Source organism: Oceanicoccus sp. (assembly GCF_029238675.1).
Classification (GTDB): domain Bacteria; phylum Pseudomonadota; class Gammaproteobacteria; order Pseudomonadales; family Dasaniaceae; genus Oceanicoccus.
Genome location: NZ_JAQWFR010000028.1, coordinates 57,672 through 115,342 on the forward strand (window position 1 = coordinate 57,672; position 57,671 = coordinate 115,342).

A 57,671-nucleotide genomic window follows, 5' to 3' on the forward strand; every position below is an offset into this window, starting at 1 on the left:
AGCGCGGGATTAGCCGCCAGCAGTGGGAACTATTTGCGGCCACGGGAGTTACCCACTTGCTGGTGATCTCGGGTTTACATATAGGCCTGGTGAGTGCATTGGTATTTTCTTTGCTGCGTTATCCGCTGCTGCTGTTAATGCCTTCGCAGCCGGCGGAACGCTGGGCGGCATTATTGGCCCTTGTCTGTGCTACGGCCTATGCCCTGGCGGCGGGATTTACCTTACCCACCCAGCGGGCGTTAATTATGATTGCTGTGGTGATGTTAAGGCTGGTATATCGACGCCATATGGCTGCAGGTCAGGGATTGATAGCGGCACTGCTTGGCTGTTTATTGCATGACCCTTTGGCACCGATCTCTTTATCATTCTGGTTATCTTTTGCTGCGGTTGCCTGCTTGTTATATGGCGGAGTGGGGCGTTACCCCGTCGCTACGGTGACTGCAAAGTTGCTGTCAGCCCAATGTCTGGTTTTTATCGGTTTGCTACCGGTATTGGCCATTTTATTAGGGCAGCTGAGTTATATTTCCCCACTGGCCAATATCCTGTTAGTCCCTTTATTTAGTGTAGTGATTGTGCCAGCTAATTTTATAGCTGCCTTGCTAAGCCGCTTGGATTTATCATTAATGCTATGGCGTCTGGTAGATATATTGTTGGCCTGTACGATGGATTATCTAACGGCGTTGTTTACTTTCACGGAGGCTAACAGATTTTATATAGCTAGCAGGCCGTGGCCGGTTATGTGTTTAGCCTTGATCGGGGTTTTGCTGTTATTGCTACCCAAGGGTGTGCCGGTTAAGCATTATGCGCTGTTGCTGCTATTGCCGTTAATCTTCTATCAGCAACCTAAATTACCCAAAGGGGATTTACGCCTGGCGGTACTGGATGTTGGGCAGGGTTTATCCATGGTTATCAATACCCGTAATCACACACTGGTTTATGACCTCGGCCCTGAATTTAGTGAAACCTTTGATACGGCCACGGCGGTGGTTGTGCCTTATCTACGATATCACGGTATCAACAGTGTTGACCTGTTAGTACTTAGCCATGGGGATAATGACCACGCTGGAGGCTGGCAGCGCTTTGTTAGCCAGATTGAAACCAGGCGACTGCTCTATGGAGAAAAGCCCGTTGCGGAATTTTTTAAGGGTGGTTTTTGTTCGGCTAAGGCATGGCAATGGGACCAGGTGGAGTTTGAGTTTCTGCAAGCCATCAATGGGCAAGCTTTATCTAACAGCAATAACCGTTCCTGTGTGCTTAAAATCACTGTAGGGGAGAGCAGCTTCCTATTACCCGGTGATATTGAAACGTCGATGGAATTAGCCTTAGTTCAACGCTATGGCGCATTATTAAACGCCGATATATTGATCGCTCCCCATCACGGCAGCATCAGCTCTTCTTCCTGGCCCTTTGTTAAAACTGTTAGCCCCGATGCGGTGGTTGTTAGTAGCGGCTACCGCAACCAATTTGGTCACCCGCATCCGTCTATACTTGACCGCTATCGAGCGTTGGATATGACAACTTACAGCACCAGCCAGGCAGGGGCACTGACGTTTTTCGTACGTAATGGCAAAGTCTCTGCCCCAGAATCATTTCGTGAGCAGTTTCAGCGCTATTGGTTGGAAGGGGGAGATTGAGTGGCAGCTGATCTTTTTTAATAAGAATTGCCCTTGCGCATAGCCTTTGTGCGCTTGATTAGTATAATGCAGGACGCTAATAATAACCGTATCAGCTGATCGCTTAATTGCTGGAGGAAAGTAACGTGTTCGAATTGGTCAAAGCCGGTGGTTGGCTTATGCTGCCGATCATTATTTGTTCCATTGCCGCAGCCGCTATCTGTATTGAGCGTTATATCGCTTTAAACCCCGCTAAAATTGCTCCGCCTAACCTATTGGCGCAAGTATGGGGTTGGATAAAAAACAATCAGCTCGACGCCTCCAAAATCCGTGAGTTAAAAACGACATCCCCCTTGGGTCGCATTCTGGCCGCTGGCCTGAGTAACTCACGCCATGGCCGCGAGGTGATGAAAGAAAGCATTCAAGAGGCTGCCAGTCATGTTGTTCACGAGCTGGAACGTTACCTCAATACGCTGGGTACCATCGCTGCCGTTTCTCCCTTACTGGGTTTGTTAGGCACCGTTATTGGTATGATCAAAGTCTTTACTGAAATTATGTTACAGGGCACCGGTAATGCCGCGGTATTAGCGGGGGGGATTTCAGAAGCTTTGATTACCACTGCAGCCGGTTTAAGCGTGGCCATTCCGGCTTTAATTATGCACCGCTTTTATTCCCGCAGAATTGATTCGGTGATTGTTACCCTTGAGCAGGAAACCATCAAATTGGTGGATGCCCTACATGGTGACCGCCAGGTAGATGTAAAAGATAACTAGATAAACAAGGTCTATTCCGTGCAATTTAAACGTCAAAACAAAGCCGCCGTATCCGTGGATTTAACGCCGCTGATCGATGTCGTTTTTTTGCTGTTAATTTTCTTCATGGTCTCAACCACCTTTACCAAGGAAACCCACCTGAGTCTGAATTTACCTGAAGCCACCGGTGAAGAAAAAACCGACCTCCCGAAACAAATAGAAATCTTAATTGATGCCAATGGCCAATATGTAATCAATGGCCGCAGTCTGGTCTCAACCACCATTGAAACCGTGATGGCCGCACTGAAAGAAGTTTCCGCCGGTGATGTTAAAGTGCCCCTGGTAATCACCGCTGATGCCACCACGCCCCATCAAGCAGTGATTACCGCCATGGATGCGGCGGGGCAGTTAGGCTTTGCGCAACTAAGCCTAACCACTAAAAATCCTGGCGGCGACTAAACGCCTATGACTGCTTCTTCTAACGAACATCGCCTTGTTCGCAGCTGGTATCAAAAATCATTGTGGCTTTATTTGTTGGCGCCCTTGTCGCTGCTGTATTTTTTGCTGGCAGGTGTTCGTCGCCTTGGTTTTCGTTTAGGTATTTTTTCTTCCTTTAAAGCTGCTGTGCCAACTATAGTCGTGGGTAATATTACGGTGGGCGGTGCTGGTAAAACCCCGGTAGTGATTGCACTTGTTGAAGCGCTGTGCAAGCAGGGTTTTAAACCCGGTGTTATTAGCCGTGGCTATGGCAGTGACGCCCCATGTTATCCCTATGCTGTTAAGGCAGATAGCTTACCCATTCACTGCGGTGATGAGCCCTTATTAATTGCCCAGCAAACTGGTGCACCGGTAGTCATTGATGCCAACCGTAAAAGCGCTATCACTATGCTGTTAGAACACAATGATTGTGATGTGATTGTGGCTGATGATGGGCTTCAGCATTATGCCTTGCAACGGGATATAGAAATTGTCGTCGTGGATGGCCAGCGTGGCTTTGGCAATGCCTGGCTATTGCCAGTGGGGCCATTGCGTGAATTGACTCATCGCTTATCACAAGTTGACTATATTATTGCCAATGGTAAGTTAGAAACAGAATTACCGTTGCCCGCAGCAACGCCTTTTTATGCTATGACCTTACAGGCGCAAGCCCTGCAATCGCTAACCACAACTAACCAAGTGACTATGGCTGACTGGCCCTATGGCAAACGTGTTCATGCCGTTGCCGGTATTGGCAACCCGGCCCGTTTCTTTACCACTCTTCGTCAGCTGGGTTTTGATCCGGTAGAGCATGCCTTTGCCGATCACTACCATTATGCTGAGCAGGATTTTAACTTCGCTGAGACTTTGCCCATAATTATGACGGCCAAAGATGCAGTTAAAGTTCGCACTCTACAAGCCCCTGGCAATAGCTGGTGTTTGCCGGTAGAGGCGGAGATTGATCCGTTGTTTTTTGCTAGTATTAGCCAGCAGATTGAATCACTGAATGCCAAGAGACAGCAATCATGAGTTTTACCGTCGTTATCCCCTCACGCTATGGATCAAGCCGCCTGCCGGGCAAACCCCTGGTGCAAATTGCTGGCAAGCCGATGGTGCAGCGTGTTTATCAACAGGCTAAACAAAGTAATGCAGGGCGTGTTGTTATTGCAACGGATGACCAACGTATCGTTAGCGCCGCTGATGGTTTTGCCGCAGAGGTGATGATGACATCCCCGGAGCATGACTCGGGCACTGACCGCTTACAGGAAGTGGTCACTCAGTTACAGCTTGATGACGATCATATTGTAGTTAATGTGCAGGGAGATGAGCCTTTAATTCCACCCGCAGTGATCAATCAAGTGGCCAATAAGTTATTACAAAATCCACAGGCGGGCATTGCCACACTGGTAGAAAAAATTACCGATATTGAAACTGTGTTTAACCCCAATGCCGTTAAAGTGACTATGGATACCAACGGCAAAGCGCTGTATTTCTCCCGCGCGCCTATACCCTGGAGCCGTGATAGCTTTGACGGCAGCAATGAGCAGTTACCAGCGGATGTTAACTACTATCGGCATATTGGTATCTATGCTTACCGGGTTTCTTTTTTGCACCAATTTGTTAGCTGGCCAAGCAGCTCACTGGAAGTGACCGAAAAATTGGAGCAACTGCGCGCATTGGAAAACGGCGTTACCATTATGGCCAGTGAAGCCTGTGAAGCTATTCCTGCCGGTATTGATACCGAACAGGATTTACAGGCAGTACGCGCCTTGTTTGACCAGGATGGCCACTGAGTATGCCTGTTAGCGTGGTGACTTAAGTGACATTACATATGCGCCTGAATGCGCCGCTCCAGGGACTTAATACACTGGCCATTGAAGCCAGTGCAAAATTCCTGATTGAAATTAAAAAACCTTCTGATGTGGTTGATGCCCTTGAGTTGGCCAAGTGTAATGAGTGGCCGGTTATTTTTTTAGGTGGCGGTAGTAATATCGTTTTTACCGAAGACCTTGATGGTATGGCTATGCATTGCCTGCTAAAAGGTATTAGCGCAGAGCAGCAGGGTGATGATGTGCTGGTAACAGCGCAGGCGGGTGAGAGTTGGCATGGTCTGGTGCAGTATTGCTTACAGCAGGGCTACTATGGTCTGGAAAACTTATCGTTGATCCCCGGTACTGTAGGTGCCGCCCCCATCCAAAATATCGGCGCCTATGGTGTGGAGCTGGAACAGCTTGTGGAATCGGTCTACGGCTGGGACCTGAATCAGCAGGCCTGGCGCACACTATCGGCAGAAGAGTGTCAGTTTTCCTATCGCAATAGTATTTTTAAACAGCAGCTAATGTATCGCTTTTTTATTACCTCGGTTACGCTGCGCCTGTCTTTAAATGATATACCCAATATTAGCTATGGTGCTTTACAACAGCATTTTAAAGCGGCAGGTATTCAATCTCCCACAGCTCAGCAAGTCTCTGAGGCGGTGATTGCTATTCGCCAAAGTAAATTACCCGACCCAACCAAACTTGCCAATGTGGGTAGCTTTTTTAAAAACCCGATAATTAGCCAACAACAGCAGCAACAGCTGTTAAGTCAATTTCCTGATATGGTCTGTTACCCTCAAACCGATGGGCGCGTTAAAGTGGCTGCCGGATGGTTGCTGGAGCAAGCGGGGTGGAAGGGTAAAAAAATGGGCGCCGTTGGTATGCATGACCAGCAGTCATTGGTATTGATTAATTATCAGCAGGGTGATGGTAAAGATGTACTCGACCTGGCGGAGGCTATTGAGGAAGATATTGCCCAACGCTTTTCGATTGAACTAGAAATTGAGCCGAAAATTTTTTAATGATCGAGTCAATTAACGATAAAACGACCAATACCTCGGAGGATAAAAAGCCTCCGGTATTTGATCACTCGTCATTTTTAAAAGCACTGACCACCAAGCCTGGCATTTACCAGATGTATGATGCCGATGGCAAAATACTCTATACCGGCAAAGCCAAAAACCTTAAAAATCGCTTATCCAGTTATTTTCGTAAGCAGGGCCTTGAGGTTAAAACCGCGGCCCTGGTTTCAAAAATTCAATCCATTGAAGTCACTATCACCAACACTGAAGCGGAAGCTTTATTGTTGGAGCATAACCTGATTAAGCAACAACGTCCCCCTTATAATATTTTATTACGGGATGATAAGTCTTTTCCCTATATTTATTTATCTTCCCAGCATGAATTCCCCCGTATTGTGATTCATCGTGGCGCCAAAAAAAGTAAGGGGCGTTATTTTGGTCCGTACCCCAGTTCCGGTGCAGTCAAAGAAAGCCTTAATTTTTTGCAAAAAGTTTTTAAGGTGCGCCAGTGTGAAGATAGCTTTTACAATAATCGCTCACGCCCCTGTTTGCAGCATCAAATTGATCGTTGCAGCGCGCCCTGTGTGAATAAAATTGCCGCTGAAGAGTATGAAGAGTCCGTGCGTCATACAGTGATGTTTTTAGAGGGAAAGAATAAAAGCCTGATTAATGAGCTGGCCAATAAAATGGATACCGCCTCCGCTGCGCTTGAGTTTGAAGAAGCCGGTGAATGCCGCGATAAAATCCAATACCTGCAGCAGGTACAAGCCAGTCAATATATCGAAGGGGAGTCCGGTGATATTGATATTGCCGCCTGTGATTATCGCGCCGGGGTTGTGTGTATTCAGGTGCTGTTTGTCCGTGGTGGCCGAGTCTTAGGCAGTAAAAGCTATTTCCCAAAAGTTTACCTGGATGAACAGCAGCCACAAATTCTGGAAGCGTTTTTATCCCAGTACTATTTGGCGGATGGTGCCGGTGCCCGGGCCGATAATATGCCCAGGGAAATTGTGGTTAGCCATGGGTTTGAAGGCAGGGAGACTTTGGCCGAAGCCCTGTCTGCACGTTTGGGTCGCAAAACCACGATTAGCCATCAGGTCCGTAGCCATCGGGCCAAGTGGTTAAAACTCGCTATTGAAACCGCGCAACAAAACCTGACCGGCCACCTGGCCAATAAACAAACCATCTACCAGCGCTTTGAAGCCTTGCAGGACGCCCTTAAGTTGCAGGAGTTACCACAGCGGCTGGAGTGTTTTGATATTAGCCACAGCAGCGGTGAAGCAACAGTGGCTTCTTGCGTGGTGTTTGATACTAACGGCCCCCTTAAATCTGATTATCGTCGGTTTAATATTGAAGGCGTTAATGCCGGTGATGATTATGGTGCAATGCATCAGGCCCTGAGCCGTCGCTATACCCGTATTAAATCCGGTGAGGGGGCGATGCCGAATATCTTGTTTATTGATGGCGGCAAGGGACAGGTAAGCCAGGCCCTATCGGTGCTTGAGGAACTGCAAATCACTGACCTGCTAGTGGTTGGTGTGGCCAAAGGTACAACTCGCAAGGCCGGTTTTGAAGTGCTTTATCGCGCTGATACTGGAGAAGAATTTGTAATGCCTTCGGATTCCTCCGGTTTACATCTGGTGCAGCATATCCGCGATGAGTCCCACCGTTTTGCCATTACTGGCCACAAGCAACGGCGGGATAAAAAACGCCGTGAATCGCCGCTTGAAGGTATTCCCGGTGTGGGGCCCAAGCGACGCAGGGAATTACTGCGTCATTTTGGCGGCTGGCAGGAAGTCAAAGCTGCCAGCGCAGAGGATTTGGCTAATATTCCCGGAATCAGTGAAAAATTGGCCAGAGATATAGTGGCGGCCCTCCATAATGGGTAGAATGCCTGCACATTTTAATGATGCCTGATTAATGAATATACCTAACGCCCTCACGCTATTTAGAATAGCCCTGATACCCGTCTTCGTTCTTGTCTTTTATCTTCCGTTTCACTGGAGCTTTATGGCGTCGGCGGTGATCTTTGCCCTGGCGGGCATTACGGATTGGCTGGATGGCTATATGGCCCGTAAGTTGGATCAGTCTACGCCCTTTGGTGCGTTTCTTGATCCCGTTGCTGACAAACTGATGGTGGCTATTGCCCTGGTGCTATTAGTGGAGCGGTTTGGCAGTTGGTGGTTTACCATTCCGGCCATGGTGATTATTGGTCGTGAAATTGTTATTTCCGCTTTGCGTGAATGGATGGCTGAGTTGGGCAAACGTACTAGTGTGGCGGTGTCTTATGTGGGCAAGGTTAAAACCATGTTCCAGATTCTGGCAATACTGGTGTTATTGGTCGCAGCCCCTGAACGTAGTGGAATGTTGCTGGATGCGGGGCTGGTATTACTCTACCTCTCCGCTATCCTGACGCTCTGGTCTATGGTAGTTTATATCCGCGCCGCCTGGCCAACCTTTGAAATAGGCGGCGACTGATCAAGGGAGAGCCTGAATCTTTTCTCTTCCACCAGCTCGCCGGTCAGCAGGTCAATGCTATAATTCTTACCTTCTCAGACATAGAATAGGGCAGCATGTTCGCAGAAACAGAGATAATGATAAAAAGCTCTGCCTGTGTTACAGGGGGCAAATATGCTAGTATGCATCAAAGTTCGCCTTAGCTTAGGAGCATTGTGATGCCCGTAGTTAATAATCAGAAAAACAAGCTCACTTTGGCGGATTTTATTTATGCCGTTAGCTGATTTAATCAATACATTCATAGCGATAATTATGAGATACCACAAACTGTATTCACGGTGGTTGATAACTTGTTTGTTGTTGTTGCCTGCCGTTAGTTACTCCGATACCAGTTCTGATGAGGTAGGCAGTGAATCGTTTAAGCCCTCCTTTAATAAGCCGCGTAGCGATTTGCATATCAATGGTTTTTTGACGGTAGGAGTCAATCATGCTGATCCCGAAGTGACCAGCACTAATGAAAGTTATCGGAGTGATCTATCCTTCGATACGAAGGCCATACTGGGTTTGCAGGCTACCTACCAGCTGACCAGTAAATTTAATGTTACAGGCCAGATAGTGTCAAAGGCGGATAAGGATTGGGGGTTGGATACTGATCTGGATTGGGCTTTTTTTCGTTATCACCTGACTGATGATTTAACCTTTCGCGCAGGTCGCCTACGCTTACCCCTGTATTTTTTTTCTGAGTCCGCGGAAGTGGGCTTTAGCTACCCTTGGGTAACGCCTCCCTCTGAAGTTTATGTTGTGCCGTTGTTTGATTATGAGGGCGCAGATTTTCTCTACTCGATGTCGACTGGAGACTGGATTCATCAGTTGCAAGTTTTTGGCGGTAGTGTTGATACAGAGATCTTAAAGGCCAGTACTACCTACGGTATTAACCTCACTTCCAGTAGCGGGCCCTGGACATATCGGGCCAGCTTCTTAGAGGTTAATGATGCTGAGCTTAATTACCCCACATTTCCTCAACTGGAGTCTTCGTTTGAGATTGGGGATGCTATTGATTATTACGCTGCGGCAGCGATCTATGACGATGGCGATTGGTTATTGATATCGGAATTGTCGGTTTTAGATACAGGAAGTAGTACGGTTTTATTCGGTAAGAATTCCGGTTATATCACAATCGGCAAGTATATAGACCATTGGCTGCCGTACTTTAGCTACGGAAAATCTTACACCACAAATGAAGCGCCGTCTCAGGTGTTGTTTGAGTTGCCAGTTGAATTTCCTCCGTTCAGCATTCCTGTCTATAGCGACATTCTGGAATTTACCACCACTTCTTATAGCCTGGGTTTGCGTTACAATCTTAATGCCAATACCAGCGTAAAATTTCAGTGGAGTCATTTTACTGATTTTGATGGTACCGGTGGTAGATTTTTCAATTTGAGATTTTCTAATTCGACAACAGATGTTGATAGTGTCGACACCTTCGCATTAGTAATAGATATGGTGTTTTAATGATTATTAAACCATATACTCACTGGTTTGGATTGATAGTCGTGCTGATAGGTTTACTGTTGCCTGTGCATGTCTTTGCCAGTATTTTTGTGGTTGTTCATCCCGATAGAGACATCAATAACATTTCTCCAGTACAGGTTGCTAATATATTTCTCGGTAAAACAAAAAGGCTGTCTAACGGGGGATTGATTATTCCCGTTGACCAGTCCAGAGACAGCCACACTCGCAATGAGTTTTATAGCAAGCTGCTGAATAAAAATGAAAACCAAATGAACGTGTATTGGGCTCGACAGGTTTTCACCGGTAGAAGCCAGCCACCGGTTCAAGTGACTAACTGCAATGAAGTGAGGCTTCTGATTAAGGATAATCCCACCTTTATCGGCTATATCCACAGTGATTGTAACGATATTGGCATCAAAGTCATTTTAAGAATTCCTTAGATCCATCCTCCGTTTTTTTCCGATACCTTTTCCGATACCTTTTCCAGTACTTATCCCCGCCGCCTTGCCGGAATTATTATAAAGATATATTGACATACTGTATGTCCATACAGTATAAATAGTCATACTATGAAAGTGATACTAATTCCAATATACGGCCATGCTGTTAGTGCCGGCTTTCCCAGCCCTGCAGATGATTTTATTGATGAGGAGATCGATCTCCTTAAAAAGCTGATAGAGCAGCCCAGTTCGACCTTTATCGCGCGAGTAGTGGGGCTGTCGCAGATTAATGTTGGCCTGTTCCCCGGTGACCTGTTAATCGTAGAGCGCCATATAAAACCCAAAAATGGCAGTCTGGTAATTGCCGCTTTAGATGGTGATTTAACCTGCAAAACTATTGATACCGAGCGACAGCTACTGCTCCCTGCTAATGACACTATGCAGCCTATACCTATCGGCAATAGTGAGTTGGTGATCGAGGGTGTGGTGCGACGCTGGATACGCTGCCATGTTCCTCTTGGCTGATTGCCGCAGCTGCTTTGCCAGCTGTGAGCAAATTTACCGCCCGGACCTGAGGGGCAAGCCGGTTGTCGTGCTAAGCAATAATGACGGCTGTGTAGTGGCCCGCAGCCATGAGGCCAAAGCCCTGGGTATTCCCGATTTGGAGCCCTTCCATAAAATCCAGCATTTACTCAGGCAGCACGGCGTAGCGATTTTTTCCTCTAACTACGAACTCTATGGGGATATCAGCCATAGAGTGATGACCACCTTGAGTCGCTTTTCCCCGGAGGTAGAGGTCTATTCCATTGATGAAATGTTTCTGGATATGACGGGGCTAAATGATGACTTTAATACCTATGGCCAAACGATTAAAAAAAGCCTGTGGCAAGAAGTCAGAATGCCAATAGAAGTGGGGATAGCACCCACCAAAACCCTGACCAAACTCGCCAGCCACGCCGCCAAAAAAATCCCTAAACTGAATGGTGTTTGTGTGCTCGACCAACCCCATAAATGGCAGTGGGTGCAGCAGCGTTTACCGGTTAAAAAAATCTGGGGTATAGGTTCACGCTTTGCTCACCGGTTAAACGCCCTGGATATTTATACCGCTTATGATTTGGCAATAGCTGACCCGAAACAACTGCGCAAGCAGTTCAATATCAATATTGAGCGTACTATTAATGAGTTAAACGGCATTGCCTGTTACTCGCTTGATCAACAACCCGTCGCCAAGCAGCAAATTTTCTGTACCCGTTCCTTTGGTGAAAAGCTAACCACATTGCAACCATTAGAGCATGCGGTAAGTGGCTATGCCGCCAGGGCCGCGGAAAAACTCAGGGTCCAAAACCACACCGTAAAAACCTTACAGGTGTTTATCAATACTTCTCCCTATGAGCCTGATTACTACAGCCGCAGTCGCACCATCAAACTGCCCTTCGCCACCGACGATAGCCGCTTTATTATTCACTATGCACGCAAAGCCGTAAGGGATATTTTCCAGGCTGGCCGACGTTATTTAAAAGCCGGAGTAGGGCTGGTTGAGTTGCAGGACAAAGCCTTTCAGCAAGATGATTTATTCCACCCAGGGCAACCCTTAAAGTCCGAGCATTTGATGGCAGCACTGGACAAGATTAACCGTCGCTATGGGCAGGGTTCTGCCTATATCGGTGCCGAAGGCTCAAAGCAGCGCTGGAAAATGCGCCAGCAATACCTGTCACCGGCCTATACCACCCGTTGGAGTGATATTCCTTGTGTTAGGAGTTAATAGTAAAACAATATTGCAAATGATAATCATTATCATTTATGATGCTTTTAACTCAACCAAGGAGACTTTAGCATGAAGCAATATTATTTAGAGCCGGCCAGCGAGAAAGTACAATTGGAAATCCCTGTTAAAACCTTACGTCGTTTAATGGCAGGTAAGCCTTTATTGGCTGAAGATCTGCATTGTTTAAATCAGGGATCGCAGCAGCGAGTCAGGCGCTTGTTAATGGACTATATGATGGGTAAAAGTTGAGTTGTGGGTGAATTATTGTCAGTATCATTCGACCGATCATAAACAGGCTACATGATTTTGTACCCGTTATTCTATTTAGTGTTAATGACTTTTGTGGTGGCCTGCGCCATGGTGCCCGATGTGTCGGACAGGGCATTAGTGATCAATAAGAAGTCTGGTGCCAGGGAGTGTCGACAGTTATTCGATGATAGCGAGCAAATAATTAACCATGAAAAAGTTGGCGATAGCCAGGCAGTAAAAATCGCTGCTTATCCTTACTTGCGCAGTAATCGATGGCTGGCCAGCTTTAAATACCAGGTCAGCTCCGATAAGGCCTTTGCAAGCTGGTTAGATGAGTTGCAAAACCTGGGTATGGAAGGCTTGCAAGTTGAATTAGCCAATTTGTCGCAAGCGGGACGAGCCCAATTACCTAAACAAGCAGTATTCACTCACTGTACCGCGATATTGCGGCAAACGGATTTTGCTGGCGCAAGTTGGGCCGTAAAAGAAAAGTTGATTAAGGCAGTGGATGTCCCCGATGAATACCAAACCTGGAAGCGCATTATTGGCCTGTATTGGCTAACGGCATGGGCAACCCAATATGGTACCGAGAACTTATATGATGAAATTCGTGACACTTATAAAAACCCTGTGCCTCTCGAGAATAGTGTTACCTATTTAGCTCCTGCCAGACCGGCTGCGGATAAGGTTCCATGGGTGATGGAGCGTGCTTACGGGCAGCACCCGCTAGGTATTCCGCAATTAAAGGCCGGGGATAGGGCATTGCTGTTTGCCGCCTTCGCGCCAAATATTACCGTTGCAACAAAAACAGAAAACGATCGAATAGGCCGTATTACCTGGTCAGAAGAGAGCGAGACACCGGTTGTTATCACTGGTACGCCTACGGTTTATCAATATCTATCTTATACCCGGTTTAATCAGCAAATACTGTTACAGCTCAACTATATTTTTTGGTTTCCATCGCGGCCCAAACAATCTGCTATGGATTATCTGGGGGGTAATATTGATGGCCTGACATGGCGGGTGACGCTATCGAAGCAGGGCCTGCCGTTAGCTTATGATTCCATCCATAACTGTGGTTGTTATCATTTGTTTTTTCCAACAGATAAAAGCTGTCTCAAACAACTTGCTGGTGTACTGGAAGAACCGGCGTTTTCTTTTCAGCAGCTAACATCAACAAGCCATAAGCCACTAACACTTCAGCTTGCGCATACCTCCCATTATTTGGATCGTGTTTTGGAGCAAGCAGAGGTGGGTGAAAACCTTGTTGAATATCAATGGGCGGATTATAACTCGCTGCGGTCAGTCGCAAAACCAGGCACAGAAAACCTGCGGCAAAGCATTTTCCAAACCGATGGTGTTGTGGCGGGAACCGAACGGGGCGAGCGTTTTTTCCTATGGCCAATGGGTATTCCCGCACCGGGGGAAATGCGTCAATGGGGGCACCATGCCACCGCTTTTTATGGCCGTCGGCATTTTGATGATGCCAATATTATTGAGCGCTATATCGGCACGGCCGGTGACCAGACCTGCCAGTAATCACCAAAAAAAAGACCGTCATTTTTGCCGAGGCCTGTGATGGCGCTGGTATGCATAGTCGATAAAGATTAGAATCCAAATCCGCGCAAGCTTGTAACTATCTGGCAACAAAAGGTGTGATATAGATTTATGGATTATCTCTGGATTGGGGTAGCTTTTTCATTTGGTTTTGCTGTCAGGCAGATTAACTTGCCGCCACTTGTCGGTTATCTATTAGCCGGTTTTGCCTTAAACGCCTTTGGCTATGTGCCTGATGGTAGTCTTAATACCCTGGCTGATTTAGGGGTGACCTTATTGTTGTTTACCATTGGCCTGAAAATCAATATCAGCACCCTGGTTAAACCCGAAGTGTTGTTTACCGCTGTCGGCCATACCTTACTCTGGTGTTTACTGTTACTGGTAATTAAGTGGCTGCTATTTTCAGCGGTGGGCTTTGGGTTGGCGGGTGTTATGGGTATGTCACTGGAGTCGGCTCTACTAATCGCCTTCGCCTTAAGCTTTAGCAGTACCATCGGCGTGATCAAATTGCTGGAAGACCAGGATGAGCTAAAAGCCAAACACGGTAAAGTTGCTGTAGGTGTTTTAGTGATTCAGGATATTTTTGCGGTGATATTTCTTGCGGTAGCTACAGGGCAGGTGCCGACTATATGGGCTGCCTTGCTGGTGTTGTTTATACCCACCAAGTCATTAATTAATCGCCTGATCAATAAGGCCGGGCACGGTGAGTTGTTACCGCTCACCGGTTTTGTGCTGGCTTTGGCAGCGTCTGAAATTTTTACGCTGGTCAATATCAAGGCAGACCTTGGGGCCTTGTGTATGGGGCTATTACTGGCCAATACCAATAAAGCGACGGAACTCTATAAGTCGTTGATTATTTTTAAGGATTTATTTTTGGTTGGTTTCTTTTTACTGATTGGCCTGGCGGCACTGCCCACCCTTGAAATGATGTTAACCGCTGTCTCCATTTCGATGCTGCTGATGATTAAATTTTTATTGTTTTGGTTCTTTTTTATCCTGTTCAGAATGCGCCCCCGCAATGCCTTTCTCAGTGCAGCAACCCTTAGCAGCTTTAGTGAGTTTGGTTTGATTGTTGCCAAAATGGCGGTAAGCAAAGATATGCTGGATGACCAATGGTTAGTGATTATTGCCTTGGCCGTTACCTTCTCATTAATTATTAGCAGTGTTGTGTCGAAATATTCCCATTTAATTTATGCCCGTCATAAAGAGTTTATCAATAATTTGCAGTGGTCTCCCCAGCGCTTAAAACTGGAATTAAATACCAGCAACCCAGCCAAAATTTTAATTATCGGCTTGGGGCGAGTGGGGACTGCGACCTACGACACATTGGCGAAGGCTCACCCAGGGCAGGTGCTGGGTATTGAAGCTGATGAGGATAGAGCACAAACCCATCAAGATGCCGACCGTGAAGTGATTATCGGCGATGGTGAGGATGCGGATTTTTGGGCTGAGATCGATTTAACAGAAACCGAGTTAATTATGCTCTCCACACCTAGTGTGTTAGAGATGCAGTTTATTATTGAGCAGATAGGCCTCTCAGGTTTTAACGGAAAAATAGCCTGTATCGCCCGTTTTGAGGATGATCGGCAGGAGTTACTCAAAACCGGTGCCGACGTGGTATTCAGCTACTTTACCGAAGTGGGCAACGGTTTTGCCGAGGAAGGCAATAGATTATTGGGCTGCTAGGGCCTAGCCAAACCGTCACTCTCAAAAAGCACCGTCATTCCCGCGAAGGCGGGAATCCAGCGCTGTAGATTTCCGCCTTGGCGGAAATAACAGCATAAGCATACAGGCTGGATTCCCGCCTTCGCGGGAATGACGAGAGTCATTTTCGCCGAAGCCTGCCCTCGAGTGCTTTAGTCGGGGGCGGGAATGACAGTGAGGGGGTCTAGCTTTGGTTAAAAGCAATTAGCGCTGCGGTAACAGCCACATTTAATGACTCAACACCGTTATTCATTGGGATCGCTAATTGTTGATCGGACATTTGGCTTATCGCGGTTGAGACGCCGTCAGTTTCATTACCCAGTACATAGATAGTGGATTGGTCATTGTGGTAATCAAACAAAGACTGTTCTGCATGGGATGATAATGTGCAAATGGTCGTGTTGTGTTGCTTAAAACTGGCCAGTGCTTCTTTAAGAGTTTCACAGTGCAGCAGGGTGGCTTTAAAAATGGTACCCACGCTGGCTTTGATAACCAGTGGCGACAATGCAGCACAGCCTTTACGTGGGATAATGATCCCATCAATAGAACCCGCGCTGGCTGAGCGAATGATCATGCCGACATTTTGTGGGTTGGTAATGCCATCGAGAGCCAGTAAACGATAAGGGTTATTCTGCTTATTAATAAACTCATCAACGGACTGATGCTGGTCAATTTGTATATCCGCTGCAACGCCCTGGTCCTGTTTGCTGTTGCGAGAAATCCTTGATAGCGATTGCCGGTTATGCCATTGAATAGCTATATTACGCTGTTCCGCCAGCGTGCTAATTTGCTCAATGATGCCCCCTGACTTATTGGTTTCTGCCAAGTGCAATTTATAGATATTAATGCTGTTATCTTGCAGGGCTTCCAGTACAGGTTTGCGGCCGTATATGGTGAGTAAGTTGTCGTAGAAGGCGCGTTTTTGTTTGTATTCTGCTGAGTCTGTCATGGGAGTTTAACCAGGGCTAATGTGCTGGCTATGATAACAGTCTCAATGGCATTGATTAAGGCTTAGCTTGAGATTCTGTGACAGCACGGCTGGCTCTTCGTGAGGCCTGTTTCAATCTGTCTGCAATAGCTTCAATCTCTTTACCAGATAGCATTTGCCTGGGACTTACAGTCATCACCAGTTCAGGTTTGTTGGCAAGATTAAAGATGGGCACCGTAATTTGGCTGACTGAATACTTTTTATGTGCCTTTATGTTATTGAGGTGAAAGTCTTCCTGGAAAAGACTCTGCTGGTAAATGTGATTAAGTTCTTCTTGCGCTTGCGTGTTGGTATTGTTTAAAGAGTCTCTCCAATTTGACTCAGCCGAGGTTTTTAATGTGACTTCGTAGCCTCGCTTTAAAATGGAAATCACAGAAATTCGTATTTTGTAGTCAAGTATTTCCAGGTATTCATCTTGTGTTTCATGGCCCTGGCTAATCCATTGCTGTAGCTGAGAAGCAGTTGACCAGGCAATAAAGCAGGCTCCTAACGGCGCAATATTGGGCAGCCGAAGACCGCTTTCAGGCAGTCTGGTGTCAGAGTGTTGGTAGTGGGCCAGCGTAACCAGGCTGTTATTGGAGCAGGCGCAAATAATACAGTCCATCGACAATTCTAAACTAAGGTTTCTAACTTCAGTCATCGTATAAATCAACGATGGCAGTTGAGATATGGCGGCATGACCCGCTGCAGCCATTGATGGGCCAAGGCGGTAAGTTTTATTTTTAGGATCTTGAAGCAAAAATCCATTACTTTTCATGGTGCTTAAAATGGCGTGGCAGGTGGCTTTGTTGAGTTTAAGCCTGCGTGTAAGGTCTGTGAGACCATAGGTACACTTAGGGTTGGCCATAAGTAGGTCAATAATAGCTAGTGCTCTAGCAGTAGGCTTCGAGAAAAGTGCCATGGTAAATGCTCTTTGAAGGCTGGTGCGATCAGTTGACCGCCAGTGATATGAATGCAGTGTTTTATCCTAAAGAAGTAGATCCTTGGGTTCATTGTACATATAGGAAGCTAAATTAAAAGCCTTACATGTAAAATAAATATGCGGCGGTGCAATTATTTGAGAAGGAAGTGAGCTCTTGCGGTGGCAATGGGTTCGTCTTCAGAAGTCTGCCAGGCAACGACTGAGAGATTAGCGATCTTGCGGCCACGGCGTACCACGGTGCAGCGAGCAAAGCTGTCAATATGGTGACCAGGGCTTAGGTAGTCAATCGAGAAATCAACGACCTTGGGTACTGTAAGCATTTCAGAAGACATCATTACATAGAGTGCACCGGAGGTTTCCATAAAGCCTCCCAGTACACCGCCATGAATAGCGGGGAGGGTTGGGTTGCCAAGGTTGTCGTCATTTTTGGGTAGCTTGAAGATAAAGTCTTCGCCAATGGCCAAGCCTTCAATACCAATAAAAGTGGCATAGGGAATGTTGGCTATCAATGTAGCCATATCTTTATTGGCAATAGCCTCCGTCAGTTGTTGCTTGAGTTTATCCGTCATAGTTATTTCCCAGGTAATCTTTGGCATCGACACTATCGGTTACTGCTTGAGGTAGTCGCATAAACGTTGCAACACAATGGGCGATGGGTTTGGTTTCATCTTCCTGAAAGGCAATGCCTTTAGCAAAAACCACACTTTTTGTAATGCGGTAAACTTCAGCACGACCAAAAATATCCTGGTGGGGTTTGGCGGCACTCATATAATCAATGCGTAAATCGAGTGTCGGGCATATAGTAAATTCCTCCATGGCAATGGGGAGTGATATGCCGCAGGTAGTGTCTAGTAAGGTGGTTAGTGCGCCACCATGGATAACACCGGTTACCGGGTTGCCAATAATTTGTTCTGAATAGGCAAGTCGTGTGGTGAGTTGCTTGCCTTCAATGCTATGAATCTTTATACCCAGCACTTTGCAGTGTCTTATAGCATCAAAAATCGTTTGCATAAGTTCTTTGGTAAAAGGTGATTCTTGTTCAGTCATAGTTGCCTCTATAAAGCGATGAGTTAGGGCAGGATAAGCCTAAAGCAGCCGCCACCTTGTTCGGGGTTGGAGAGTTCTATCGAACCGCTACGTCCCTTGCATTGATGAATGGACGCTATCTGTTGAGAAAAAAATAAGCCCAGGTTGGTACTGCTACTGTTAAAATCAATGCCGCGATTATCGTTGCTGATATGGTCAATAATGTGCTGTGGGTAACCACTGCCGTTGTCGTTAATACTAATGGTCAGGTAGTTATCCTGCTGTTGCGCAGACAAGGTGATGGTGTCTTTGGTGTATTTGGCGCAATTTACTAAAATATTATTAATAACGCCGGCAATCAGGTTTTCGTCAAAATAACCGGTCAGATTTTCATCGCAGTCAATCACTACGTCGATATTATTCACATCAAATAACAGCTTTTGATTTTCAAGCTGCTCTTCCAAAAAGTCGGCAATAAACACTTCCTGCAAATTTAATGAGAGCTGTTCGTTTTGCAAGCGATAAAGCCCTAGTAAATAAATTAGAGCATTATTAATACGAGAGGCTTCACCGCGCAAGATGCTATAACTTTTACGTTGTTCTGGACGCTCTTCGGTAGTGATATCAATGACTTCATCTAATGAGGTCAGCAACATGCTCAGGGAGTTTTTGATATCGTGAACAGAGGAGGCCAGGAGCATCGAAAAGTCGATGCCGTTTTCTTCGCTGTGCTCGGGTGTAGACATAATCCAACCTCCTTATAAGGATTTATTGAGTTTTACCAGGTGCTCACAGAGTACTTTATAACGGTCGTGCATGGGGTTATCCGGGGTGATATGGGCCAGTTTATCTTTAGCGGCCGTACAGTGTTGTACCTGTGCGGCTGTAGCACCCTGGGCAGACATTTCTCGTACCAGTGCCAGCATCAGATTTAGGTTTAGGCCGATATTATTGGGGTAGTGCTTAAGCGCCTGGGTAAATAGTTGAATCGCTTTACTATACTCTTTACTGGCAAATAGCTCTTTGCCTTGCTGGTTAAGTTCTACAGCTTTTTGCTTGCCCAGTTTACTCAGCGGTTCATCCGAGAGACGATCAATCGCTTCTGAAATGTTCGGGTTATCTTCGTATTTTTTGGCCAGGTCTTTAAGAATGGCCTTGGCTTTATCGTGATCACCCACTGATTTATAGGTTTGGGCCATGTCCAGCATCAGTTGGGCCGATTTATTGTGGGCCGCTTCCATCTTGCTTTTTATGGCTTCCATTTTGGCCTGCGACTTGGTTTCGTCGCCGGCATTGGCGTAGACGCTGGCCTGAATAATATCTGATTGTAGTTCTATATCCTCATGGTCTTTATATTTGCGTTTGACGCTGCGCATTACTTCTTCAACGTCTTTAACTTTGTCTCTTGCGGCTTCAGGGTTGTCACTAATTTGTGAGTTTATGCACCTGGCCAGTTTAAAATGGTGTTCCGGGTTCTCGTATACGGAATTGTTGCCAAGGCGAATCACTTTCTTGCGGGATTTTTCTGCTCGCTCCCAGTCGTGATTATCCTCGCTGAGCTCAGCCAGTTTTTCCTGGCGGATAATCGCATTAGGAGAAACTTCAATCGCACGTTCCAAAATACGTTGAGCCTCTTCCACATCTCCCTGATGGGTTTTAATATCGGCCAGGCAATCGTAAATTTCCAAACACAGGCAGCCTTCATTGGCCAGTTTAGTAAATAGCTCTTCAGCTTGATCTGGTTCGTTTAACGCCATTAAGGATTTTCCAAGGCCGATGGAGGCCCATTCCAGTTCACGTTGTTCCAGTATCCCCTGGTAGATTTTTTTGGCCTGGCTGAATTGATGTTTTTTATAAAAGCAGTTGCTCATAATACGCAGGCAGCGTTGCTCGTATTTATCGTGCATATCAATACGCTGCTGGCACAGCTCGATGGCCCGATCGAAGTCGAGCAGATCCATGGCATTATTGATTTCAAATAGCGACTCTTTTTCCAGCACCATTCGGTCCAGGCGTTTTTGCAGCACACCCTGGGTAAAGGGTTTGGTGAGATAGTCATCGGGTTGGTATTCGAGTGCGCCGAACACCATATCCCTGGTGGTTTCAGCGGTGATCATCATATAGATGGTGGTATTTTTCAGCAGGTTCTTAAAGCGCAGCTCTTCAAGGATCTGCTGGCCATTTTTATGATCACCTAAATTATAATCAGCAAGAATAATGTCATAGACTTTATCCTCACACTTCAGGATAGCTTCTTCGCCATTAGAGGCAGTATCGCAGGAAATAATCCCAAAGTTATCCAGCATTCTACGAATGGAGCCGCGCATATCCGGGAAGTCATCAATAACCAGAGCGGTCTTTTGTTTGTAGATTTTGATAACATCAATCTTTGTTATGGCCATAGCTCACTACTTGCTGTTTTGTTCTGGCCTTCGCTGCCTGAATATCGTTAATTGAGACTGAAAGCGTTGTTTTATCAGTGATAAAGTATAGAAGAGTTTGGTTTTTTTGCTCAATAAAGTACAGTTTTACAATAAGTTACCGTCGATATGTGGAGAAAATGTGAAGAAGCCGTCAAATACTGAACAGATTGAAAGCCAGTGGCAGGAGATCGCTTTTTCAGCAGCGCTGGTGATGCGCATGGCCGGAAATTACGATTTGTTCTGTGAGTTGACCGGCGGTGGAGATAGCGCTGTATTTCGGAATATTTTAAATCTGGTCTGGGAGTCGGTAGCCGGCCAAAACCAGCGCATCGATTTTCTAAAGCAGCAGGAGAAGCTGGAGTTAATAACACCAGACCCTGAAGACTTTGATATGTACGGCGTGTGGCCAGCCCTTGATGCCTCGGTGGCTTTAAGCGCTCTGCTAAGTGTCTGTGAACGCTGGGACCAGGCCGAGCTGGATTCTATTGTCACGCTATCAAGTTCAACGATTGAGAGCTACCTTGCCGCCATTGGTGACGAGGAGGGCGACCGCCATCCTTTGTTACTCGCTGAGCAGGCATGCGTCCAGCAGTTAAATGGCATTGTCCAACAGTCTGGCTCCCTGAGTCGACCAAAGGTAGTGGCTGCACTCAAAGAGGCTATAAAGGCATTGGGTGTCAGTAATATTGGTTTAGAGGCATAAGCTGATTGCGTCTTGAGTCCCAAGGTCTTTATAATGCACAGCCATGGTGCTCTATGGTTTTAGTCGGTGCGTTTTTCGGGGCTGGCTCAAGTTGATTATTTACATTAAAAAAATAATATAAGCCATTGAATATTAATAATTAAACTCATATAAAATTCATTTTTAGCTTTCTAAATTAAGGGGAATCTTATGCGCTCTGTGCTATCACGTCTTACAGTGATGTTAACTGTAATCCTGGCCTCCGGCTTCACACTAGCCGATGACGGTCTGAATGGGGCGAATACCGCCTGGATTCTTACCTCCACAGCGCTGGTACTCTTTATGACATTGCCGGGCCTGGCTTTATTCTATGGTGGCTTGGTTCGTTCCAAGAACGTGTTAAGTATTTTAATGCAATGCTTTGCCATTGCTTGTATTGCCTCCATCATGTGGTTTGTTATCGGTTACGCCATCGCCTTTGGTGAGGGTGGAGACTATATAGGCAGCCTCGATAAGATGTTCCTGGCTGGCGTGATGGAAAGCTCCTTAAGCGGAGACCTGCCTGAAACCGTATTTGTGATGTTTCAAATGACTTTCGCGGTAATTACCCCAGCATTAATCATTGGCGGTTTTGCTGAGCGTATGAAGTTCTCTGCAGTAATGATTTTCTCTGCCCTTTGGTTATTGGTGGTTTATGCACCGATTACCCACTGGGTTTGGGGCGGCGGCTGGTTAGGCCAGATGGGTCTGCTGGATTTTGCCGGTGGTACTGTGGTTCATATCACAGCAGGTGTGGCTGCATTAGTAGCGGCGCTGGTATTAGGCAACCGCAATGGCTTTGGCGAAACAGCCATGCCTCCACATAATATGACTATGACCATTACCGGTGCAGGTATGCTGTGGGTAGGTTGGTTCGGTTTTAACGCCGGTAGTGCACTAGCCGCTAATGGCGATGCTGGTATGGCGATGCTGGTTACTCATCTGTCTGCCGCCACCGGCGCATTCACCTGGTTGTGCATTGAGTGGTTAAAATACGGCAAACCCAGTGCCCTTGGTGCGGTAACGGGTATGGTTGCCGGTTTGGGTACCATTACTCCAGCCTCCGGTTTTGTTGGCCCTGCTGGCGCTATTGTGATTGGTTTTAGTGCTGGTCTGATTTGCTTTTACGCTACCTTAACCATTAAGCAGAAGCTGAATATTGATGACTCGCTGGATGTTTTCCCCGTGCACGGTGTAGGTGGTATTTTGGGTACCTTTATGGCAGGTATTTTTGCCAGCTCTGAGTTGGGTCTTTTTAGTGGCCAGGGTCTTCCAGAAGGTATGACAATAAGCAGTCAGTTGGGTGTACAGCTGACAGGTATTGCTGCCACTTTTGTTTATACTGCAGTTGTCACTTATATCCTGCTAATGGTTGTTAAAGCGATGGTTGGCTTGCGAGTAACTGAAGACGAAGAGACTGAAGGTCTTGATGTGGTTGCCCATAACGAACGTGGTTACGACCTGTAACTACTCTCGTCATCCCCGCGCAGGCGGGGATGACAGTGTTTTTTTGGGGAATATGACTTACTGTTTATGAAAGAACTTATTTTATATACCACGGTTGGTTGTCATCTCTGCGAGCAGGCTTTAGAGCTTATTGAACCTGTACTCGAGCCAAAATACCAAATCGTTAAAGTGGATATTAGTGATTCCGATGACTTGATCAACCGTTACGGTATTCGAATTCCAGTCGTGGCCAGAAGTGATAATGGCGCGGAAATTGGCTGGCCATTCGATCAGCAACAATTTTTACTATTTATCGATTAATTATTGAGTCCAAAAATTGCTTTTGGCGATACCGTTGAGGTACTGGTTTAGCCTGACTTCTTTCTACCAATAAATAATACCTGCTCAGCAATCAGTGGTGACTTGATGCCTGGTCTATGGCCATAGATGACTGAAAAAGCCAGTACATTCTGTACATAGCTTCTAGTTTCATGGAAGGGAAGTGTCTCTATCCAAACATCATGGGGTAGGGTTTTAGTCTGGTTTTCAAGCCATTTATTCACTCGATTTGGGCCAGCGTTATAGGCAGCAGTGGCTAAAATTCTATTACCCTCAAATTTATCCAGCAGTTGCTTCAGGTAATTACTGCCCAAAGTGATATTGTGTTCGGCATGAAATAAATCTGATTTTTTGTGGGGCACACCAATACGTTTGGCGACCTGCCGGGCAGTGCCTGAGCGCAGTTGCATTAAGCCTCTTGCGCCCGCTGAAGAATAAGCGTCATGGGCAAAGGCACTTTCTTGTCGAGCAATAGCATAAAGCCACTCATATGAATTGATAATTTTTGTTGATATGACTACTGACCTGACTAGGTCATCGCAGTATACAATGATAAAATCCGCGGCCTTTTAACTGCCTGCGTAAGGAATTACTGAATGCCATTACTTCGTGTCAATGATCTTGGCTTGGCCTACGGCCATCATGTGCTGTTAGAAGAGGCCAATGTTCAACTGTTTAAAGGTGACCGCATCTGCCTGGTGGGGCGCAATGGTGCCGGTAAATCTACTCTGATGAAGCTGGTAGAGGGTGTGATTAAACCGGATAGCGGTAGTATCTGGAAGCGCCCATCTGTGCGTATTTCGAGGCTTGAACAAGAGCTGCCCAAAGCCGACGAACAGACAGTGATGCAGGTGGTTGCTTCCGGTTTACAGGAAATAGGCGACCTGATTGCAGAATATGACCAGTTGATTGCCCAGCAATTAGATGATGCCGGCTTAAAAAAAATGGAGCAGCTACAGCACCAGATAGAGGCCAAAGATGGCTGGAGCTATCAGCAGCGGATTGATGAGGTACTTAGCCGTCTGGCGCTGCCTGCTGATAAAGTGATGTCGACATTATCTGGCGGTTGGCGTAGACGTGTCGCCTTGGCAAAAGTGTTAGTTACTGCACCTGATTTATTATTACTTGATGAGCCCACCAACCACTTGGATATAGAGACTATCGAATGGTTGGAAAAGCAGCTATTGGATTTTAAAGGGGCTGTGCTGTTTATAACCCACGACCGGGCCCTGGTGCGTCGATTAGCCACCAAAATTATCGAGCTTGACCGTGGTCATCTGCAGCTATTCCAGTGTGGTTACGATAACTACTTGGAAGAGCGAGCCCATCTGCTTGTGGTTGAAGAGCAGCAAAATGCGTTGTTTGATAAAAAATTGGCGCAGGAGGAGGTCTGGATACGGCAGGGAATAAAAGCCCGTAGAACCCGCAATGAAGGCCGTGTACGGGCCCTCAAAAAACTCAGGGAAGAGCGCTCTCAGCGTCGCAACGTGCAAGGTGCCGCTAAAATTGCCGTTGAGGCTGCCAGTAAATCTGGCAAATTAGTTGCTGAAGCAAACCGTATCAGTCATGAATTTGATGGCAATGTGCTGATCAAAGACTTGAGCTTTAATATTATTCGCGGCGATAAGATCGGTTTACTGGGGCCTAATGGTGTAGGTAAAACCACTTTGCTTAAAATTATTCTCGGTGAGTTAGCGCCATCAAGCGGTACGGTAAAACTGGGGAGTAAGTTGGATGTGGCTTATTTTGACCAGATGCGTGACCAGTTAGATGATGAAAAAACCATTGTTGATGTAGTTGGCCAGGGCCGTGAGAGTATTGATATTAATGGTAAGTCTCGGCATATTTTAAGTTATCTGTCTGACTTTTTATTTTCCCCCGAGCGTTCAAGAACGCCTTTAAAAGCTTTGTCTGGTGGTGAGCGAAACCGTGTTCAATTGGCTTTGCTATTCAGCATGCCAGCAAATATTTTAGTGCTGGATGAGCCCACTAATGATCTGGATGTTGAAACCCTGGAGTTGCTAGAGGCGGTATTGGTAGACTTTGCCGGGACAATTTTACTGGTCAGTCACGACCGGGACTTTATGGATAATGTGGTTACCGGAACCCTGGCTTTTGAAGGCAGTGGCACCGTGCAAGAGTATGTTGGTGGCTATAAAGACTGGTTGCGTCAAGGCGGAGCTTTTACCACTGACACAGGCAGTACCAAAAAGCCTGCCGAGCTGATTGAAACACCCGAAGCAAGAACAGCGACAAAAAAACCAGCTAAAAAACTGGGCTATAAAGATCAACGGGAGTTGGAATTGCTGCCGGAACAGATTGAAACGCTGGAGCAGCAGCAAGAAAAGCTAACGCAAGAAACCACAGCGGCGGACTTCTACCAGCAAGAACACAGCTTGGTGACAGAAAGGCTTGAGGCCTTGGCGACTGTGACCAATGAGTTGGAGACTTGCTATGAACGCTGGGTAGAGCTATCAGAAGGCTGAACTATTAGCTTTCACCGACGCGAACCGCAAGTACATCACAGGTGGCACCATGCAAGACACCGTTAGCTGTAGAGCCTAACAATAAAGCAATACCGTGGCGGCCATGACTGCCGACAACCACGAGATCGGCATTAAGTGCCTCAGCCAAAGAGTGAATTTCATTCTCGGCTCGACCAATAACAATATGCTGGTTTTCTTTAGGTAGAGCGTATTTCGCGGCAAACTCAGCTATTTGGGCTTCGGCCTGGCTTTGAATTTCATCCTGAATGCCGGAGAAGTCCATAGGAATATCTCCGCCATAGGCAAAGCTTAGTGGCTCGATGACATGTATCATATGCAGGGCTGCATTTTCTGCTGTAGCGATGGCGGCAGCCTTCTGTGCGACTTGTTCGCCTTCGTCGGATAAGTCGGTAGCGAGTAATATCGTTTGATAGTTGCTCATGGCCAGTTCCTTATTGGCTGTGGGTGTTACTTATTAACTTATAATTTACTGCTAAAGTCTACTGATCCATATCAAATATGGGTAGTCAAATAGGGGGCGGCATAAGCAGGCTTCCTTTAATTATTATCAGCCGCTTTAAGGCTTTGGAGAAAGAGTGAGTTACCTGATTATTGCTGTTGTTGTGCTGATGGTTCTATCCCCTATATTCTGGATTATGCCAAGCCCTAAACAAAAGCGGCAAATGCAGCTGCGGCAAATGGCGATGTCATTGGGCTTTATTGTCAAAATAGCGGATTTACCCCAACAGCATCGCGCCAGGGTGCGTAGAGAGAAAGTCGAGCAGGGTGTAACTTATCGCCTGCCCTGGGAGGTGAAGCGCAGACACCCTGAAAGTGTTGATTTTCTATTGCTGCGTGACCCGGGTGAACATCCGCCAACGCTGGATAATCCAGCCTTACAGACCTTAATGCAACACTGTCTTGACCAGTTACCGGAGTCCGTTGTGGCACTGGAATATGCCAAGCCCGGCCTGGCTTTGTATTGGCGCGAGCGGGGAGATGCTGAGGTGGTAGCAGGTCTTTATCAGCGGCTGGTACAACTGCGTACTAAAGTGCTGGCGCTGGAATCACCTAATTAACACTTTTACCCGATTTTTTTACCATCTATATATAGAAGTAATACTTTTACCCCCATCAAGGAAACACAATGTCTGAGCTACGCAACGGCCTGTATCGTCACTACAAAGGCTACGATTATCAAGTGATTGGAGTGGCGAGCCATAGCGAAACCAGGGAGAGCTTGGTGGTGTATAAAGCCCTCTATGGAGAGATGGGCCTGTGGGTGCGCCCACTTAGTATGTTTATTGAGCAGGTTGAAGTGGATGGTGTAAGCCAGCCCCGATTTGAGTTTATTCATCAGTAATTTTTTTTGTGGCTGTATTGGCTTTTTTAGTAAGCTGTATTTCTATAAATAAATCCTGAAAAATCCGTGGCTTAGCTCTTATTCTAAAAACAAAAAATCAGGCTAAATCGATGGCATAAGACAACCGCTGCAAAATAAAAAGTCACATCAATCCCTTGACCCAGCCTTGAACAGCCCTTATATATGTCGCCTCGCTGCCATATCAGGCAGGATATTTATCATCATAGAAGGGCAATATGGGTAAATCACTGGTCATCGTGGAGTCTCCTGCGAAAGCAAAGACGATTAATAAGTATTTGGGTAAAGATTACATTGTTAAATCCAGCGTGGGTCATATCCGTGACCTGCCGACCTCCGGTAGCAAGAAGGTCGACCCTAAAGAGCGCGCCAAAGCCGCCGCCAAAACCCGTAAAATGGACCCTAAGAAGAAGGCGGCCTACAAAAAAAAGAAGAGCCGTGAGCAGTTAATTGCCCGCATGGGTATTGACCCCGAGAAGAACTGGGACGCCCACTACGAGATACTTCCCGCCAAAGAAAAGGTGGTCACCGAATTACAAAAGCTGGCTGAAGAAGCCGACACCATCTACCTCGCAACGGATTTGGACCGCGAGGGAGAAGCGATTGCCTGGCACCTACAGCAGGCTATTGGCGGCGACGATAACCGTTACCGCCGGGTGGTGTTTAACGAGATTACCAAAAAAGCTATTACCGAAGCCTTTGAGGTCCCCGGTGAGCTGGATACCCATCGTGTTAATGCCCAGCAAGCCCGCCGCTTTTTAGACCGGGTAGTGGGTTATATGGTTTCGCCACTATTATGGGCGAAGATTGCCCGTGGTATTTCAGCGGGCCGGGTGCAGTCGGTAGCAACTCGCCTGATTGTTGAGCGAGAGCAAGAGATCCGCGCTTTTATCCCTGAAGAGTTTTGGCAGGTATTTGCCGATACCGCTGTAGACGGCACGCCGCTGCGGCTTGAAGTTAAAAAGCAAAACGATAAGGCTTTCCGTCCAGCCAATAAAGAGCAAACCGATGCTGTATTGGCCTCCTTAAATGAACAATCTTTTATTGTTAGCAAGCGTGAAGACAAACCGACCAAGTCAAAACCTTCAGCACCGTTTATTACTTCGACCTTGCAGCAGTCTGCCAGTACCCGTTTAGGCTTTGGCGTTAAGAAAACCATGATGATGGCACAGCGCTTATATGAAGCGGGTTATATCACTTATATGCGTACTGACTCGACCAACCTGAGCGCCGATGCGGTAGGTGCCTGTCGTGAGTTTATTCAGTCAAATCACGGTAAAAAATATTTACCTGAAGCCCCAATGAGCTATTCCAGCAAAGAGGGTGCACAGGAAGCGCACGAAGCCATCCGTCCTTCGGATGTCAATATCAAACCTACCCAGTTGCAGAAAATGGAGCGGGATGCCGAACGTTTGTATGAATTAATCTGGCGTCAGTTTGTGGCCTGCCAAATGGTGCCTGCGGAATTTACCAGCAGCAGCATTGTAGTCACTGCGGGTGATTTTGAATTGCGTACCCGCGGCAGGGTCATGCGCTTTGACGGCTTTATGAAAGTATTACCACCTACCTCGAAAAAAGAAGAAGACGTTATCCTGCCGGATGTAAAAGTTAACGATGAACTCAAGCTGCAAAAACTGGACCCCAGCCAGCATTTCACCAAGCCAACACCGCGCTATGGTGAAGCCAGCCTGGTAAAAGAGTTAGAGAAACGCGGTATCGGTCGTCCATCCACCTATGCATCGATTATTTCAACCATTCAGGACCGTGGTTATGTCCGGGTTGAAAATCGCCGTTTTTATGCGGAAAAAATGGGTGATGTAGTTACAGAACGTCTGGTTGAAAGCTTTAGCGATTTACTGGATTACAACTTTACCGCCAAGATGGAAGAGCAGTTAGATGAAGTGGCTGACGGTGAGCTGGACTGGAAAGTTCTGTTAAATAATTTTTATACTGACTTTGGTCAAAAGCTGGAAGCGGCCGGGGCAGAAGAGGGCGGCATGCGCAGCAATGATCCGACTGAGACGGATATTGAGTGCCCAAAGTGTGGTCGTAATATGCAGATTCGTACGGCCAGTACCGGTGTATTTCTAGGGTGCTCAGGTTATGCCCTGCCTCCCAAAGAACGTTGTAAATGTACCATTAACCTGGTTTCCGGTGATGAAGTTGTCAGTGTTGATGACGACGACGAAGGTGAATCGCGCTTATTGTTAAACAAACATCGCTGTAAAATTTGTAATACCGCGATGGATAGCTATCTAATTGATGAACAGCGCAAACTGCATGTCTGCGGCAATAACCCTGATTGTTCGGGTTTTGAGGTAGAGCAGGGCACCTTCAAAATTAAAGGCTACGAAGGGCCGGTACTGGACTGCGATAAATGTGGTGCAGAAATGCAGCTGAAGTCTGGCCGTTTTGGCAAGTACTTTGGTTGTACCAATGAAGAGTGTAAAAATACGCGTAAGCTATTAAGAAATGGGGAAGCGGCACCACCTAAGATGGACCCTGTTCCCATGCCAGAATTGCAGTGTGTGAAAGTGGATGACCACTACGTGTTACGCGACGGCGCTTCCGGTATGTTTTTAGCGGCCAGTAATTTCCCTAAAAACCGCGAAACACGTGCGCCACTGGTGGAAGAGATCTTGCCGCACAAGAAAGAAATTGACCCAAAGTATAAGCACCTGTTTAAAGCCCCCACGGAAGATCCGGATGGCAATAAAACCATTATTCGCTATAGCCGAAAAACCAAAGAGCAGTACGTGCAGACAGAGGTTGATGGTAAACCATCAGGCTGGAAGGCGTTTTATGAAGGCGGCAAGTGGATAATCCAGGAAGGCAAGACCAAAACCAAGAGCAAGAAAAAGAAAGCGAGCTAGCTCATGGCTAATGCACAACGTCCTGTGGTTAATCAGCGGCTTTATTTTTCTCGCCTGCATATTGATTGGCTGAGCCAGCAGTTGGCCAATGAAGAAATTGCCAAGTCAGTGCTTGAGCAATCTTTGGGTGAGTCCGCTGTATTTCACCTAATTAAAACCTATCAGGCCTATCTGGCCGAAATAGCTACGGCTTATACCATCCCTTTGGCTGATTTTAGCGATGCCAAGGAGTTGCTAGGGGCAATGGAGGCTGCAGAGCAGCATTCCGCTGAGGCGCTTGAATTACACGAGCTGGAATCCTCTGCCAGCTGGTTACAGCAGCTTCAGTCTCATTATCAGGCTATTGGCCCTATTAATAAGGTGGTTAGTCGTCCAAAAAACAACCAAATAGTTGCTTTTTCCAGCCCGGAGTCTAACAGCACAATAGAGCTCGATACGATTAAGCGGTACTGGCAGCAGCTAAGTGCGGTGATAGAAAACCAGCGTGCAAGGCTTGAAGAGTGGTAAATGTCCGTCGCGAGGGAACATCGTATTCACAGTGTGCTTTATTAAATGACCCAGGGTACCTTTCGCTGCCAAAGTCTGGCTGTTAGAATAACTGCCCAACGATACCATCGTGGTATCTAATTAAGTGTTAGGAAATTGCAGTGTCGTCACCATTTTTAGAGATTGTTCAATTAGCCGATGGCGAAATCGTGCTAAAACGCTCCGATGAAGAAGGAGATCCGCTGGTTGAGATTCGCTTCTCTGAAGAGTCCAAAGATTATATTGGTGATGCGGGTATTGATATTGCCAAGGCGATGATTCAGGCCGGTATTCAAGCCGCGGCGCATCTAAATGAAGCCAGGCTTGAAGCCAGGTTTGAAGAAGAGGACGGTGAAATTGTATTCGGTGAGAGCGAAGAGCACGTACTTCACTAAGTGATATTTCTTACCACCCCTGCTAAGGAACGTCATCCCCGCTAAGGGCGAGGACCCAGCACTGTAGATTCCCGCCTTCGCAGGGATGACAATCGCGTTACTGCCGTCTTACTACACCAACACTTAAACCTTCAATTTCAAAGTCCTGGTGACGCAGGTCCACTTCGATAGGCTGGTAGTCTTCATTTTCTGGCAATAACAGTATTTGGTGCTTGCTACGGGTTTTCTTCAGGCGTTTTACCGTTACTTCATCGTCTATACGTGCCACCACAATTTCACCATTTTGCGCATCACTGGTTTTGTGCACGGCCAGCAAGTCGCCTTCAAATATACCGATATCAATCATACTGTCGCCGCGCACACGCAGGAAGTAATCCGCCTGTGGGCTAAAAAACGATTGTGGCATTTCGCAATAGTCTTCAATATGTTCCTGCGCGGTAATAGGGCTACCGGCGGCTACCTGGCCAACAATGGGGATACCTTTTTCTTCTTCACTATCTGGAATGCGAATACCCCGTGAGGCACCGGCAATCATTTCAATAGCACCTTTTCTGGCCAGGGCTTTGAGGTGCTCTTCAGCGGCATTGGCGGATTTAAAACCCAGCTCACGGGCAATGTCAGCACGGGTAGGGGGGAAGCCTGTTTCGTCAATATGACTCTTGATTACTGCTAGTACTTCGCTTTGTCGTTGTGTCAGCTTGGTCATAGTGCCTTCCTGTTTGACTTATATTTGCTTAAATATGCTTGAGTGTGCCTGAAACTGATTATCTGTTTTTATATACAGCTCTGTGATTATATACAGTGAGCTATATCCTGCAAGCTTTTAAAGTAATTAATTGTAGATGGCGGCAAGTTGGCTGGTACTTCGCTGAAGAAAAAAAGCGGTATTATTGCCCTTGATATTAAATTTATGGGAGAAGCAGGGGCCGATAAGGGCCCATCCATTTCAGCGTCACATTGACTTTTTATTCCAATTGGTCATATAATATACAGAATATAATTAAAATTAATCATTGGGATACATCCCTCATGTTGAAACAAATTCCAGCCTTGGCGGCTCTTATAATTTCATTAGCAGCTGCAAGCTCGCAAGCTGCCACTGTCACCCTGAATGGAGATAACGTCAGTTTTACTTTTGACGACAGCACATTATTTGGCTCGGCTGGTGTTGTTGGCGATAGTATTTACTTTTTACCAACTAATTTTGGGGCGCAAGCCACGAATCTGGATGGTGCTGTAATAACTTCAGATGTCCTAAATATTCAAATTCAGGTTTTAGATGGCTTTTCTTATGAAATTGGAAGCATTTCCTTTGTCGAAGTGGGCGATTATGAACTGTTTGGGTCCAGTGCAGAGGTTCAGGCGAATGGACGACTTCAGGTAACCAGTAATACAAAAGTTGGTCCCAATCCTTTATTAATTCCCGGTCTTCCTGATGTTGCGCTGAACACTTCTCAAATATTTGCTGCAGGGAATATGGATACTGTAGGTGCCCTGACTGAGTGGAGTGCAATCGCGGCTGTTGATCTGACAGCGATTGCTGGCTGGGGAAGTGATACCAGTATTGTCGTCCAAGTTCAAAACAATTTACGCGCTGTGACTACTGAGCTAGGCGACAGTGCAACAATTCAGAAAAAAGCACAACTTATCGGTTTGTCAGTACAGCCCAGTGAAGTACCGGTACCTGGTGCAGCCTGGTTGTTTGGCTCGGCACTGGTAGGTTTGATCGGCTTACATCGCAAGAAGTAGGATCTATTTAGCTGTTCTGGTTTGTATCTACCACCATAAGAAGCTTCGCATAATGTATATTATGTTAAATTGCATAGATGCTCATTAGCATCGGTGCGGCTTCTCTTTCCAAATTACCCAACAATTCGCTTTTGCCGCTTTTAACACAGTGCTTTTAACACAGTGTTTGCATCCATCGCTGTGGCTTGGAATATTATTGGCTACTCTGCGGTAATTGCGCGGAATACTGCCGCGCTTCTTCTTTGCGCCCCTGCATATCCAAATAACTGGCCAGTGCCGAGAGAATATCGGTATTGCCGGGGCTGCGCAGTAAAGCCCTTTTCAGCATTGTAATGGCCCAATCCCGTTTACCACTTTCAAACAAGGCAACCGCATAAACATAGCTATAGCGGACAATATCAGGAGCCTGTGTAGCGGCCACCTCAAGATAAGCCGTGGCTTTATCAAGCTGCTTTAAGCGGATCATCAGCAAGCCCATTGCATAATTAGCTGAAACATTATTAGCATCAATGAGTATGGCTTTTTCCAACAGTGGCAGAGCTAGTTGATCCTGCCCTTTGGCGCGAAAGAGATCCGCCCTATTCAACAATGCCGGAATATAGTGAGGCTCAATCAGTAGTGCCTGCTGGTAAGCCTGTTCAGCTAGCCCCCATTGATTCATGGATTGGTACAACACACCTAACTGCATTTGGCCAGCGGGGGTATCGGCATTGAGTTGTATTGATGCTATATATTCATCAACCGCTGCCTGCACTGTTTGCTTTTGTGAGGGCTGCAAGACAACATTGTGACTAACCAGCATACTCGCAAATAATCGAGCGGCTTCCAGTCTGATGGCTTTGACCGGATCGCTCATTAATGGCCATAGATGGCGAATACGTTGCTGTTCCGGTAGTAATTCAATCACCCCAATAGCGGCAAGACGCATAGTGGCGCTGGATGACTCTAATTGTAGCAATGCGGTATTGACCGCATATTGATTGGGATAATTTCTTAATAGCTGCAAACCAGAGGCCCTAACCATAATCGGCATAGACTCATCATCAACCAGGGCAGATAGCTGCGGTAATGCCTGTGCCGCGCCCTGCTCGCCCGCATATATTAATGGTGCAAAACTGGCATGTTCTATACGGTCTGGATACCACTGTTTAAAAGCGGCAAGTGTCCAGTCGGTCTCTTTGTCGGTATGACATTGGTTGCAGGCATTGGGAACACCCAAGCTTTGCGATAGATCGGGACGGGGAATGCGCAGGCTGTGATCACGGCGAGGGTCTACGGTCATATAAGTGGTTTCTGGCATATGACAATTAACACACTGTGAGCCTTCACTGGTATTGTTGTGATGGTGATGCTCAGGTTGATCAAACACTGAAGGATTATGGCATTGAGCGCAGACCTGGTTATCGGGTGCTTTTAATTTGAGGCTATGAGGGTTATGACAATCACTGCATACCACGCCACGCTGGTACATTTTGCTTTGCACAAAAGAGCCATAGACATAAACCTCATCAAGAATCTGGCCATCAACATGATATAGAGGAGACTCTATTAAACGGGATAGATGGGTATCTAGCAGCTCTTTACCTTGAGGGGTTTTATTATCAACCTCACCGATGATAGAGCGACGGGAATGGCATCCAGCACAGCTGTTAATTTGCTGGTCGGTATGGGCACGACTGGCACCGTGCTTGGCGGCAGTGTTTAAACCCGGCGAACGCTGCCACTGTCCATCGGAACGGATGTCAGTTAGCAAACCTTTGTTATCCCCTTTGTTATCGTCTTTACTGTTAAGCCATTCAATATGCTGGCTACCCGCTCCATGGCAGGACTCACAGGCTACATCAATTTCAAACCAGGTGGTCTGGTAGCTATTGGAGCTGACATCATAGTTTTTTTGCAGATTAGTAGAGTGACATTCAGCACAGCGGGAATTCCAGTTTTGGGAAAAGCGGGTCCAGTGCAATACATCTTCATGACCGCTGACATCGGGATATAAATGAAACCAGCGTTGTCCGCCCTCTTCTTTGCTACGGCTATCCCAAGCGATACTCAAGCTTTGGTAGCGTCCATCATCAAAGCCAATCAAGTATTGCTGAAGCGGGCTTACACCAAAGGTATAGTCAATTTTGAAATCCTGTAGCTTGCCATCAGCGCCATCGGTATTGACCCAATACTCATCCCCTTTTTTAAAAAAGGTTGAAGTAATACCGTTTAGGGTAAAAGTTGCCTGATCAAAATCACCCAGCACAGAAGCGCTGTCTGCTACCATCATTGCTTGATCGTGATGGGAACCTTGCCACTCTTTATAAGCTTGCTGGTGGCAAGCCGCACATCGCTGACTACCGATAAAGTCAGCGTTATCTGCCGGCTTGGCCTGAGTCATTAATGAGAAAAAAGAAAACAACAAATAGACTGCACAAACAGTAAGGGGAAAGCGCATTATACTTACAAACCACGTCATTATTTATTAGAGCTACAGATGTTCGATACTGCTAAGGCCAACATAAAAATCCCCGTACGTAGACGGGGATGGGATATAAAGATGCGCCATTTATGCAATGACGCTTAGCCGGAACCTAAAAACGATAAGTACCTTGGATGGCTACACTACGACCACGCTCATAGAAATTATAACGACTTTTTGCCTGGAAATTACTAAAGGCAAGTGGCGTACCGTTTGAGTAGGTCACGATAGTTTCGTCGGTTAAGTTTTTACCGACTACCGCCACTTCCCAAACACCCTCAATTTCTGCCAAAGCGACGCGTGCATTGATTTTGCTATAACCATCTTGCTCAACCGCAGGGTCCAGTGTCTGGCTTGGGTTGTAATCATCGGTAAAGATGACGTCAAGGTTGGCACGGAACTCCAGCGCGCTGCCGATAGTGTTGGTGTAATCCAAACCTATGTTACCACTCCAGTCAGCAACATATTGGTTGGTTTCACCGGTGTAATCACAGAAGCCGTCAAATTCAGTACTGCCAGGGTAAACCAGAACCTGATCAGGCAATACACCTTGAGTACACTGGCCATCTTCGAAATCCTTAAACTCGAAGTCCAAAAACGCCAGGGCACCTGTCAGAGTCAACGTGTCGGTTAGCATCCAGCGACCATCAATTTCGATACCCTGTGTTTCAGCTTCTGCAGCATTACCTACATTGAAGCCTACCTTGCTATCAAAGACACTGACCTGCAGATCATCGTATTGGGTAAAGAACACCGCAACATTTAGCTCGGCCGCACCACCCAGCAAGGTTGTTTTGGCACCCGCTTCAAAGCTGGTGGCTTCTTCTTCATCATAAGCAAAAGTACCTACCGGGAAAGGTGTATCCGGGGAGGCATTTGAGCGAACATCAAAACCACCTGACTTAAAGCCCTGGCTGGCTGTGGCGTAAAGCATAACATCTTCGTTAAGGTCATACTCAGCTGTAATCATCGGTGAGAAATTGTCTTCAGAACGTGAATCATTCAGATCGTGAGGCTCAAATAAGAAGACACCGGTATAAACACCAACTGCCTGGCCTTTGGCGAGCGGATCAGTAATATCACTACCATCAAGATTTGCAACATCCAGTGAACGGGATGCATCTTTCTCTTCATTGGAATAACGTCCACCAAAGGTGAGTCTTAAGTCGTCGGACATATTGTAAGTAAACTGAATAAACGCAGACCACAGCTCAGTATCCTGCTGAAAAGACCTCGGAGCGGAAGTGCTAGCTATCGCACTACCGGGAGCATATGGAAACGGAATATCTCCAGCAGCCCATGACGCATCAAGCGCGCCAACCAAAACGCTATCGGCGGGCAGAAAGAACTGATCCGCAAATTCAAGCTCACTATCCTGGTAATAAAAACCGGTAATATATTCAAAGGTTTCACCAGTACCTGAATCAAACCTTACCTCAAGGCTGGTTTGCTCATACTCTTCTTCACTAATTAAGCTAAAAACATTACCGGCGGTAAAATCACAATCACAGAGCTCTTCGTAATCGTATTCCATAAAGGCACCAATAACCGTAAGGGTCCCCTCCCCTAAAGCATAGTTAGCGTTCAGGGTGAAGTTATCAGTACTATTTTCACTATAATCACCATTAGAGCTTCGACGGCCATCCTGATAGTTATTCAACACACTCAGATCCTGACCAAATGCACCGGCTAAAATCTGGGAATAATTAAGACCACCAAAGCTCGGGTCAAGGGAAGGCTCTTCTTTATCAATTTCTATCTGTCGACCATTAACATCAAAATCACTGGTTTCATATTTAAAGGTCAAATCCAGATCTTCAGAAGCCTGCCAGTCAAAAATGACGCGAATAGTTTCTTCATCGCGATTAGGCTCATCATTACCGTTAGTCAGGTTTTCCATATAACCATCCATAGTCCGATTGCGATAAGCCAGTCGCGCACCTAAATCAGCGGTAATAGGACCGGACAACACCAGGTCATACACTTCTTCACCATGATCAGGCTCATATAGCGCGGATACAGAGCCTTCAAACTCATCTCCAGGCTTGGCAGTGGTAAGACTTAAGGCACCGGCAATACTGTTTTTACCAAATAAAATATTTTGTGGGCCGCGAAGCACTTCCACACGCTCAAGATCAAGGAAAGGAGCACGGGATAATTGCCCTCTACCGTAGGAGACACCATCTACATACATCCCCGTAGATTGTTCAAAGCCCTGGTTAATACCAGAGCCAATACCACGGATATAAATATTGGTGCCGATGCCCGTTTCAGACATTGTTAAGTTGGGTACATAAGCTTGCAGGTCTTCGATTTTATCGATACCGGCTTCCATCATCTTGGTGCCCGATATAGCCGAGACAGAGACAGGAACATCCTGCAAGCTCTCAGCACGTAATTGGGCGGTAACTATGATTTCTTCCAGGACTTGAGCAGCAAGTAAACCAGAATGAGCAACTGAGCTTAACAAAATGCCCGCCACGATTGGTTTAACTGCCATTGGTTTAACTACAGACTTCAGGTAAGTCATTGTCTTCCCCTTTAATTATAAATATTATTTATTTCCATATACATTCTAGCTGTTTCTTAGTGTCTGTAAATAATACTTGGATACTATTTAGTCTTTTTAGATCTTTGATCTTCCTTATAAAGAAAGTGAATTAAAACAGAAACAAAATAGGTAGTCAGTACATACCTATCGAAAGCCCGACAGCAAGCGCATTTCCAAGCTCTTCGCTTTGTGCAAAAGCAGGGGTTGATGGCTTGCCTGGGATGATAAGCGGTTTAGCCACACAACGCAGTGGATAGCCTTTGGCAATACGCTCTAACTGCCTGAGTGCACCAGAGCCATCGTTTCCGGCACTGATAATTACCCCATAGGGCAAATTCAGCTGTTGCGGTTCAACCGCATAAAAGGTGCGATCAAAAAAGTCCTTGAGTCCACCGGACATATCACCAAAATATTCTGGCGTAGCAAAAATCAGGGCGTCGGCCCAGAGCAAATCGTCCACCCCTGCCTCCATGGCGGGTAACAACCTTGCTTCTACCTCAGGCTCATTTAACGCACCTTTCAATGCCGCCTCGGCAAGTGCACGGGTGCTGCCTGATTGGGTATGGTAAATAATTTGTAAGTGTTTCATGCAACCGCCCCTATTAAGGGTCAAAAAGGGATTTTGTTGATTAATATCGGGCGAAGCAATAAATACATAGCCAAGCCCACTGCATCCCCAAATACATCAAATGATGAAGCGAAACGTCCAGGGATTTGAGACTGCACTAATTCAATCGCCAATCCATAGGCCAGCAACGGCATCACTTTCCCGAGCCATAGGTTAGCTGAAGGATAGGCGCGATCTAACAAACCCAGCAAAACAAAAAAAGCTAGCGCATGGTTGGCTTTATCCCATCCGGTAGTCAACAATACCTGTTCCTGTGGCAACACTGCCAGCAGCGTGACAATTAGCCATACCCAATAAAAACAAAACCGACTGAACGAAACTAATGACAAGATGCAATCTCTCTTTATAGTAATAAGTAGTGAGCCTGATACGAAACCATGCTTTATATTTATTTAATCTCTACTATACTTTGGCGATAACCAGTCCGAGCTCACGCCATGAGTAACCAAAGTAAAACCACTAAAGTTGTATTAGTTATTATAGTATTCCTTTTACTGCTTGCAGCCACTACAACAATACTTTACTTAACCATTAATAAAGAAAAGAAAACGACTTTTTTTGCCCGCAGTATTAATGATGCATCCTATGACTGTGAGGCCACGATTAACAATAAGTACGAAGAGGATTTAGTCAATAAAAGCTTTGATGATATTTCTTCCCATTATGATCCTGGCAAACGCCAGTACACAATTTACTACCGCATTAGTATCAAAGAGAAACAAGAAGACTACCCCGTGGTTAATGACTATATGGCTAAATGTGTTGTTTGGGAGAGGCTCGGCTACGTGTCAGATTTTAGGGTGTTCAGCTACTAAACACCCTGCCCTCACCTAAGCCTTTAAGCTTTTAGAAACCACTTCAAAAACATCCCGTGACAAATCCGGTTCAGCCATAATTCTTTCCAGTTCTGCCTTCATTAAGGCGCGGCTATCCGCGGTGTATTTCTTCCACTTGGTTAAAGGCCCAAGCAAGCGTGAGGCCATCTGTGGGTTAAGTCGATTGAGCTCAACAACCTGGTCCGCCAGGAAGCGATAACCTGCACCATCACGCTGGTGAAAATTAACCGCATTCTGGCCACAGAAGGCTCCGATTAAGGCTCGAGCTTTATTGGGATTTTTGATATCAAAAGCCGGATGGGTCATCAGGCCTTTAACATGGTCTAATGTACCCGGTACCGAGCAGACCGCCTGCGCCATAAACCACTGGTTGACCACCAGTGACTCATGTTGCCAACGCTCGTAAAACAACTTCAATACACGTTGTTTCTGCATCCCAAATTCGCTATTTAAAATAACATTAAAGGCTGCCAGTACATCGGTCATATTATTGGCGTGATCAAACTGTTCAACGGCCGCCGCTAATGCATCATCAGTGCCCAACAACATTAAATAAGCCAGAGCCGTATTTTTTAGACTACGCTGGGCTATTTGAAGTGCTGAAGGTTGGTAGGCGTCATCGCAGTGATTATTGCGGAAGGCTTGCCATAGTTCTTGCTCTAACGCTTCGGCAATGGTTAATCTGGCTAAAGTTCTAGCCTGATAAATAGCATGGACATCAACCTCATCAGAAATTTCTGTCATATAGGCTTCTGAGGGCAGCTTTAACATTAAGGCCACCATAGCTTTATCCAGTGACTCATCTAATAGAATAGAGCGATAGGCCGCTATCAATCTCGGATCTACACTTGCCTGCTCATTGTTTTGCACAGCTGCAATCATTTCATTAAGCACCTGCACACCTAACTGCTGTGAGGCATCCCAGCGAATAAAGCCATCACTGTCATTGCGCATTAAAAACAGCAGCTCGTCACGGCTGTAATTGAAAGCCAGTTTTACCGGTGCAGAAAAACCCCGCAATAAACTGGGCACGGGCTTTTCTTTGACCTGATGGAATACAAAGGTTTGGCGGGGCTCGGTAATATCGATGACGACCTCGGTATTACTGCCATTTTCTTTATCATTATGCAGCGGCAATGCGCCCTCTTTGCCTAACAGAGCCATAGACATAGGGATATGGAAAGGCTGTTTTTGCTCTTGCCCCGGTGTGGCTGGACAGTGCTGCTCTACCGTTAAGCTATAAGTTTGTGCACTGTCATCATAGACACCCTCTACCGCAACTCGAGGTGTACCCGCCTGTGAATACCAAAGCCTGAATTGAGACAGGTCTTTAGCTGAGGCATCCTCCATGGCTTTAACAAAGTCTTCGCAGGTGACAGCCTGGCCATCGTGACGCTCAAAATAGAGGTCTGAGCCTTTACGAAAGTCGTTGGGGCCCAATAGATTGGCAATCATACGAACAATTTCAGCGCCTTTTTCATAGATTGTGACGGTATAGAAATTAGAAATTTCCATAAAAGACTCAGGCCTGATCGGGTGAGCCATTGGGCCACCGTCCTCGGCAAACTGCACCGTGCGTAACAGGGAAACATCCTCTACCCGCTTAACCGTTCGCGAGCCCATATCCGATGAAAACTCAGCATCGCGATAGACGGTAAAACCCTCTTTTAAACTTAACTGAAACCAGTCGCGGCAAGTTACCCGGTTGCCTGACCAGTTATGGAAGTACTCATGGGCGACAACGCCCTCGACTCGCTGAAAACCTGCATCCGTTGTTGTTTCAGGTTTTGCGAGTACACAGGAGGTATTAAAAATATTCAGGCTTTTATTTTCCATCGCCCCCATATTGAAATCATCAACAGCGACAATATTAAAAATCGTTAAATCGTATTCGCGACCATAGACTTCTTCATCCCAACGCATGGAATGAACTAAAGAGGCCATAGCGTGTTCGCATTTATCAAGATCTTTAGGCTCAACAAAAATACGCAGGGTGACGTCATTGCCTGACCGGGTGGTAAAGTGATCTTCGGTATATTCCAGATCCCCCGCTACCAGTGCAAACAAATAAGCTGGCTTCTTAAAAGGATCATCCCACTTTACCCAGTGGCGGCCATTATCCATCTCACCGCAGCCAATATTATTGCCATTAGACAATAATACGGGATAACGTTTTTTATCGGCTTCCACTGTGGTGGTAAACACCGACATTACATCAGGGCGATCCAGGTAATAGGTGATTTTACGAAAGCCTTCCGCTTCGCACTGGGTACAAAACATAGTGTTTGATTTATAAAGGCCTTCGAGGGACGTATTTTGCTGAGGTTTTATTTCGGTTATGCATTCCAGTACAAATTCATCGGGTAACGAGTAGATGGTTAAGCTCTCTGGGGTGACCTGGTAATCAGCCCCGGATAAAACCACATCATTTACAGTCAGTGATTGTAAAACCAATTCCTGCCCGTGCAGCATCAACTCAACGTCCTGATTAGCAGCCTCAGGGTTGCGGCGCATAGTCAGTGTTGATCTAACCTCTGAGCTCTGCTCACCCAGCGAAAAATACAAATCCGTTTTATCGATCAGAAAATCGGGTACTTGGTAATCTTTCAGAAAAATCGTTTTAGGTTGCGCGTCCCGCATTACTTAATAACTCCAAATAATCATGATGTAATTATTGCCAGGCTTAAGCCGCCGTAAACTCAATATGATAACCACCAAACTTACGGATATTTAAAACACCGGTATCCAATATTAAGTACTGGCCTTTAATCCCCTTCAACACGCCGGTTATTTCTGGCTGCTTGTCAAAATTAAATGATGTGACCTTGGTGGGGAATTCTTCAACCGGATAATGAATACTTACCGGTGCCGCATCATTAATAGCCTGGATTGACTGTACGCCGTATTCATCCTGCAAGGCAGATATCTCAGCTTTACAGGCTTCAAATAATTCATCGCGGCACTGTTCAAGATCGATAATATCGACTTCACCTTTAAGCATTCTGCGCCAATTGGTTTTGTCCGCCACATGATTTTTAAACACGACCTCTACCAAGCCTGATTGCTGTCTGGTACTAACACGGAAAATGGGTATCGCCTGAATAGCCCCCTGATCCATCCAGCGGGTTGGAATTTGGCTACCGCGGGTAATACCGACTTTAATACCGGAAGAGTTCGCCAGATAAACAAAATGGTCCGTCATGCAAAATTCATCACCCCACTCTGGCTGGCGACAGGTGCCTGCATGGTAATGACATTTTTCCGGGCTCATAATGCAGCTATCGCACTGTGCCAACTTGGTAAAACAGGGGTAGCAATAACCCTGGTTAAAGCTCTTTTTAGTTTTACGACCACAGTGGGCACAATTAATCACACCGCTGTAAATCAACTTAATGGTTTTACCCAGCAAAGGGTTAAGTGACAGTAATTCATCACCAATGGGCAGGTGATAGGTAACTGCTTCCCCCTCACCTTCCCCTAACCGGGTTTGCATTTTTTTTAGATGACCGACAGCATGTTCTGCCAAAATTGATTCTCCTATTCAGACCACTTTAGTGGTCGTTCCTGGTTTTGATTGTTAGCTGGGGCGGGTTGATCATCACAGAGTTCACCCTCTGCTTTGCTGCCTCTATCGATATGACCAACACGATCCGTCTGGGCTAAATGACGCTGTTCATAGCTTATCACCGCTTCCATACACAATTCTTTCTGCTCTTGGGTCAGGCGCCTACCATCTGGCCATTTACCGATTTCAATGGCGCGCTTGAGGCTGGCGTGAATGTCTGGCGTAATATTGCTAATCAGTTGTTCATAATCCATCGTCTTATACCTGGTTCTCTTTGGTTGAGAACTTATCAATTAAAGCGGCGCCAAAACCCATTAGGCAGCCCATAATCAAGCCACCTAAATGCGCCACATTGGCCACCTTACCCGCACCTAACACACCGGCCAGGCCAACAAAGCCAACTACCATCATAAATAGCGAAAAGTACAAAATAACATTGGGTATCATCAGGTCTTTTTCCGGGCGCATCATACTCCATACCCAGCCGTAGCCCAGCAAGCCATAGACCACGCCAGACATTCCACCAAAAATGGTGGCCTCGGCATAGGTAGCCTGCATGATATTGGAGCCCAGACCGATCACCATACAGATGCCTAACATACGCACACTGCCCTGCAACAGTTCGATTCTTTGACCAACAAACCAGAGCATCGCCATATTGAAGGCAATATGCATTAAACCAAAGTGTAGAAAAATCGGGGTAATTAGGCGCCAGTACTCTCCATTGGGAACGGAGAAAATAATATAGGTACTCATTCGGTTGAAATCAAAGAAGGTAAAATATTTGACCAAACCAAAGTCGCGGTCAAAATAGACCAGGCAAAAACCTAGCACACTTAAAATTATACCGCCCAGGGTAACTGGCAAATGGCTTAGCAATTTAGTGGCAACGGCGGTAGCTTGCGGAGACTCTGGCATTTCAATCACAGGCGCTTCAGTTTCACCGGTAAGAAACTTTTCATAGGCATTACGAACCTGTAGTGCTACCGATTTATCCCCCACCAACAAAAGTTTGCGATCATTGCTTTCTACAACTCGATGACTGACCCGCTGGTCCCACAGGTATTTGCTAAACACCTGCAGATCCTGCTCTATGGATACATCAATCACTACTATTTCAGCCATACATTTACCTCACGTTGTTACTTTTATGACAGGAATTCAAACCAGAGCTAAAGAAAAAGGACTAGCCAATTAAGCCTGTACCCCAACCCAATTTGTCGCGGCAGCTGGCATAAAAACTATGATCGGTGGGGTGAATCAACTTTAGTTTGTGACGTCGCTTGGTGATATAGACTGTATCGCCCGGCAGCGCCGTTAGATGAACTTGCCCGTCACAAGTCACAGGCGGGTGAATTTTATTGGACTTATTGATTTCAATTCTGATTTCGCTATTACCATCAATAACGATCGGGCGACTACTTAAGGTATGAGGAAACATAGGCACCAAAACCACTGCATCCAGTTTGGGGTGCATAATAGGCCCGCCCCCCGACAGCGAATAGGCGGTTGACCCGGTGGGTGTTGAAACAATTAAGCCATCTGAACGTTGTGGGTAAACAAACTCATCGTCCACATAGACATTAAACTCTATCATCTGTGCTGAAGTGCCGGAGTTAACTACCACATCATTTAAGGCTTCTGCCCGGCCTATCACTTCACCATTACGTTTAACAATGGCACTCAATAGAAAACGCTTTTCTAAAACATATTCACCTTGCAGTACTGCACCGACTTTTTCTTCTAACTCTTCAGGCAAGATATCGGTCAGGAAGCCGAGGCGTCCCCGGTTAATACCCAGCACTGGTACGTTATGCCTGGCTAACTGCCTGGCCGCCCCTAGTAGACTGCCATCACCACCAAGCACAATAATTAAATCACAGCTTTCACCCATTTTAGTTCTGCCACTGACCGGATAAGGGTTATCAGGTAGCAGGCTGGCTATGGTTTTACCAAGTATAATGTCTATTTTTTGAGCAGACAGAAAGCTCGTAAGTACCCGCAAGGACTCACCCACGGCATCACTCTCACGGCCAATAATCCCTACTGTGTTAAATTCATTCATATTTGATCGGTCGGTTGTTATCAATTTGGGCTAGTATACTCTAATTTGATTAAAGCCCAAGGCAGCTATGGCCACTATAACATCCCTTAAAAATCAATGCGTTAGAGATTTGGCCTGGAGCTGCTTTGGCCAGAACCTAATTAATGACTTTGGTGGTCTGGGCCATAGCGCTGTACAGAGCTGCCATATCCACCTGACTGCGGCCAGACAGCAGTGGTTGCTGCAACTGGATCAAGAGCCAACGCCCCTGTTAGATTATTTAAGCCAGCCTCGCAGCCCGCGAATTGGCCTTTACTTTGAAGCCTTATGGCAATTTTTTATCACCCATGATGCAGATTTAGAATTACTAGCCCACAACCTGCAAGTATCCTATAACAAGAAAACCTATGGTGAGTTTGATGTTATCTACCGCGATAACAGCAATGGCAACAGTTACCACCTTGAATTGGCGATTAAGTTTTACCTGAATAATTCACTATCAGCCAACCGGGGGATATTTTCTACTGACTTCGGTTATTGGCTAGGCCCCAATGCGATTGATCGGCTTGATATTAAAACCGAGCACCTTCTTAACCATCAAATAAAACTCTCTGCCAGCGAAGCAGGAAAAAACGCACTGGCATTATTAGGCCTTGAAACCGTAATCCCTGAAATTGCTATCAAAGGACGTTTATTTTACCCCCATAGCATTAACCCTGAGGCCTCAACTGCGGCTCTATCCCCGTCACATAATTATGGTCACTGGGCTAATCTTTCGAATTTAAATAAGGTGACCCAGACTTGTGTGGACTGGCTAATACTGGATAGATCGGAATGGATTAGCCCTGTCTATCGAACGCTCGCGGAACTTGAGCAAAAGATTAAATGCCCACTGCAATTACAAGACACATTAAGCCTGTATTTTTCAACTAACTCACAACCATTAATGATTTGCGGGCTTGAACAAAGGGATGATTATTACTGCGAAAAAGTACGTTTTTTTATTACCGCAGATAACTGGCCCAAATGCACTCGACGAACCGCTCACAAATCTCTATAGTACGCCCGCTCTGATAGCAGTCGTCTCTGACGGTTGCTGCTCTATTATTGTTAAACTCAGGACTGCCCTTTTGATCTCTACTGCAAATATCACCATGCAATTTGGCGCCAAGCCGTTGTTTGAAAATATCTCTGTTAAATTTAGCAATGGCAATCGCTATGGGCTAATTGGCGCTAACGGTTGCGGTAAGTCGACCTTTATGAAAATCCTCGATGGCAGCCTTTCACCCAGTATGGGCAATGTCACCGTTACTCCTAATGAGCGTATCGGTAAACTCTCCCAGGACCAGTTTGCGTTTGAACAATACAGCGTGGTTGATACGGTGATTATGGGGCACATGGAACTATGGGCAGTAAAACAGGAGCGTGATCGTATCTATGCCCTGCCAGAAATGTCAGAAGAAGACGGCATGAAAGCTGCCGAGCTGGAAATCCAATTTGCAGAAATGGATGGCTATAGCGCCGAAAGCCGCGCCGGTGAAATTTTAGCGGGCGCCGGTATCGAGCAGGAACTGCACTACGGTTTAATGAGCGAAGTAGCCCCTGGTTGGAAGCTGCGAGTCTTATTGGCCCAGGCTCTGTTTTCTGATCCGGATATTTTGCTACTGGACGAACCCACCAATAACCTGGATATCGACACCATACGCTGGCTCGAAGAAACTTTAAACGAGCGTAAAAGCACCATGATTATTATTTCCCACGATCGCCACTTCCTGAATTCGGTTTGCACCCATATGGCGGATATTGATTATGGAGAGCTAAGAGTTTACCCCGGCAACTACGATGATTTTATGACCGCTTCAACCCAGGCCCGCGAACGCCTGCATAATGAAAACGCCAAAAAGTCCGCACAAATTGCTGACCTGCAACAATTTGTTAGTCGCTTCTCAGCTAACGCCTCTAAAGCCAAGCAGGCAACATCCCGTGCCAAACAGTTGGAAAAAATCAAACTGGAAGATATTAAACCTTCCAGTCGCGTCACGCCCTACATCCGCTTTAAACAGGATAAAAAGCTACACCGGCAATCACTGATTCTGGAAAAGCTGGGGCACGGCTTTGATGAAGGCCCGCTATTTAAAAACGGCAACATTATTTTAGAAGCCGGCGCCAAACTGGCAGTCATTGGTGAAAACGGTGCAGGTAAAACCACCCTGCTGCGCAACCTGATGAACGAGCTCACCCCGGATCACGGCAGAATCCAATGGGCAGAAAACGCTACCCTGGGTTATTGCCCCCAGGATAGCACTGAAGATTTTGACTGTGATTTAAATCTGTTTGACTGGATGAGCCAGTGGCGTAAAGCCAGCCACGATGACCAGATTGTTCGTGCCACTTTAGGCCGCTTATTGTTTTCGTCAGATGATTTTAAAAAGAAGGTAAAGGTTTGTTCCGGTGGTGAGAAAAATCGCCTGCTATTTGGCAAGCTAATGATGATGGATACTAATGTGCTGTTAATGGATGAGCCCACTAACCATTTGGATATGGAATCCATAGAGGCTTTAAACCTGGCACTGGAACATTATGAAGGGACGCTAATCTTTGTTAGTCATGACCGTGAGTTTGTTTCGTCACTGGCCACGCGCATTGTTGAAATTACAGACCAGCAACTTATTGATTTCCAGGGCAGCTATGAAGAATATCTAGCCAGCCAGGAACAAGCGGAACGGGTCGCCGGCCACTAAGACATAAGCTCTTTGATGGTGACCTGGTTATCACTCAAGCGGCAATTCAGTCTTATCCAGTACTTTTCGCAATACAAAGCTGGAATGCACCCCGGTAACACCTTCCAGATTGGTCAATCGGCCCAGTAAAAACTGTTCATAGTGGCGCATATCCTTTACCACCACCTTGAGCAGGAAGTCCGCCGCCTGGCCCGTCACTATGCTGCACTCCAGCACCTCGGCAAAGGTGGCGACTTTTTCCTCGAATTTTTCAAAACGCTCCGGAGTATGGCGGTCCATGGTGATACTCACCATCGCTGTCAGGTTCAGGCCCAGTGCTTCGGCATTTAATAAGGTGACATGCCGGTCTACAATCCCCGATTCTTCCAGCCGCTTAACTCGCCGGGCACAGGGTGTGGGTGATAAACCCACCTTATCCGCCAGCTCCAGATTGGTGATACGGCCATTGTGCTGCATCAGGCTTAAGATATGCTTATCGATTCGGTCTAACTGTATATTCATAGGGATTTGTACCATGCCAAAACAATCAAAAGATTAGAATCTCTAAATAATAGCAATATATGAGTTATAGTCACTATATTTTTTACTATATCGAGTATCTTTGCAGCAATTCACTCACCCTACCCCGTTACAATCGCCTCTCAACCGCAGGCAGACTAATCTCACAAGGGTTATGTGCTATTGCTCCACAAGAGCTGCCACTGCCTGCAGTTGTTTTACAACAGCTAATATCAGGACCGTGGCCATGAACCCCTTTGATCATCGCAAATACCAAGCCTTCCCCCCTATTCAATTACCCAACCGCCGCTGGCCCAGCCAGCAAATCCAACAGGCCCCGCGCTGGTGCAGTGTGGACCTAAGGGATGGCAATCAGGCGCTGATCGAGCCAATGAACCCCACCCAGAAAATGGCGCTATTTAAACTGTTGGTTGAAGTGGGCTTCAAGGAGATTGAAGTGGGATTTCCCGCCGCCTCCCAGACCGACTTCGATTTTGTGCGCCAGATTATTGAGCAGGACCTGATTCCTGAAGATGTCACCATCCAGGTGTTAACACAGGCACGGCAAGAACTGATTCAACGCAGTTTCGAAGCCTTAAAGGGCGCTCGGCAAGCCATTATGCACCTGTATAACTCCACCTCCACGGTGCAACGGGAACAGGTATTCGCCAAAAGCAAAGATGAAATCAAGGCGATTGCCGTGCAAGGTGCCCGATGGGTGCAGCAGTACGCTGATCAGCAAACAGAAACCGACTGGACTTTCGAATACTCCCCGGAGAGTTTTACCGGAACCGAGCTGGAGTATGCTGTTGAGGTCTGTGATGCGGTTAATCAGGTATGGCGGCCTACCCGGGAAAAACCGGTGATTATTAACCTGCCCGCCACCGTAGAAGTGGCTACCCCTAATGTCTACGCCGATCAAATTGAGTGGATGGGCGACCATATTCAATATCGGGATGCCGTTATTATCAGCTTGCACACCCATAATGACCGAGGTTGCGGTGTGGCCGCTGCCGAGCTGGGTGTTATGGCTGGCGCCGACCGTGTTGAAGGGACTTTATTAGGCAATGGCGAGCGCACAGGCAATATGGATATCGTCACCATGGCAATGAACCTTTACAGCCAGGGCATTGACCCTGCATTGGATTTATCCAATATGGATAAGATTATCCAGACAGTGACCGAGTGTACCCAACTACCTGTTCATCCCCGCCATCCTTATGCCGGTGAACTGGTGTTCACCGCCTTTTCCGGCAGTCATCAGGATGCGATTAAAAAGTGTTTGCAACGTTACACGCCAAATGACTGCTGGCAGGTGGCCTATTTGCCAATAGACCCTGCGGATCTGGGTCGCAGTTACCAGGAAGTTATTCGTATCAATAGTCAGTCAGGCAAAGGCGGTATCGCCTATATTCTGGAACAGGACTACGGCCTGCAAATGCCTCGCTGGCTTCAGGTGGATTTTAGCCAGCATGTGCAGCACTATGCCGAGACCGAGTCAGCGGAAGTCTCCCCTGCTACTATCTATAGTATTTTTGAGCAAAGCTATATTGAGCGCAAAGAACCAGTGCAATTGGCAGGCTACCAAATTAGCCGCCAGCAGGAGCAGGATCAGTTAAGCGCCACACTTCATATTAACGACCAGGCCACCTTAATTAGCGGCAACGGCCAGGGCGTACTGGATGCCTTTACCAGCGCTTTAAACCATCAACTGGGTCATAACATGGTGCTGGTAGATTATTCTGAGCACACGTTGGGTGACAATGAACGCTCCGAAGCGATTGCCTATATTCAATTAAATATCAATAACCAGCGTTACTGCGGTGTCGGTAAAAGCAAGGACATTATAGAAGCCAGCCTGCAAGCAGTGTTAAGTGCGGTGAATAGCTCAATGCCTGCACTCGAAGCAAGAAATGTCGTTCCCGCGTAGGCGGGAACCCAGTGCTGTAGATTTCCGCTCTAGCGGAAATAACAGCATAAGCATGCAGGCTGGATTCCCGCCTTCGCGGGAATGACGGGAGTTAGTTAACCCAGCGACTTCTCACCAGAAGCTACCGATTGGAAAATCAGGGTATTAATAGTCATTGGACCAACACCACCGGGCACCGGGGTATATGCTGCACAGCGGTCAATGACGCCAGCCAATTCAATATCACCGACACCACCGGGGTGATAGCCAGCATCAACCACTACCGCACCATCTTTAATCCACTCACTTTTAATAAACTCGGGACGTCCTACTGCACCGACAATAATATCGGCCTGTTTAATCAGGTCTGGCAGGTTTTGGGTGCGAGAGTGACAGGTCGTCACAGTAGCATTGGCTTCCAGCAGCATGGCTGACATAGGCTTACCTAAAATCGGGCTGCGACCAACAACCACGGCATGCTTGCCTTCAATCTCAATCTTATAGTGCTCAAGAATTCGCATAATCCCTTTAGGGGTGGCACAGCCATAAGCTTCTTCGCCCATCGCCATACGGCCGTAACCGAGGCAGGTCACGCCATCCACATCTTTCTCTAAAGCAATAGCATCAAAACAAGCACGCTCATCAATTTGCCCAGGCACAGGGTGCTGTAACAAAATGCCGTGAACGTCAGGGTTTTTATTCAGCTCATTGATTTTGGCCAACAATTGCTCAGTGGTAGTTTCTTCACCCAACTCTACCGCCATAGACTCCATACCAATACGGCGGCAAGCATTGCCTTTCATCTTAACGTAAGTTGCCGAAGCCGGGTCGGCCCCCACCAAAATCGTCGCCAAAATCGGGGTTTTGCCACCGGATTTTTCCTTCAGGCCAGCCACCCGCTCACTGAGTTGTTGTTCCCATTGTGTCGCCAACGCCTTACCGTCTAGTACCAGTGCAGACATGCTCGCTATACTCCTGATTTCAGTAGAAAAAGATGGCGCATTCTCTCATGCTCACGGCCTGAGTAAAATAGCCTGGTGCCGCTAAATTATGGGTGATTTAGCGTTGACGAGAGCCTATAGCATGAGTATTATGCGCACCTCGTTTGACGCAGCCTCTTTTGTTGGCTGCACTCAAGCATTTCGGGGTATAGCGCAGTCTGGTAGCGCGCCTGCTTTGGGAGCAGGATGTCGGGAGTTCGAATCTCTCTACCCCGACCAATTTCCAATATCAAACCCAGCCTGGCTAACACTGCGGTTTGATGTGATAAAAGTTTGTGGTGGGCGTAGCTCAGTTGGTAGAGCGCCGGATTGTGATTCCGGTGGTCGTGGGTTCAATCCCCATCGTTCACCCCATTATTCTTAAAGCTAGAAAAAAGGCTTACAGCCAACACTGTAAGCCTTTTTTGTTTTAGTATTAAGCTTAATGCGCCCGTAGCTCAGCTGGATAGAGCATCCGCCTTCTAAGCGGATGGTCACAGGTTCGAATCCTGTCGGGCGCGCCATATCCCAAAAGCCTCGGCCAATAGGTCGGGGCTTTTTTATAGGGCTCCTGCGCAGGGACGAAAAAGTGTTTAGAATAAGCAGACCCGTTGATCAGGGTCTGCCCATCGTCAGCAAAACACACACAGCAGGTAATCACTATCGCTACTAGCAATCAGACCGATGCGCTGCACGGTCCTATTTTACCCACCTTTTTCCGCTATCTGTTGCCCTCGTTGGTTGGTCTGCTGGCAATGACTTCAGCCACACTGATTGACGGTGTGTTTATTGGCAACTTTGTGGGTGTTGAAGCGCTTGCCGCGGTAAATCTGTTAATACCCATTATGTCGATTCTGTTTGGGGTCGGCCTTATGTTGGCTACCGGCGGCTCTGTGCGCGGTGGCAAATATCTGGGTGAAGACAATCTATCCGCCGCTTCGGCAATTTTTAGTAAAACCTTAATCACTGCCTGTATTTATGGCGTTTCGGTTATGTTATTGGGGCTAGTGTTTGAAGCAAAGCTTTTTAACCTGCTGGGGGCCTCACCGGATTTATTTCCCCTGATGAGTGAATACTATCGCATTGTATTACTGTTTTTTGGCGCGCACATGCTCTGTGTTGTTTTGTATTTTTTTATCAAACTGGATGGCCAGCCGGGGTTAACGGCCATGGCACTGGTAGCCGGGTCGGTATTAAATATTGTGCTTGATTACTGGTTTATTGTGGTTGAGGGCTGGGGTCTATATGGGGCCGCACTGGCCACGGGGTTATCACAACTTATTTCGCTGGTGATTTACCTGAGTTATTTTTTTACTAAAAAACGTAACTTACGATTTAGTTTGAGACAGCCTCATTGGGGCGAAATTATCCATGCTGCCTATAATGGCTTGTCTGAATTTATTAATAATATTTCAGCGGGTATTATTGCCGCAATTTTTAATTGGATGCTAATTCAAAGAGCCGGTGTGGATGGTGTAGCGGCAATTACCGTAGTGAATTATTTGCTGATGATTGGCTATATGGTGTTTTTTGCCATCGGTGATACCTGCCAGGTTATGCTAAGCCAAAACTTTGGAGCGAATAACCCACGGCGGATGAATAAATTTTTAAGGCTGGCGGGCTGGCTTGTTTTTACAGTTAGTTTTTCCTGTATTACGGTATTGCTGACTCAGAATAAAACCTTGATCTTAATGTTTGTCGATAATAATAATTCCGACAAGACTATTGCCCTGGCACAGGTTTTTGTCACCTATTTATGGCCTGCGTTTATTTTTGTGGGTATTAATATTTTATTGTCCTGCTATTTAACGGCGGTTCACTTACCCTTTCAGTCTGGGGTAGTGGCACTGTGTCGCAGCCTGGTGTTACCGGCGGTATTGCTTATCGTTTTTTATCCGTTGGTAGAGGATTATCGTTTTATCCTGGCGCTACCCAGCGCTGAAGCCCTCACCTTTGGGCTGGCGCTTTGGTATTTTATCCGTCACCGGCCGAAAAAGATGACTGCCGCCCAGGACAAACGAACCTCGGCTCCTCAGCGGCTGTGACGCCCACCAAAAAACTTGTATATAAAAGCCCTCTATGGCCTAATTATGCCGCAAATTTTACTGAGCCAATGGATACATTCTGGCCCATTCCGACCATTCCCAGGAAATCAATATGTCGAAAGATTCTGTAGTTATTGTAAGTGGCGCCCGTACACCTGTGGGCGGTTTAAATGGCAGCTTAAGTGACGCCACTGCCGTGGATTTAGCTAGCACCGCCATCCGTGCTGCGGTTGAACGCTCTGGCGTTGCCGGTGAAGATATTGAACAAGTCGTGATGGGCTGTGTACTGCAAGCCGGCGTTAAGCAAAGTCCCGCTCGGCAAGCCTTGATTTATGCAGGGCTACCCCAAGCTACCGGTGCTGCTACCGTTAACAAAGTCTGCGGTTCCGGCATGCAGGCCACTATTCATGTCCACGATATGATTAAAGCGGGCACGGCTAAAATCGCCCTGGCTGGCGGTATGGAAAGCATGAGCAACGCACCCCATCTTCTACCGGGTGCCCGCAGCGGTATCGGTACCGGTGATAAAACTATCTACGATCATATGTTCCTCGACGGCTTATCAGATGCTTATACCGGCGATGCGATGGGCGCGTTCGCCCAGAAAACCGCCGACGATAACAATATCACCCGTGAGGCCATGGATGAGTTTGCGATTGAGTCACTGACCCGCGCCCAAAAAGCGATTGACGATGGTTCATTAAAAGAAGAAATAGTGCCTGTCACCGTCAAAACCCGCCGAAGCGAAACGGTGGTTGAAGACGACGAGCAGCCAGGCAAAGCGAGGCTCGATAAAATCCCCAGCCTGCGTCCCGCTTTCGCTAAAGACGGTACTATTACTGCTGCTAACGCCAGTTCTATCTCTGATGGTGCTTCAGCATTAGTGTTAATGCTAGAGTCAGAAGCCAATGCTCGTGGCTTAAAACCACTTGCACGTATTGTTGCTCACTCCAGTAATTCTCATGAGCCTGAGCTATTTACTACGGCGCCTATCGGTTCTATTAAAAAAGTACTGGCCAAAGCTGGCTGGGAAAAAGACGATGTGGACTTATGGGAAATCAATGAAGCCTTTGCCATGGTCACCATGCTGGCAATACAGGGCCTGGGGCTTGATCACGCCAAAGTGAATGTTCATGGCGGCGCCTGTGCCCAGGGTCACCCGATTGGTTCTACCGGTTCCAGAGTTATTGTTACCTTAATGCATGCCCTGCATAAATATGGCAAGAAGAAAGGGGTTGCCTCCCTGTGTATTGGTGGCGGTGAAGCTCTGTCTGTTGCTATTGAAGTTATTTAAGCTCCCTCGTCATTCCCGCGCAGGCGGGAATCCAGCCTGCATGCTTATGCTGTTATTTCCGCCAAGGCGGAAATCTACAGTTCTGGACCCCCGCCTGCGTGGGGATGACGTGTTTTGTTCAACAAAAACTGTTTAACCACATTATTAAACGCCACTGGCTTTTCAGCATGCAGCCAATGACCGGCATTCTGGATAACTTTTAGTTGCGCCTGTGGAAACAGACTTTCAATGGCTTCCCTGTGGTTGCTTTGGATATAAGCCGACAGCTCACCCTTAATAAACAACGTAGGTCCGTTAAAGGGTTTATCCGATGTTAATGCTTGACGGATATCGTCATAACACCGCTCAATAGCCGCCGTATTCAAACGCCAATCAAACTGCCCCGCCTCGTTTTTATACAAACTCTTTAATAGAAATAAGCGTACACCATCTTCTTCGATATGCTGCTGTAAGATATGTTCAGCATCTTGCCGGGAAGCAAGTCTGTGCAGGTCAATCGCATTGATACCCGCAAATACCTCATTATGATTGCCGTCATAATAGACAGGAGCAATATCCGCCACTACCAGGCTTGCTACTCGCCCAGGAGCCATTAAAGCCACTTGCATAGCGACCTTGCCACCGAGGGAATGACCTAACAGATGGACTTGACCAAGTCCCTTCTTGCCCATAAAAGCCAGCACATCGGCAGCCATGTCTTCGAAGCGCATGGAATCAGCCCAAAAAGAGCGGCCGTGGTTACGAAGGTCCAGCTGATAGACCGTAAAGTACTCCGATAAAGGCCTGGCAATACTGGCTAAATTATCGCCCATGCCAAACAGGCCATGGAGCAGGATTAACGGCTCGCCCTCACCGCTAAGCTTATGGTGTAAAACAGTGTCTGGCATAGTATTCCCACTGGGTTATGAGTAGTAGAAGCGGCTTCTATTCCGACACAGTGATTGGTAGAATCCAGCATCACTACTTTATAGGAATAAATCTGTGCGTATTATACTGCTTGCTGCTCTGGCTCTCACTCTCTCTTTTGTAGTTTCTTGCAGTAGCTCCGGTGGTTACAATCCCACCGTCTTTGAGTATCGTTACAATCAGGAAAAAATAGCTGCCAAACCGATCAAAAAAGTCATTTTGGCACCGGTCAGCATGGGAATACCTGCCCCATCTTACTTGCGCAAGCGCGAAGGCAAAGTTAAGGCCATGGTGAGAGACTATCTTGAAAGTAATGGTTACGAAATTCTACCCAACTACCATTTTGAAAACGCCTGGAAAAAAGCCAGCCGAACCTACGGCACCGTTTACGATCCCAGCACCGGCAAAATAGATATGAATGCCTGGCGCGGCGCCATGATTACCACCGGCGAATTACTGCGTGAGCAAACCGAGGCCGATGCGATTATTTTTGCCGACTTGTTTGAACATGAAGTACAGCACAGCAATAGCATGAAACACTATGCCCGCTGGTATGGTGTAACCCGTAAGCCGGCATTAAAGGGATCAGGTTCTGGAGTGCCATTAGACTTCAATTGGTCACGTAATATTAAAGCGGCCTCTTTAATGGTCACTATTTACGATATCAATTTAACGCCAGTTTTCTCAAGCCGGGGCGGCATTGATACTTTGTATGCCGTAGACTTAAAACGTTCTACCCCGGCCTTTGTTCGACGCAAATCACTATTAAAGAGTGAAGGCCATATTGAAGAAGGTATTCAGCTGGCCTTCCATCCCTTTATCATCATGGAAGATTACCCCGGGAAAGAAGAGGAATGACGGGGTTATCTGGAAGTGACGCCAGAAAACATTTCCCGCAAACTATTCTTCTGCACCTTGCCCATGTTATTACGTGGCAGCTCCGTTAAAAAATACACATGCCTTGGCACTTTGTAAGCCGCTAATTTTTCTTTTGCTGAAGTAATAACCGCGACAGAATCCAGCGCCCTATCCGCCACTATAGCTACCGCTACCGCCTCACCAAAATCCGCATCAGCCACACCAAATACAGCGGATTCCTTGACTCCCTCGATAGCATCAATCACCAATTCCACTTCTTTAGGGTAGACGTTGTAACCGCCGCTAATCACCATATCCTTAGTACGACCTACAATAGAGATATAACCATCGGCACTGATTACGCCCTGGTCACCGGTAATAAAAAAACCATCCTCGGTAAATTCCTGAGCGGTTTTTTCTGGCATCTTCCAATAGCCTTGAAAAATATTAGGACCTTTAACTTGTATAGAACCCACGTCGCCTATAGCAACCGCTTGATTATCTGCGTCAACAAGACGCACTGTGATACCAGGTAAAGGTAAACCTACCGTCCCCGCTCTACGCTCCCCCTGTAAAGGGTTAGAAATCAGCATACTGGTTTCAGACATACCATAACGCTCCAAAATCCTATGGCCGGTACGCTGTTCAAATGCCTGATGCGTCGTAGCCAGTAAAGGCGCTGAACCGGAAATAAACAGGCGCATGGCTGAACATTGCCCGGCAGAAAAATCGCCAGTGGCTAACAGGCGCGTATAAAAAGTAGGTACACCCATCATTACCGTTGCCTTAGGTAATTGCGTTATTACGTCCTCAACATTAAACGAGGGCATAAAAATCATCGAGGCCCCTGCCGCCAGCACGCAATGGCAGGCAACAAACAATCCATGCACATGAAAAATCGGCAAGGCATGCAGTAGCACATCGTCCTGATTCCAACCCCAATAATCATGCAGCATCAGGGCATTGGCCGCCAGGTTGCCATGACTTAACATCGCCCCCTTGGGTCTGCCGGTGGTCCCTGAGGTATATAAAATAGCCGCTAAATCATCTGCGCCAGAGATAACATTATCAAAATACGGAGATGACGAGGCGCTGCGTTCAAACAGACTACCGCCACCCATCGCGTCCAGAGTCTCAAATAGTGCGGACTGCTGTTGCGCCAAAGGCTGGCAATAACTTTGATCAGCAGGATCCGCAATCACCAGGCTGGGGTTAGCGTCACTAAAAAAGTACTTTAATTCCGCTTCGGTATAACCGGTATTCAAAGGCAAATAAATAAAACCTGCACGAAGACAGGCAAGATACACCATTAACGCCTCAGAAGATTTTTTAACTTGTACCGCCACGCGATCACCGGTGCTTAAACCCAAACCGCAAAGATAATTGGCCAATTGAGCTGAGCAATGTTCCATTTGTGAATAGCTTAACTGGCCGCCCGTTGGGTGAACAATAAACGGCTGATTGCCATTCGCTGGAAAGCGCTGGCTTAGTACTTCATAGAGATTGTGATTAGTGGTCAAACCGTAGCATCCGTTAATCAAACATATCCGGCTGTTCAGCCATAATGACATTAAATAAAGGCTGGAAACTAAACCAACCGGCAAGGGCGCTACCCACTAAGTCGGCGGTTTGCTGGGCGCTATCCGGGTTTATCAATTTAGGAGTGCCTGCCGCCTCCGCCAGCAACTGTGCCTGGCAACTGCGCTCCATGGTAAT

The 57,671-nt window shown here is 46.7% G+C and carries 55 protein-coding genes and 3 tRNA genes (2 of these 58 cut by a window edge); 35 read left to right on the forward strand and 23 right to left on the reverse strand.

Annotation, left to right across the window (positions count from 1 at the left end):
• From P8H32_RS09790 to P8H32_RS09860, 15 genes are all read left to right on the forward strand, one after another.
• Positions 1–1,634: the 3' portion of a DNA internalization-related competence protein ComEC/Rec2 gene (locus tag P8H32_RS09790; RefSeq protein ID WP_301089292.1), read on the forward strand. It extends 658 nt beyond the left edge of the window; the window shows 1,634 of its 2,292 coding nt (coding positions 659–2,292); its start codon lies beyond the left edge, outside the window; it ends in the stop codon at positions 1,632–1,634.
• Positions 1,635–1,759: 125 nt separating this feature from the next.
• Positions 1,760–2,386, forward strand: coding sequence for a MotA/TolQ/ExbB proton channel family protein (locus P8H32_RS09795; protein ID WP_297291946.1), 627 nt, complete (start codon positions 1,760–1,762; stop codon positions 2,384–2,386).
• 18 nt (positions 2,387–2,404) lie between these two features.
• Positions 2,405–2,824, forward strand: coding sequence for a biopolymer transporter ExbD (locus P8H32_RS09800; RefSeq protein ID WP_297291947.1), 420 nt, complete (start codon positions 2,405–2,407; stop codon positions 2,822–2,824).
• A gap of 6 nt (positions 2,825–2,830) precedes the next feature.
• Entirely contained in the window at positions 2,831–3,871 is a 1,041-nt protein-coding gene (gene lpxK, locus P8H32_RS09805; protein WP_301089293.1) for a tetraacyldisaccharide 4'-kinase, read from the forward strand.
• Positions 3,868–4,635 (forward strand): 3-deoxy-manno-octulosonate cytidylyltransferase, encoded by a 768-nt coding sequence (gene kdsB / locus P8H32_RS09810; protein ID WP_297291949.1) that lies wholly within the window; start codon positions 3,868–3,870, stop codon positions 4,633–4,635. Before lpxK ends, kdsB begins: the two co-directional genes overlap by 4 nt.
• Before the next feature lie 26 nt (positions 4,636–4,661).
• Positions 4,662–5,681 (forward strand): UDP-N-acetylmuramate dehydrogenase, encoded by a 1,020-nt coding sequence (gene murB, locus P8H32_RS09815; protein ID WP_297291950.1) that lies wholly within the window; start codon positions 4,662–4,664, stop codon positions 5,679–5,681.
• Positions 5,681–7,567, forward strand: coding sequence for an excinuclease ABC subunit UvrC (uvrC, locus tag P8H32_RS09820; RefSeq protein ID WP_301089294.1), 1,887 nt, complete (start codon positions 5,681–5,683; stop codon positions 7,565–7,567). The genes murB and uvrC overlap by 1 nt, the downstream gene beginning before the upstream one ends.
• A gap of 31 nt (positions 7,568–7,598) precedes the next feature.
• On the forward strand, positions 7,599–8,156 hold the full coding sequence (gene pgsA, locus P8H32_RS09825; protein WP_297291952.1) for a CDP-diacylglycerol--glycerol-3-phosphate 3-phosphatidyltransferase: 558 nt from the start codon (positions 7,599–7,601) through the stop codon (positions 8,154–8,156).
• A gap of 291 nt (positions 8,157–8,447) precedes the next feature.
• Positions 8,448–9,647, forward strand: a complete 1,200-nt coding sequence (locus P8H32_RS09830; RefSeq protein WP_301089295.1) for a hypothetical protein — start codon at positions 8,448–8,450, stop codon at positions 9,645–9,647.
• Complete coding sequence (locus P8H32_RS09835; RefSeq protein WP_297291954.1) at positions 9,647–10,087, forward strand: hypothetical protein; 441 nt, start codon at positions 9,647–9,649, stop codon at positions 10,085–10,087. The genes P8H32_RS09830 and P8H32_RS09835 overlap by 1 nt, the downstream gene beginning before the upstream one ends.
• A gap of 129 nt (positions 10,088–10,216) precedes the next feature.
• Positions 10,217–10,612: a LexA family transcriptional regulator gene (locus tag P8H32_RS09840; RefSeq protein WP_297291955.1), complete on the forward strand. Its 396-nt coding sequence runs from the start codon at positions 10,217–10,219 to the stop codon at positions 10,610–10,612.
• Positions 10,596–11,849, forward strand: a complete 1,254-nt coding sequence (locus P8H32_RS09845; RefSeq protein WP_297291956.1) for a Y-family DNA polymerase — start codon at positions 10,596–10,598, stop codon at positions 11,847–11,849. The genes P8H32_RS09840 and P8H32_RS09845 overlap by 17 nt, the downstream gene beginning before the upstream one ends.
• A gap of 72 nt (positions 11,850–11,921) precedes the next feature.
• Complete coding sequence (locus tag P8H32_RS09850; RefSeq protein WP_297291957.1) at positions 11,922–12,101, forward strand: hypothetical protein; 180 nt, start codon at positions 11,922–11,924, stop codon at positions 12,099–12,101.
• 57 nt (positions 12,102–12,158) lie between these two features.
• The gene (locus tag P8H32_RS09855; RefSeq protein ID WP_301089296.1) at positions 12,159–13,640 is read left to right on the forward strand and encodes a hypothetical protein; all 1,482 of its coding nucleotides are present in this window, start codon (positions 12,159–12,161) and stop codon (positions 13,638–13,640) included.
• Positions 13,641–13,769: 129 nt separating this feature from the next.
• The gene (locus P8H32_RS09860) at positions 13,770–15,344 is read left to right on the forward strand and encodes a cation:proton antiporter family protein (RefSeq protein ID WP_297291959.1); all 1,575 of its coding nucleotides are present in this window, start codon (positions 13,770–13,772) and stop codon (positions 15,342–15,344) included.
• Between the two features lie 202 nt (positions 15,345–15,546).
• On the opposite strand, the gene P8H32_RS09865 is transcribed toward P8H32_RS09860, so the two are convergent.
• The 6 genes from P8H32_RS09865 to P8H32_RS09890 all read right to left on the reverse strand — a co-directional run bounded on the left by P8H32_RS09865 (position 15,547) and on the right by P8H32_RS09890 (position 20,700).
• Entirely contained in the window at positions 15,547–16,311 is a 765-nt protein-coding gene (locus P8H32_RS09865) for an RNA methyltransferase (protein WP_297291960.1), read from the reverse strand.
• Positions 16,312–16,366: 55 nt separating this feature from the next.
• Positions 16,367–17,251: a helix-turn-helix domain-containing protein gene (locus tag P8H32_RS09870; RefSeq protein ID WP_301089297.1), complete on the reverse strand. Its 885-nt coding sequence runs from the start codon at positions 17,249–17,251 to the stop codon at positions 16,367–16,369.
• 152 nt (positions 17,252–17,403) lie between these two features.
• Complete coding sequence (locus P8H32_RS09875) at positions 17,404–17,841, reverse strand: PaaI family thioesterase (RefSeq protein WP_297291962.1); 438 nt, start codon at positions 17,839–17,841, stop codon at positions 17,404–17,406.
• Positions 17,831–18,319 (reverse strand): PaaI family thioesterase, encoded by a 489-nt coding sequence (locus P8H32_RS09880; protein WP_297291963.1) that lies wholly within the window; start codon positions 18,317–18,319, stop codon positions 17,831–17,833. Before P8H32_RS09880 ends, P8H32_RS09875 begins: the two co-directional genes overlap by 11 nt.
• Before the next feature lie 23 nt (positions 18,320–18,342).
• Positions 18,343–19,044, reverse strand: coding sequence for a sensor histidine kinase KdpD (locus tag P8H32_RS09885; RefSeq protein WP_297291964.1), 702 nt, complete (start codon positions 19,042–19,044; stop codon positions 18,343–18,345).
• A gap of 12 nt (positions 19,045–19,056) precedes the next feature.
• On the reverse strand, positions 19,057–20,700 hold the full coding sequence (locus tag P8H32_RS09890) for a tetratricopeptide repeat-containing response regulator (RefSeq protein WP_297291965.1): 1,644 nt from the start codon (positions 20,698–20,700) through the stop codon (positions 19,057–19,059).
• 160 nt (positions 20,701–20,860) lie between these two features.
• Here P8H32_RS09890 and P8H32_RS09895 point away from each other — a divergent pair, with 160 nt between their 5' ends.
• The 3 genes from P8H32_RS09895 to P8H32_RS09905 all read left to right on the forward strand — a co-directional run bounded on the left by P8H32_RS09895 (position 20,861) and on the right by P8H32_RS09905 (position 23,209).
• Complete coding sequence (locus P8H32_RS09895; protein WP_297291966.1) at positions 20,861–21,424, forward strand: DUF416 family protein; 564 nt, start codon at positions 20,861–20,863, stop codon at positions 21,422–21,424.
• Between the two features lie 189 nt (positions 21,425–21,613).
• Positions 21,614–22,909 carry an ammonium transporter gene (locus P8H32_RS09900; protein WP_297291967.1) on the forward strand — a complete coding sequence of 432 codons (1,296 nt, stop codon included), beginning with the start codon at positions 21,614–21,616 and terminating at the stop codon, positions 22,907–22,909.
• Positions 22,910–22,975: 66 nt separating this feature from the next.
• Positions 22,976–23,209, forward strand: coding sequence for a glutaredoxin family protein (locus tag P8H32_RS09905; protein WP_301089298.1), 234 nt, complete (start codon positions 22,976–22,978; stop codon positions 23,207–23,209).
• Positions 23,210–23,256: 47 nt separating this feature from the next.
• On the opposite strand, the gene P8H32_RS09910 is transcribed toward P8H32_RS09905, so the two are convergent.
• The gene (locus P8H32_RS09910) at positions 23,257–23,781 is read right to left on the reverse strand and encodes a lytic transglycosylase domain-containing protein (RefSeq protein WP_367279195.1); all 525 of its coding nucleotides are present in this window, start codon (positions 23,779–23,781) and stop codon (positions 23,257–23,259) included.
• A gap of 42 nt (positions 23,782–23,823) precedes the next feature.
• On the opposite strand from P8H32_RS09910, the gene P8H32_RS09915 reads away from it, so the two are divergent.
• The gene (locus tag P8H32_RS09915; RefSeq protein ID WP_301089299.1) at positions 23,824–25,713 is read left to right on the forward strand and encodes an ATP-binding cassette domain-containing protein; all 1,890 of its coding nucleotides are present in this window, start codon (positions 23,824–23,826) and stop codon (positions 25,711–25,713) included.
• 4 nt (positions 25,714–25,717) lie between these two features.
• Here the strand turns inward: P8H32_RS09915 and P8H32_RS09920 are convergent, their stop codons facing one another.
• A complete protein-coding gene (locus P8H32_RS09920; protein WP_297291970.1) occupies positions 25,718–26,155 on the reverse strand; it encodes a universal stress protein in 438 nt (145 codons plus the stop codon).
• A gap of 154 nt (positions 26,156–26,309) precedes the next feature.
• Between P8H32_RS09920 and P8H32_RS09925 the strand changes: the two genes are divergently transcribed.
• The 5 genes from P8H32_RS09925 (at position 26,310) to P8H32_RS09945 (ending at position 30,887) form a co-directional block, all read left to right on the forward strand.
• Positions 26,310–26,792, forward strand: coding sequence for a hypothetical protein (locus P8H32_RS09925; RefSeq protein ID WP_301089300.1), 483 nt, complete (start codon positions 26,310–26,312; stop codon positions 26,790–26,792).
• Between the two features lie 68 nt (positions 26,793–26,860).
• Entirely contained in the window at positions 26,861–27,076 is a 216-nt protein-coding gene (locus tag P8H32_RS09930) for a DUF1653 domain-containing protein (RefSeq protein WP_297291972.1), read from the forward strand.
• A 236-nt stretch (positions 27,077–27,312) separates the two neighbouring features.
• On the forward strand, positions 27,313–29,967 hold the full coding sequence (gene topA, locus P8H32_RS09935; protein WP_301089301.1) for a type I DNA topoisomerase: 2,655 nt from the start codon (positions 27,313–27,315) through the stop codon (positions 29,965–29,967).
• A gap of 3 nt (positions 29,968–29,970) precedes the next feature.
• A complete protein-coding gene (locus tag P8H32_RS09940) occupies positions 29,971–30,474 on the forward strand; it encodes a DUF6586 family protein (protein ID WP_301089302.1) in 504 nt (167 codons plus the stop codon).
• A gap of 140 nt (positions 30,475–30,614) precedes the next feature.
• A complete protein-coding gene (locus P8H32_RS09945; RefSeq protein ID WP_297293208.1) occupies positions 30,615–30,887 on the forward strand; it encodes a hypothetical protein in 273 nt (90 codons plus the stop codon).
• Positions 30,888–30,984: 97 nt separating this feature from the next.
• Here the strand turns inward: P8H32_RS09945 and lexA are convergent, their stop codons facing one another.
• A complete protein-coding gene (gene lexA / locus P8H32_RS09950; protein ID WP_297293207.1) occupies positions 30,985–31,593 on the reverse strand; it encodes a transcriptional repressor LexA in 609 nt (202 codons plus the stop codon).
• Between the two features lie 323 nt (positions 31,594–31,916).
• On the opposite strand from lexA, the gene P8H32_RS09955 reads away from it, so the two are divergent.
• The gene (locus tag P8H32_RS09955; protein WP_297293206.1) at positions 31,917–32,636 is read left to right on the forward strand and encodes a hypothetical protein; all 720 of its coding nucleotides are present in this window, start codon (positions 31,917–31,919) and stop codon (positions 32,634–32,636) included.
• Positions 32,637–32,829: 193 nt separating this feature from the next.
• Here the strand turns inward: P8H32_RS09955 and P8H32_RS09960 are convergent, their stop codons facing one another.
• The 4 genes from P8H32_RS09960 to P8H32_RS09975 all read right to left on the reverse strand — a co-directional run bounded on the left by P8H32_RS09960 (position 32,830) and on the right by P8H32_RS09975 (position 38,608).
• Positions 32,830–35,043 (reverse strand): multiheme c-type cytochrome, encoded by a 2,214-nt coding sequence (locus P8H32_RS09960; RefSeq protein ID WP_301089303.1) that lies wholly within the window; start codon positions 35,041–35,043, stop codon positions 32,830–32,832.
• 169 nt (positions 35,044–35,212) lie between these two features.
• A complete protein-coding gene (locus P8H32_RS09965; RefSeq protein ID WP_301089304.1) occupies positions 35,213–37,630 on the reverse strand; it encodes a TonB-dependent receptor in 2,418 nt (805 codons plus the stop codon).
• A 154-nt stretch (positions 37,631–37,784) separates the two neighbouring features.
• Complete coding sequence (locus P8H32_RS09970; protein ID WP_297293284.1) at positions 37,785–38,240, reverse strand: flavodoxin family protein; 456 nt, start codon at positions 38,238–38,240, stop codon at positions 37,785–37,787.
• A gap of 20 nt (positions 38,241–38,260) precedes the next feature.
• Positions 38,261–38,608 (reverse strand): VanZ family protein, encoded by a 348-nt coding sequence (locus P8H32_RS09975; protein ID WP_297293285.1) that lies wholly within the window; start codon positions 38,606–38,608, stop codon positions 38,261–38,263.
• 108 nt (positions 38,609–38,716) lie between these two features.
• Between P8H32_RS09975 and P8H32_RS09980 the strand changes: the two genes are divergently transcribed.
• A complete protein-coding gene (locus P8H32_RS09980; RefSeq protein WP_301089305.1) occupies positions 38,717–39,094 on the forward strand; it encodes a hypothetical protein in 378 nt (125 codons plus the stop codon).
• A gap of 15 nt (positions 39,095–39,109) precedes the next feature.
• On the opposite strand, the gene pepN is transcribed toward P8H32_RS09980, so the two are convergent.
• From pepN to P8H32_RS10005, 5 genes are all read right to left on the reverse strand, one after another.
• Positions 39,110–41,755 (reverse strand): aminopeptidase N, encoded by a 2,646-nt coding sequence (pepN, locus tag P8H32_RS09985; RefSeq protein ID WP_301089306.1) that lies wholly within the window; start codon positions 41,753–41,755, stop codon positions 39,110–39,112.
• Between the two features lie 43 nt (positions 41,756–41,798).
• On the reverse strand, positions 41,799–42,608 hold the full coding sequence (locus P8H32_RS09990; protein WP_301089339.1) for a DUF2797 domain-containing protein: 810 nt from the start codon (positions 42,606–42,608) through the stop codon (positions 41,799–41,801).
• A gap of 44 nt (positions 42,609–42,652) precedes the next feature.
• The gene (locus P8H32_RS09995; protein ID WP_301089307.1) at positions 42,653–42,934 is read right to left on the reverse strand and encodes a DUF1315 family protein; all 282 of its coding nucleotides are present in this window, start codon (positions 42,932–42,934) and stop codon (positions 42,653–42,655) included.
• Positions 42,935–42,938: 4 nt separating this feature from the next.
• Positions 42,939–43,805: a rhomboid family intramembrane serine protease gene (locus P8H32_RS10000; protein ID WP_297290865.1), complete on the reverse strand. Its 867-nt coding sequence runs from the start codon at positions 43,803–43,805 to the stop codon at positions 42,939–42,941.
• A 61-nt stretch (positions 43,806–43,866) separates the two neighbouring features.
• The gene (locus P8H32_RS10005) at positions 43,867–44,745 is read right to left on the reverse strand and encodes an NAD(+) kinase (protein ID WP_301089308.1); all 879 of its coding nucleotides are present in this window, start codon (positions 44,743–44,745) and stop codon (positions 43,867–43,869) included.
• Positions 44,746–44,812: 67 nt separating this feature from the next.
• Here P8H32_RS10005 and P8H32_RS10010 point away from each other — a divergent pair, with 67 nt between their 5' ends.
• Complete coding sequence (locus P8H32_RS10010; RefSeq protein ID WP_301089309.1) at positions 44,813–45,784, forward strand: DUF1853 family protein; 972 nt, start codon at positions 44,813–44,815, stop codon at positions 45,782–45,784.
• A gap of 70 nt (positions 45,785–45,854) precedes the next feature.
• Positions 45,855–47,465, forward strand: a complete 1,611-nt coding sequence (locus tag P8H32_RS10015; RefSeq protein WP_301089310.1) for an ABC-F family ATPase — start codon at positions 45,855–45,857, stop codon at positions 47,463–47,465.
• Positions 47,466–47,495: 30 nt separating this feature from the next.
• Here the strand turns inward: P8H32_RS10015 and P8H32_RS10020 are convergent, their stop codons facing one another.
• Complete coding sequence (locus P8H32_RS10020; protein ID WP_297290869.1) at positions 47,496–47,966, reverse strand: Lrp/AsnC family transcriptional regulator; 471 nt, start codon at positions 47,964–47,966, stop codon at positions 47,496–47,498.
• A 244-nt stretch (positions 47,967–48,210) separates the two neighbouring features.
• On the opposite strand from P8H32_RS10020, the gene leuA reads away from it, so the two are divergent.
• Positions 48,211–49,893 carry a 2-isopropylmalate synthase gene (gene leuA, locus P8H32_RS10025; protein WP_301089311.1) on the forward strand — a complete coding sequence of 561 codons (1,683 nt, stop codon included), beginning with the start codon at positions 48,211–48,213 and terminating at the stop codon, positions 49,891–49,893.
• 95 nt (positions 49,894–49,988) lie between these two features.
• Here the strand turns inward: leuA and folD are convergent, their stop codons facing one another.
• Positions 49,989–50,834, reverse strand: a complete 846-nt coding sequence (gene folD, locus P8H32_RS10030; protein WP_297290871.1) for a bifunctional methylenetetrahydrofolate dehydrogenase/methenyltetrahydrofolate cyclohydrolase FolD — start codon at positions 50,832–50,834, stop codon at positions 49,989–49,991.
• 181 nt (positions 50,835–51,015) lie between these two features.
• Here folD and P8H32_RS10035 point away from each other — a divergent pair.
• The 5 genes from P8H32_RS10035 (at position 51,016) to P8H32_RS10055 (ending at position 54,191) form a co-directional block, all read left to right on the forward strand.
• A tRNA-Pro gene (locus P8H32_RS10035) sits at positions 51,016–51,092 on the forward strand.
• Positions 51,093–51,151: 59 nt separating this feature from the next.
• Positions 51,152–51,227, forward strand: a tRNA-His gene (locus tag P8H32_RS10040).
• A gap of 72 nt (positions 51,228–51,299) precedes the next feature.
• A tRNA-Arg gene (locus P8H32_RS10045) sits at positions 51,300–51,376 on the forward strand.
• 87 nt (positions 51,377–51,463) lie between these two features.
• On the forward strand, positions 51,464–52,897 hold the full coding sequence (locus tag P8H32_RS10050; RefSeq protein WP_301089312.1) for an MATE family efflux transporter: 1,434 nt from the start codon (positions 51,464–51,466) through the stop codon (positions 52,895–52,897).
• Between the two features lie 112 nt (positions 52,898–53,009).
• A complete protein-coding gene (locus P8H32_RS10055) occupies positions 53,010–54,191 on the forward strand; it encodes a thiolase family protein (RefSeq protein ID WP_297290943.1) in 1,182 nt (393 codons plus the stop codon).
• A gap of 74 nt (positions 54,192–54,265) precedes the next feature.
• Here the strand turns inward: P8H32_RS10055 and P8H32_RS10060 are convergent, their stop codons facing one another.
• Positions 54,266–55,078: an alpha/beta fold hydrolase gene (locus P8H32_RS10060; protein WP_297290944.1), complete on the reverse strand. Its 813-nt coding sequence runs from the start codon at positions 55,076–55,078 to the stop codon at positions 54,266–54,268.
• Positions 55,079–55,172: 94 nt separating this feature from the next.
• On the opposite strand from P8H32_RS10060, the gene P8H32_RS10065 reads away from it, so the two are divergent.
• A complete protein-coding gene (locus tag P8H32_RS10065) occupies positions 55,173–55,955 on the forward strand; it encodes a hypothetical protein (protein ID WP_297290945.1) in 783 nt (260 codons plus the stop codon).
• A gap of 5 nt (positions 55,956–55,960) precedes the next feature.
• On the opposite strand, the gene P8H32_RS10070 is transcribed toward P8H32_RS10065, so the two are convergent.
• Complete coding sequence (locus P8H32_RS10070; protein WP_301089313.1) at positions 55,961–57,475, reverse strand: malonyl-CoA synthase; 1,515 nt, start codon at positions 57,473–57,475, stop codon at positions 55,961–55,963.
• Between the two features lie 13 nt (positions 57,476–57,488).
• On the reverse strand, positions 57,489–57,671 hold the end of the coding sequence (locus tag P8H32_RS10075; protein ID WP_297291237.1) for a class II aldolase/adducin family protein. Its footprint extends 606 nt past the window's final position; the window shows 183 of its 789 coding nt (coding positions 607–789); the start codon falls outside the window, past its right edge; the stop codon is at positions 57,489–57,491.

Coding starts and splice junctions, on each gene's coding strand:
- lpxK (WP_301089293.1), top strand. CDS start 2,831: ATGACTGCTTCTTCTAACGAACATCGCCTTGTTCGCAGCTGGTATCAA.
- kdsB (WP_297291949.1), top strand. CDS start 3,868: ATGAGTTTTACCGTCGTTATCCCCTCACGCTATGGATCAAGCCGCCTG.
- uvrC (WP_301089294.1), top strand. CDS start 5,681: ATGATCGAGTCAATTAACGATAAAACGACCAATACCTCGGAGGATAAA.
- pgsA (WP_297291952.1), top strand. CDS start 7,599: ATGAATATACCTAACGCCCTCACGCTATTTAGAATAGCCCTGATACCC.
- P8H32_RS09830 (WP_301089295.1), top strand. CDS start 8,448: ATGAGATACCACAAACTGTATTCACGGTGGTTGATAACTTGTTTGTTG.
- P8H32_RS09835 (WP_297291954.1), top strand. CDS start 9,647: ATGATTATTAAACCATATACTCACTGGTTTGGATTGATAGTCGTGCTG.
- P8H32_RS09840 (WP_297291955.1), top strand. CDS start 10,217: ATGAAAGTGATACTAATTCCAATATACGGCCATGCTGTTAGTGCCGGC.
- P8H32_RS09845 (WP_297291956.1), top strand. CDS start 10,596: ATGTTCCTCTTGGCTGATTGCCGCAGCTGCTTTGCCAGCTGTGAGCAA.
- P8H32_RS09850 (WP_297291957.1), top strand. CDS start 11,922: ATGAAGCAATATTATTTAGAGCCGGCCAGCGAGAAAGTACAATTGGAA.
- P8H32_RS09860 (WP_297291959.1), top strand. CDS start 13,770: ATGGATTATCTCTGGATTGGGGTAGCTTTTTCATTTGGTTTTGCTGTC.
- P8H32_RS09865 (WP_297291960.1), bottom strand. CDS start 16,311: ATGACAGACTCAGCAGAATACAAACAAAAACGCGCCTTCTACGACAAC.
- P8H32_RS09870 (WP_301089297.1), bottom strand. CDS start 17,251: ATGGCACTTTTCTCGAAGCCTACTGCTAGAGCACTAGCTATTATTGAC.
- P8H32_RS09875 (WP_297291962.1), bottom strand. CDS start 17,841: ATGACGGATAAACTCAAGCAACAACTGACGGAGGCTATTGCCAATAAA.
- P8H32_RS09880 (WP_297291963.1), bottom strand. CDS start 18,319: ATGACTGAACAAGAATCACCTTTTACCAAAGAACTTATGCAAACGATT.
- P8H32_RS09885 (WP_297291964.1), bottom strand. CDS start 19,044: ATGTCTACACCCGAGCACAGCGAAGAAAACGGCATCGACTTTTCGATG.
- P8H32_RS09890 (WP_297291965.1), bottom strand. CDS start 20,700: ATGGCCATAACAAAGATTGATGTTATCAAAATCTACAAACAAAAGACC.
- P8H32_RS09900 (WP_297291967.1), top strand. CDS start 21,614: ATGCGCTCTGTGCTATCACGTCTTACAGTGATGTTAACTGTAATCCTG.
- P8H32_RS09905 (WP_301089298.1), top strand. CDS start 22,976: ATGAAAGAACTTATTTTATATACCACGGTTGGTTGTCATCTCTGCGAG.
- P8H32_RS09915 (WP_301089299.1), top strand. CDS start 23,824: ATGCCATTACTTCGTGTCAATGATCTTGGCTTGGCCTACGGCCATCAT.
- P8H32_RS09920 (WP_297291970.1), bottom strand. CDS start 26,155: ATGAGCAACTATCAAACGATATTACTCGCTACCGACTTATCCGACGAA.
- P8H32_RS09930 (WP_297291972.1), top strand. CDS start 26,861: ATGTCTGAGCTACGCAACGGCCTGTATCGTCACTACAAAGGCTACGAT.
- topA (WP_301089301.1), top strand. CDS start 27,313: ATGGGTAAATCACTGGTCATCGTGGAGTCTCCTGCGAAAGCAAAGACG.
- P8H32_RS09940 (WP_301089302.1), top strand. CDS start 29,971: ATGGCTAATGCACAACGTCCTGTGGTTAATCAGCGGCTTTATTTTTCT.
- lexA (WP_297293207.1), bottom strand. CDS start 31,593: ATGACCAAGCTGACACAACGACAAAGCGAAGTACTAGCAGTAATCAAG.
- P8H32_RS09955 (WP_297293206.1), top strand. CDS start 31,917: ATGTTGAAACAAATTCCAGCCTTGGCGGCTCTTATAATTTCATTAGCA.
- P8H32_RS09965 (WP_301089304.1), bottom strand. CDS start 37,630: ATGACTTACCTGAAGTCTGTAGTTAAACCAATGGCAGTTAAACCAATC.
- P8H32_RS09970 (WP_297293284.1), bottom strand. CDS start 38,240: ATGAAACACTTACAAATTATTTACCATACCCAATCAGGCAGCACCCGT.
- P8H32_RS09980 (WP_301089305.1), top strand. CDS start 38,717: ATGAGTAACCAAAGTAAAACCACTAAAGTTGTATTAGTTATTATAGTA.
- pepN (WP_301089306.1), bottom strand. CDS start 41,755: ATGCGGGACGCGCAACCTAAAACGATTTTTCTGAAAGATTACCAAGTA.
- P8H32_RS09990 (WP_301089339.1), bottom strand. CDS start 42,608: ATGCAAACCCGGTTAGGGGAAGGTGAGGGGGAAGCAGTTACCTATCAC.
- P8H32_RS09995 (WP_301089307.1), bottom strand. CDS start 42,934: ATGGATTATGAACAACTGATTAGCAATATTACGCCAGACATTCACGCC.
- P8H32_RS10000 (WP_297290865.1), bottom strand. CDS start 43,805: ATGGCTGAAATAGTAGTGATTGATGTATCCATAGAGCAGGATCTGCAG.
- P8H32_RS10005 (WP_301089308.1), bottom strand. CDS start 44,745: ATGAATGAATTTAACACAGTAGGGATTATTGGCCGTGAGAGTGATGCC.
- P8H32_RS10010 (WP_301089309.1), top strand. CDS start 44,813: ATGGCCACTATAACATCCCTTAAAAATCAATGCGTTAGAGATTTGGCC.
- P8H32_RS10020 (WP_297290869.1), bottom strand. CDS start 47,966: ATGAATATACAGTTAGACCGAATCGATAAGCATATCTTAAGCCTGATG.
- leuA (WP_301089311.1), top strand. CDS start 48,211: ATGAACCCCTTTGATCATCGCAAATACCAAGCCTTCCCCCCTATTCAA.
- folD (WP_297290871.1), bottom strand. CDS start 50,834: ATGTCTGCACTGGTACTAGACGGTAAGGCGTTGGCGACACAATGGGAA.
- P8H32_RS10055 (WP_297290943.1), top strand. CDS start 53,010: ATGTCGAAAGATTCTGTAGTTATTGTAAGTGGCGCCCGTACACCTGTG.
- P8H32_RS10060 (WP_297290944.1), bottom strand. CDS start 55,078: ATGCCAGACACTGTTTTACACCATAAGCTTAGCGGTGAGGGCGAGCCG.